The organism is Bacillus carboniphilus, assembly GCF_020524035.2.
In the GTDB taxonomy this organism is placed as follows: Bacteria; Bacillota; Bacilli; order Bacillales; family JAIVKR01; genus Bacillus_CC.
On record NZ_CP129013.1, the window covers coordinates 2,076,167 to 2,133,837 of the forward strand.

General features: G+C 36.6%; 57 protein-coding genes, 1 other RNA gene and 3 pseudogenes (2 of these 61 running past the window's edge). 21 read left to right on the forward strand and 40 right to left on the reverse strand.

Annotation, left to right across the window (positions count from 1 at the left end):
- The 6 genes from LC087_RS10660 to LC087_RS10685 form a co-directional block, all read right to left on the reverse strand.
- A protein-coding gene (locus LC087_RS10660) for an amino acid ABC transporter permease (RefSeq protein WP_226541144.1) crosses the window boundary here: on the reverse strand, window positions 1-493 show its 5' end (the start). It extends 680 nt beyond the left edge of the window; 493 of the gene's 1,173 nt are visible here — the first part of the coding sequence; its start codon is at window positions 491-493; its stop codon lies beyond the left edge, outside the window.
- A gap of 435 nt (window positions 494-928) precedes the next feature.
- Window positions 929-1,963 (reverse strand): amino acid ABC transporter substrate-binding protein, encoded by a 1,035-nt coding sequence (locus tag LC087_RS10665; RefSeq protein WP_306019553.1) that lies wholly within the window; start codon window positions 1,961-1,963, stop codon window positions 929-931.
- Between the two features lie 375 nt (window positions 1,964-2,338).
- Window positions 2,339-2,953: a PH domain-containing protein gene (locus LC087_RS10670; RefSeq protein ID WP_226541147.1), complete on the reverse strand. Its 615-nt coding sequence runs from the start codon at window positions 2,951-2,953 to the stop codon at window positions 2,339-2,341.
- A 119-nt stretch (window positions 2,954-3,072) separates the two neighbouring features.
- A complete protein-coding gene (locus LC087_RS10675) occupies window positions 3,073-7,890 on the reverse strand; it encodes a 5'-nucleotidase C-terminal domain-containing protein (RefSeq protein ID WP_226541149.1) in 4,818 nt (1,605 codons plus the stop codon).
- Window positions 7,891-8,341: 451 nt separating this feature from the next.
- The gene (locus tag LC087_RS10680) at window positions 8,342-14,833 is read right to left on the reverse strand and encodes a 5'-nucleotidase C-terminal domain-containing protein (RefSeq protein ID WP_306019554.1); all 6,492 of its coding nucleotides are present in this window, start codon (window positions 14,831-14,833) and stop codon (window positions 8,342-8,344) included.
- Between the two features lie 418 nt (window positions 14,834-15,251).
- Window positions 15,252-15,443, reverse strand: a complete 192-nt coding sequence (locus LC087_RS10685; protein ID WP_226541151.1) for a hypothetical protein — start codon at window positions 15,441-15,443, stop codon at window positions 15,252-15,254.
- Between the two features lie 424 nt (window positions 15,444-15,867).
- On the opposite strand from LC087_RS10685, the gene thiE reads away from it, so the two are divergent.
- Entirely contained in the window at window positions 15,868-16,515 is a 648-nt protein-coding gene (thiE, locus tag LC087_RS10690; RefSeq protein ID WP_306019555.1) for a thiamine phosphate synthase, read from the forward strand.
- A 35-nt stretch (window positions 16,516-16,550) separates the two neighbouring features.
- Here thiE and LC087_RS10695 read toward each other — a convergent pair whose 3' ends face one another.
- The 9 genes from LC087_RS10695 to LC087_RS10735 form a co-directional block, all read right to left on the reverse strand.
- Window positions 16,551-17,327 carry an ABC transporter permease subunit gene (locus tag LC087_RS10695; protein ID WP_306019556.1) on the reverse strand — a complete coding sequence of 259 codons (777 nt, stop codon included), beginning with the start codon at window positions 17,325-17,327 and terminating at the stop codon, window positions 16,551-16,553.
- 18 nt (window positions 17,328-17,345) lie between these two features.
- Window positions 17,346-18,140 carry an ABC transporter permease subunit gene (locus LC087_RS10700; protein WP_226541154.1) on the reverse strand — a complete coding sequence of 265 codons (795 nt, stop codon included), beginning with the start codon at window positions 18,138-18,140 and terminating at the stop codon, window positions 17,346-17,348.
- A gap of 2 nt (window positions 18,141-18,142) precedes the next feature.
- Window positions 18,143-19,027, reverse strand: coding sequence for an ABC transporter ATP-binding protein (locus tag LC087_RS10705; protein ID WP_226541155.1), 885 nt, complete (start codon window positions 19,025-19,027; stop codon window positions 18,143-18,145).
- 13 nt (window positions 19,028-19,040) lie between these two features.
- A complete protein-coding gene (locus tag LC087_RS10710) occupies window positions 19,041-19,667 on the reverse strand; it encodes a TetR/AcrR family transcriptional regulator (RefSeq protein ID WP_226541157.1) in 627 nt (208 codons plus the stop codon).
- Window positions 19,668-19,943: 276 nt separating this feature from the next.
- On the reverse strand, window positions 19,944-20,411 hold the full coding sequence (locus tag LC087_RS10715) for a GNAT family N-acetyltransferase (RefSeq protein ID WP_371932586.1): 468 nt from the start codon (window positions 20,409-20,411) through the stop codon (window positions 19,944-19,946).
- A gap of 18 nt (window positions 20,412-20,429) precedes the next feature.
- Window positions 20,430-21,299, reverse strand: a complete 870-nt coding sequence (gene sigJ, locus LC087_RS10720) for an RNA polymerase sigma factor SigJ (protein ID WP_226541161.1) — start codon at window positions 21,297-21,299, stop codon at window positions 20,430-20,432.
- An 18-nt stretch (window positions 21,300-21,317) separates the two neighbouring features.
- Entirely contained in the window at window positions 21,318-22,472 is a 1,155-nt protein-coding gene (locus LC087_RS10725) for an NAD(P)/FAD-dependent oxidoreductase (protein WP_226541163.1), read from the reverse strand.
- 100 nt (window positions 22,473-22,572) lie between these two features.
- Window positions 22,573-23,145: a DJ-1/PfpI family protein gene (locus tag LC087_RS10730; RefSeq protein WP_226541165.1), complete on the reverse strand. Its 573-nt coding sequence runs from the start codon at window positions 23,143-23,145 to the stop codon at window positions 22,573-22,575.
- A 176-nt stretch (window positions 23,146-23,321) separates the two neighbouring features.
- Window positions 23,322-23,741 (reverse strand): GNAT family N-acetyltransferase, encoded by a 420-nt coding sequence (locus tag LC087_RS10735; RefSeq protein WP_226541167.1) that lies wholly within the window; start codon window positions 23,739-23,741, stop codon window positions 23,322-23,324.
- Between the two features lie 114 nt (window positions 23,742-23,855).
- Here LC087_RS10735 and LC087_RS10740 point away from each other — a divergent pair, with 114 nt between their 5' ends.
- The 3 genes from LC087_RS10740 to LC087_RS10750 all read left to right on the forward strand — a co-directional run bounded on the left by LC087_RS10740 (window position 23,856) and on the right by LC087_RS10750 (window position 25,882).
- The gene (locus LC087_RS10740) at window positions 23,856-24,530 is read left to right on the forward strand and encodes a TetR/AcrR family transcriptional regulator (protein WP_226541169.1); all 675 of its coding nucleotides are present in this window, start codon (window positions 23,856-23,858) and stop codon (window positions 24,528-24,530) included.
- 67 nt (window positions 24,531-24,597) lie between these two features.
- Window positions 24,598-25,341, forward strand: a complete 744-nt coding sequence (locus LC087_RS10745) for an MFS transporter (RefSeq protein ID WP_306019557.1) — start codon at window positions 24,598-24,600, stop codon at window positions 25,339-25,341.
- Window positions 25,298-25,882, forward strand: coding sequence for an MFS transporter (locus LC087_RS10750; RefSeq protein ID WP_306019558.1), 585 nt, complete (start codon window positions 25,298-25,300; stop codon window positions 25,880-25,882). The genes LC087_RS10745 and LC087_RS10750 overlap by 44 nt, the downstream gene beginning before the upstream one ends.
- 35 nt (window positions 25,883-25,917) lie before the next feature.
- Here the strand turns inward: LC087_RS10750 and LC087_RS10755 are convergent.
- Window positions 25,918-26,079, reverse strand: a pseudogene (locus LC087_RS10755) (ring-cleaving dioxygenase); the annotation flags it as partial.
- Window positions 26,080-26,244: 165 nt separating this feature from the next.
- Here LC087_RS10755 and LC087_RS10760 point away from each other — a divergent pair.
- A complete protein-coding gene (locus LC087_RS10760; RefSeq protein ID WP_226541173.1) occupies window positions 26,245-27,003 on the forward strand; it encodes a nuclease-related domain-containing protein in 759 nt (252 codons plus the stop codon).
- A 48-nt stretch (window positions 27,004-27,051) separates the two neighbouring features.
- Here the strand turns inward: LC087_RS10760 and LC087_RS10765 are convergent, their stop codons facing one another.
- A complete protein-coding gene (locus tag LC087_RS10765) occupies window positions 27,052-27,480 on the reverse strand; it encodes an RNA polymerase subunit sigma (protein ID WP_226541175.1) in 429 nt (142 codons plus the stop codon).
- Between the two features lie 566 nt (window positions 27,481-28,046).
- On the opposite strand from LC087_RS10765, the gene LC087_RS10770 reads away from it, so the two are divergent.
- Genes LC087_RS10770 through LC087_RS10780 form a run of 3 tightly spaced genes read left to right on the forward strand, consistent with a single transcriptional unit; the run spans window position 28,047 to window position 29,862 of the window.
- Entirely contained in the window at window positions 28,047-28,412 is a 366-nt protein-coding gene (locus LC087_RS10770) for a YwqH-like family protein (protein WP_226541178.1), read from the forward strand.
- The gene (locus LC087_RS10775) at window positions 28,409-28,687 is read left to right on the forward strand and encodes a DUF5344 family protein (protein ID WP_226541180.1); all 279 of its coding nucleotides are present in this window, start codon (window positions 28,409-28,411) and stop codon (window positions 28,685-28,687) included. Before LC087_RS10770 ends, LC087_RS10775 begins: the two co-directional genes overlap by 4 nt.
- Window positions 28,688-28,701: 14 nt before the next feature.
- The gene (locus LC087_RS10780) at window positions 28,702-29,862 is read left to right on the forward strand and encodes an LXG domain-containing protein (protein ID WP_226541182.1); all 1,161 of its coding nucleotides are present in this window, start codon (window positions 28,702-28,704) and stop codon (window positions 29,860-29,862) included.
- Between the two features lie 502 nt (window positions 29,863-30,364).
- On the opposite strand, the pseudogene LC087_RS10785 reads toward LC087_RS10780, so the two are convergent.
- From LC087_RS10785 to LC087_RS10810, 6 genes and pseudogenes are all read right to left on the reverse strand, one after another.
- Window positions 30,365-30,875, reverse strand: a pseudogene (locus LC087_RS10785) (SMI1/KNR4 family protein).
- Between the two features lie 67 nt (window positions 30,876-30,942).
- Complete coding sequence (locus LC087_RS10790) at window positions 30,943-31,353, reverse strand: hypothetical protein (RefSeq protein WP_226541184.1); 411 nt, start codon at window positions 31,351-31,353, stop codon at window positions 30,943-30,945.
- A 72-nt stretch (window positions 31,354-31,425) separates the two neighbouring features.
- Window positions 31,426-31,578, reverse strand: a complete 153-nt coding sequence (locus tag LC087_RS10795; RefSeq protein WP_306019559.1) for an NUDIX hydrolase — start codon at window positions 31,576-31,578, stop codon at window positions 31,426-31,428.
- A gap of 12 nt (window positions 31,579-31,590) precedes the next feature.
- Complete coding sequence (locus LC087_RS10800; RefSeq protein ID WP_306019560.1) at window positions 31,591-32,025, reverse strand: hypothetical protein; 435 nt, start codon at window positions 32,023-32,025, stop codon at window positions 31,591-31,593.
- A 203-nt stretch (window positions 32,026-32,228) separates the two neighbouring features.
- Complete coding sequence (locus tag LC087_RS10805; protein WP_306020881.1) at window positions 32,229-32,453, reverse strand: hypothetical protein; 225 nt, start codon at window positions 32,451-32,453, stop codon at window positions 32,229-32,231.
- Window positions 32,428-33,075: a transposase gene (locus tag LC087_RS10810; RefSeq protein WP_306019561.1), complete on the reverse strand. Its 648-nt coding sequence runs from the start codon at window positions 33,073-33,075 to the stop codon at window positions 32,428-32,430. The genes LC087_RS10805 and LC087_RS10810 overlap by 26 nt, the downstream gene beginning before the upstream one ends.
- A gap of 344 nt (window positions 33,076-33,419) precedes the next feature.
- Between LC087_RS10810 and LC087_RS10815 the strand changes: the two genes are divergently transcribed.
- From LC087_RS10815 to LC087_RS10845, 7 genes are all read left to right on the forward strand, one after another.
- Window positions 33,420-33,887, forward strand: a complete 468-nt coding sequence (locus LC087_RS10815; protein WP_226543393.1) for a hypothetical protein — start codon at window positions 33,420-33,422, stop codon at window positions 33,885-33,887.
- A gap of 50 nt (window positions 33,888-33,937) precedes the next feature.
- Window positions 33,938-34,183: a hypothetical protein gene (locus LC087_RS10820; RefSeq protein WP_226543391.1), complete on the forward strand. Its 246-nt coding sequence runs from the start codon at window positions 33,938-33,940 to the stop codon at window positions 34,181-34,183.
- A gap of 40 nt (window positions 34,184-34,223) precedes the next feature.
- Window positions 34,224-34,757, forward strand: a complete 534-nt coding sequence (locus LC087_RS10825; protein WP_226543389.1) for a hypothetical protein — start codon at window positions 34,224-34,226, stop codon at window positions 34,755-34,757.
- Window positions 34,741-35,046 (forward strand): DUF4176 domain-containing protein, encoded by a 306-nt coding sequence (locus LC087_RS10830; protein WP_226543386.1) that lies wholly within the window; start codon window positions 34,741-34,743, stop codon window positions 35,044-35,046. The genes LC087_RS10825 and LC087_RS10830 overlap by 17 nt, the downstream gene beginning before the upstream one ends.
- Window positions 35,039-35,521 carry a DUF4176 domain-containing protein gene (locus LC087_RS10835; RefSeq protein WP_226543384.1) on the forward strand — a complete coding sequence of 161 codons (483 nt, stop codon included), beginning with the start codon at window positions 35,039-35,041 and terminating at the stop codon, window positions 35,519-35,521. The genes LC087_RS10830 and LC087_RS10835 overlap by 8 nt, the downstream gene beginning before the upstream one ends.
- A 108-nt stretch (window positions 35,522-35,629) precedes the next feature.
- Window positions 35,630-35,980 (forward strand): hypothetical protein, encoded by a 351-nt coding sequence (locus LC087_RS10840; RefSeq protein WP_226543382.1) that lies wholly within the window; start codon window positions 35,630-35,632, stop codon window positions 35,978-35,980.
- A 63-nt stretch (window positions 35,981-36,043) separates the two neighbouring features.
- Window positions 36,044-36,361 (forward strand): hypothetical protein, encoded by a 318-nt coding sequence (locus tag LC087_RS10845; RefSeq protein ID WP_226543380.1) that lies wholly within the window; start codon window positions 36,044-36,046, stop codon window positions 36,359-36,361.
- Window positions 36,362-36,443: 82 nt separating this feature from the next.
- Here LC087_RS10845 and LC087_RS19710 read toward each other — a convergent pair whose 3' ends face one another.
- The 5 genes from LC087_RS19710 to LC087_RS10860 are packed head-to-tail and all read right to left on the reverse strand — an operon-like array spanning window position 36,444 to window position 39,998.
- On the reverse strand, window positions 36,444-36,911 hold the full coding sequence (locus tag LC087_RS19710; RefSeq protein WP_371932587.1) for a fructose-specific PTS transporter subunit EIIC: 468 nt from the start codon (window positions 36,909-36,911) through the stop codon (window positions 36,444-36,446).
- Window positions 36,898-37,194 (reverse strand): hypothetical protein, encoded by a 297-nt coding sequence (locus LC087_RS19715; RefSeq protein WP_371932588.1) that lies wholly within the window; start codon window positions 37,192-37,194, stop codon window positions 36,898-36,900. Before LC087_RS19715 ends, LC087_RS19710 begins: the two co-directional genes overlap by 14 nt.
- Window positions 37,178-38,323 carry a fructose PTS transporter subunit IIA gene (locus LC087_RS19720; protein ID WP_371932589.1) on the reverse strand — a complete coding sequence of 382 codons (1,146 nt, stop codon included), beginning with the start codon at window positions 38,321-38,323 and terminating at the stop codon, window positions 37,178-37,180. Before LC087_RS19720 ends, LC087_RS19715 begins: the two co-directional genes overlap by 17 nt.
- 2 nt (window positions 38,324-38,325) lie before the next feature.
- Window positions 38,326-39,252: a 1-phosphofructokinase gene (gene pfkB / locus LC087_RS10855; protein ID WP_226543376.1), complete on the reverse strand. Its 927-nt coding sequence runs from the start codon at window positions 39,250-39,252 to the stop codon at window positions 38,326-38,328.
- Window positions 39,249-39,998 carry a DeoR/GlpR family DNA-binding transcription regulator gene (locus LC087_RS10860; protein WP_226543373.1) on the reverse strand — a complete coding sequence of 250 codons (750 nt, stop codon included), beginning with the start codon at window positions 39,996-39,998 and terminating at the stop codon, window positions 39,249-39,251. Before LC087_RS10860 ends, pfkB begins: the two co-directional genes overlap by 4 nt.
- Before the next feature lie 453 nt (window positions 39,999-40,451).
- Here LC087_RS10860 and LC087_RS10865 point away from each other — a divergent pair, with 453 nt between their 5' ends.
- The 6 genes and pseudogenes from LC087_RS10865 to LC087_RS10890 all read left to right on the forward strand — a co-directional run bounded on the left by LC087_RS10865 (window position 40,452) and on the right by LC087_RS10890 (window position 44,893).
- Window positions 40,452-41,195, forward strand: a complete 744-nt coding sequence (locus tag LC087_RS10865; protein ID WP_306019562.1) for a transposase — start codon at window positions 40,452-40,454, stop codon at window positions 41,193-41,195.
- Window positions 41,196-41,252: 57 nt separating this feature from the next.
- The gene (locus LC087_RS10870; protein WP_306019563.1) at window positions 41,253-41,633 is read left to right on the forward strand and encodes a transposase; all 381 of its coding nucleotides are present in this window, start codon (window positions 41,253-41,255) and stop codon (window positions 41,631-41,633) included.
- A 282-nt stretch (window positions 41,634-41,915) separates the two neighbouring features.
- On the forward strand, window positions 41,916-42,647 hold the full coding sequence (locus tag LC087_RS10875) for a class I SAM-dependent methyltransferase (protein ID WP_226542091.1): 732 nt from the start codon (window positions 41,916-41,918) through the stop codon (window positions 42,645-42,647).
- 375 nt (window positions 42,648-43,022) lie between these two features.
- Window positions 43,023-43,592: pseudogene (locus LC087_RS10880) on the forward strand (recombinase family protein).
- Between the two features lie 486 nt (window positions 43,593-44,078).
- Window positions 44,079-44,474 (forward strand): hypothetical protein, encoded by a 396-nt coding sequence (locus LC087_RS10885; protein WP_226542090.1) that lies wholly within the window; start codon window positions 44,079-44,081, stop codon window positions 44,472-44,474.
- Between the two features lie 41 nt (window positions 44,475-44,515).
- Window positions 44,516-44,893, forward strand: coding sequence for a hypothetical protein (locus LC087_RS10890; RefSeq protein ID WP_226542089.1), 378 nt, complete (start codon window positions 44,516-44,518; stop codon window positions 44,891-44,893).
- Window positions 44,894-45,006: 113 nt separating this feature from the next.
- On the opposite strand, the gene LC087_RS10895 is transcribed toward LC087_RS10890, so the two are convergent.
- The 12 genes from LC087_RS10895 to LC087_RS10950 all read right to left on the reverse strand — a co-directional run.
- Window positions 45,007-45,231, reverse strand: coding sequence for a helix-turn-helix domain-containing protein (locus tag LC087_RS10895; protein WP_226542088.1), 225 nt, complete (start codon window positions 45,229-45,231; stop codon window positions 45,007-45,009).
- 1,087 nt (window positions 45,232-46,318) lie between these two features.
- Window positions 46,319-47,392 (reverse strand): DUF418 domain-containing protein, encoded by a 1,074-nt coding sequence (locus LC087_RS10900; RefSeq protein ID WP_226542087.1) that lies wholly within the window; start codon window positions 47,390-47,392, stop codon window positions 46,319-46,321.
- Between the two features lie 11 nt (window positions 47,393-47,403).
- Complete coding sequence (locus LC087_RS10905) at window positions 47,404-47,970, reverse strand: TetR/AcrR family transcriptional regulator (protein ID WP_226542085.1); 567 nt, start codon at window positions 47,968-47,970, stop codon at window positions 47,404-47,406.
- Between the two features lie 404 nt (window positions 47,971-48,374).
- Window positions 48,375-48,738: a transfer-messenger RNA gene (ssrA, locus tag LC087_RS10910) on the reverse strand.
- Window positions 48,739-48,860: 122 nt separating this feature from the next.
- The gene (smpB, locus tag LC087_RS10915) at window positions 48,861-49,331 is read right to left on the reverse strand and encodes an SsrA-binding protein SmpB (RefSeq protein ID WP_226542083.1); all 471 of its coding nucleotides are present in this window, start codon (window positions 49,329-49,331) and stop codon (window positions 48,861-48,863) included.
- 91 nt (window positions 49,332-49,422) lie between these two features.
- Window positions 49,423-51,729, reverse strand: coding sequence for a ribonuclease R (gene rnr, locus LC087_RS10920; protein WP_371932694.1), 2,307 nt, complete (start codon window positions 51,727-51,729; stop codon window positions 49,423-49,425).
- A 60-nt stretch (window positions 51,730-51,789) separates the two neighbouring features.
- Window positions 51,790-52,536: an alpha/beta hydrolase gene (locus LC087_RS10925; protein ID WP_226542078.1), complete on the reverse strand. Its 747-nt coding sequence runs from the start codon at window positions 52,534-52,536 to the stop codon at window positions 51,790-51,792.
- 486 nt (window positions 52,537-53,022) lie between these two features.
- A complete protein-coding gene (gene secG / locus LC087_RS10930) occupies window positions 53,023-53,256 on the reverse strand; it encodes a preprotein translocase subunit SecG (RefSeq protein ID WP_226542075.1) in 234 nt (77 codons plus the stop codon).
- 101 nt (window positions 53,257-53,357) lie between these two features.
- Complete coding sequence (gene eno / locus LC087_RS10935; protein WP_226542073.1) at window positions 53,358-54,644, reverse strand: phosphopyruvate hydratase; 1,287 nt, start codon at window positions 54,642-54,644, stop codon at window positions 53,358-53,360.
- A 31-nt stretch (window positions 54,645-54,675) separates the two neighbouring features.
- The gene (gene gpmI, locus LC087_RS10940; protein WP_226542071.1) at window positions 54,676-56,211 is read right to left on the reverse strand and encodes a 2,3-bisphosphoglycerate-independent phosphoglycerate mutase; all 1,536 of its coding nucleotides are present in this window, start codon (window positions 56,209-56,211) and stop codon (window positions 54,676-54,678) included.
- On the reverse strand, window positions 56,211-56,966 hold the full coding sequence (gene tpiA, locus LC087_RS10945) for a triose-phosphate isomerase (RefSeq protein WP_226542069.1): 756 nt from the start codon (window positions 56,964-56,966) through the stop codon (window positions 56,211-56,213). The genes gpmI and tpiA overlap by 1 nt, the downstream gene beginning before the upstream one ends.
- A gap of 30 nt (window positions 56,967-56,996) precedes the next feature.
- Window positions 56,997-57,671, reverse strand: the 3' portion of a protein-coding gene (locus LC087_RS10950; RefSeq protein WP_226542067.1) for a phosphoglycerate kinase. Its footprint extends 510 nt past the window's final position; only the last 675 of its 1,185 coding nucleotides appear in the window; the start codon falls outside the window, past its right edge; its stop codon occupies window positions 56,997-56,999.

Below are 57,671 nucleotides of genomic sequence, written 5' to 3' on the forward strand. Positions count from 1 at the left end.
TACTAAATATAAATGGACCGGATTTCACTCCGTTTTCAATCACAGGTAAAGGAAGAAAAACAGCATAATACCAAATCACCATTTGTACAAGTAATGGTGTATTTCGAAAGATTTCAGTATATACACTTGCAATTTTTGAAACTAACCAGTTTGAGGATAAACGAAAAATCCCAACGAAAACGCCAATAATCGTCGCAAAAATAATACCAAAAAATGAAACCTTCAATGTATTTAATATCCCAACTAACAAGGCACGACTATAACTGTCTGTTGGATGAAAAGAGATTAAAGCCTCTTTTATTGTAAAGCTCGCCGTATTCTCTAAAAATGAAAATCCAAATTTAATTCCGAGCCTCTCTAATCCATTCAAAGCATTGTTTATTAGAAAACCAACAACAATAATAACTACAAAAGCAAATAAAAGCTGAAGTAAGATTGGTATGACCCTTTTGTCACGCCAAAAGGGTGTGCTGACTGAATTATCTTTTGCCACAACATCACCTTCCATATCATTGAATACTAGGTGAAACAGACGTGCCTTTATATAAGCATGTCTGTTTCAAAACTATTCATGTTTTAAACTATTAGTGCGTGTTCAAAAAGTAGGGGAAAAAGGACGCTGAATAGAAAAGCTGAAACCCTTTGCTCACACCCGACAAGCATAAGGCGCGGAGAAAAGAAAGATGTTCTTTATCTTTTGTTCTCAGTGACTTAGGACCTCGAGGGTGTAAGGGTTGAAGCTAGACAAGAACAAGGCGGTGTAGCTTTGAGCACTCACAGTGTACGTTCAGTATGGTTCACGGGCTAAGAACGTCCCCATCCTAGGGACAACACCCGTGCTAGCCAATCCTGGCGTCGGAGTGTCGGAAAAGCAAACCAACAAAGTTATTCAACCGACATTTTTTTAGTACTTTTTGAACAACCTCTATTAACGGAATGGAGGAGAGTACATTAAACCACCATCGGTATATAACGCGTTCATTCCCCTATCAAGACCAAAAATCGTATCTTCCCCTAAGTTACGTTCAAAAATCTCACCATAGTTCCCTACTTGCTTAATTACTTGATAAGCAAAATCTTCAGGTAAACCTAGTTGCTCTCCTAGGTTCCCTTCTTTTCCAAGTAAACGTTGAATTTCTGGGTTATCATCTTCTAAATACTCGTCTACATTTTCAGATGTAATTCCATACTCCTCTGCTTGAATGGTAGCAAACACAACCCATTTAACGATATCAAACCATTGATCATCACCATGGGCAACTGCTGGTGCTAATGGCTCTTTTGATAACGTTTCTTCCAATACTTTATGTGCATCAGGATCTTCCATAATCGATTTTCTAGAAACAAGTCCAGATTTATCAGTCGTCCATGCATCAACACTACCCGTTTCGTATGCTGCAACGGCTGCATCTACACCATCATAAACAACGGACTCGAACTCAATTCCGTATGTTCTCATTACATCTACTAAGTTTTGCTCTGTCGTTGTTCCTTGTTCAACTGCAATTCTCTTACCCTCTAAATCTTCAATTTTATTAATACCACTATCATTTCGTACCATGATCCCTTGACCGTCATAAAAATTGACTGGTGCAAAGTTCATGCCAATTTCAGCATCACGATTCGTTGTCCAAGTCGAGTTTCTTACAAGAACATCCACTTCTCCTGATGAAACGGCTGTGAATCTCTCTTGTGCCGATAATGGACGGAACTCAATCTTTTCAGCATCCCCTAAAACAGCAGCGGCAATTGCTTTCGCAAAATCAACATCAAATCCCTTATAAGTATCTCCTTCTAAATAGCCAAATCCAGGAAGATCTCCATTGATACCCGCCATTAATTTCCCTTCATCTTTTACCTTTTTGAGTATGTTCTTTGTCTCTTGATCTCCATCTGACGACGCTTCATCAGAATTACATCCTGCTAAAACAACCGTAAAAGATAGTAAAAGTGTAAAAATCATTAAAAAAAGATCTTTTCATGACCATCCCCCTTTATTATTGCAGAATTACTAAATTATCCTGCAAATCTAGTAATTAGTATAGACTAAAATATCCGAAAATTCAATCTAAATTCGAGCTATTCATTGTGATACCAACGTTTTTAATCAATTCTACTTTCAATAAAAAATATATTAATATTATGAAATTTGAAATATATTTCTATTTCCAATAACAAAAATCTAAAAATACTACTTACATATGTCATCATTTCTTGTCCTGTAATAAATAGTCATTCCTACGAAATTTATTATTATAAAAAACGAAGATCAAGTAGAATTTTGTCGAAAAAAAATAAGCAGGATTGAGATATTATCAACCTGCTTTTAACCTTAAATTTAATTGTAAATATACTTTTCAAACACGTCTCCAAAATCTTTTTTCAAATATTTTTCATGGATGGAACGATTCCAATCAAATCCATAGTTCGTTAGATTTTCACATGTTTCAGCCAGTTCATCTTGATCGGTTCGAGAGTTATGAAGAATGGAAACGGCATTTTCATAGCTTTTCTTACCGAATTGAGTTAACTTTTGATTTTCTTCCATAATCTCTTCTATTTTAAGAAGGGATTTATATAAATCTTTTAATTGATCAATTTGGTCTTTGCGCACGTCTATATCAAATGCATGATTGCCAAGTATAAATTTTATTTCTACATCCAAATCTACCCTGCCTGCAGTTTCAAGGATAACACCAGATATTTTGTGTTGATAGTAAGGATACCTTTTCAACGTTCTTTTAGATGATACGGCACTTTCACCATCAACATGAATGAGTGCAAGATTAGTAAAGCAATACTCATCTGCTTTCGTTTTAATAAGAAAATAGATTTTCTCTTGATCTTCATTAAAAATATAATCATCTGCATCCGTTTTATCATAGTCTGCTGGGTCAATGATTTTGCCAATATCAGAAAGACCTAGAGCATCTGCCGCCATTTTTTTAAACATATGTAACGTCCTCCTTAATGATAAAATCTCTTTCTCGTTCAGTATAAACGTATTAATTTAGGAAATAAACCCATTTTCTAAAAAAGCAGAAGAGACACCGATCTCTTCTGCTTCAATCTTTATTTGTTAAAAATGCGATCAAAAAATCCCCAAAATTTTTCTTTCAAATACTCGTATACCGATATCGCAATATCAATGATTCTGTCGATGATTTCATGTCCATCATCCGTATCATCAACTGCTTTTTCAATAATACGTCCTTCAACTGCTGGGCTTACTGGAGAATGTTTCGCAATATAATCAATTAATACTTCATCAAGTGCGCCAAATTCTCCTGAAATTTCAGCACCTATAAACATCGTATAATCGTCTCCACCAGCTGCTAGAAAGTCATTTGTTGCTAGAGTATATGTTGCTTCTATATCAAGCGGAGTACCATCTATTTTAACAGAATGAACACGCTCACCTGCTGGTTGTTCTGTGTCAATCGCAAAGGTCATCCCTGCTACGTGTGGGAACGCACCACTCACTTCTGGATAACTACTCGTTCCATGCTCTAATGCATCTAAAAGAGTTTGTCCAGTAACTTCAATAGTCGTGATATAGTTTCCGAACGGTAAAACGGTAATAACTTCACCTTTTGTAATTTCACCTTGATCAACAGAGGAGCGAATTCCTCCACCGTTCATTAACGCAACATCAGCTCCTGTTTCAGAAAGCATTGCATCTGTGATTAAGTTCCCAAGATTCGTTTCTCCTGCACGTACTTGCTCGCGCTCTCCATCAAGGACAACATCCGTTGAGCCAATAACTTCACTTAAAATTTCATCATGCTCTGCATCAATTTCATCAATTAATGCTTTCACTTCTGGGTCTTCTTCAATCCCCATTTCTTCTGCTTCTTCTTTCGTAATCATTTCAGATTCTTTACTTACAAGCTCGCCATTTTCGAATGTTAAGTTAACCACACCTAAATTTTCTGTGTATTCACCTGCACTGACAATCAAAGTACCATTGCCATGCTCATCGATGTTATCAACTGTATGACTATGGCCGTCAACAATTAAATCAATGCCAGGTGCTTCATTTGCTACTTTAATACTCGTGTCCGTGCTTGAGGCATCCGTTCCTAAATGCGTTAAGGCAACGATTGTGTCCACATTTTGCTTTTCAAGCTCTGCGACCATTTCATTTGCAACATCGGCTGGATCTAAAAATTCAATCCCTTCCACGTTTGCTGGGTGTGTTTTATACGTCGTTTCTGGTGTTGTTAAACCAAAAATTCCTATCTTGATACCGTCCACTTCTTCAATTGTGTAAGGCTTTAATAAGTGCTCTCCCGTTTCTTCATAAACAACGTTCGCACTTAATACTGGGAATTCAGTTAATCCAGCCAATTCTAGTAATCTTTCATAACCATAATTAAAATCATGGTTTCCTGCCGCCATCGCGTCATAACCGATTTCATTCATCACTTCAACAATACTTGTTCCTTCTACTAAGGTAGAGAACGTTGTGCCGTGGAACGTATCACCGGCATCTAAAACTAGAGTATTTGGATTTGCCTCTTCATACTGCTCTACTAATGTAGCAATCTTCGCAAATCCCATTCCAGCATATTTATCTTCCCATACTTTTGAATGTGTATCGTTTGTATGAAGAAGGGTAATTTCTTTCTCTTTGTCCAAATCTGTTTGAATTAACAATGGATCATGGTCGCTTGCTGCCCCTAGGCTTTCTGTGAAATCAGAGTTAATATTAACAATATCGATTTCCGTTTCTTCCACCATATGATTACTTACTAAAATATGATCTAATACTTGATTGTTTCCTTGGTAGTTATACGTATAACGTTCTTCTTTAGGAAGAAGATCTACCATATTGGTTAACTCTTCATCTTTTAATGCGTCTATTGGTGCTGAAAACTCAAAGTCGTTCATATCTCCTAAAACAACAACATTCGCATCCGGATTTACTTCCATCACATCATCTATAAACCCGTTAATGACTTCTGCTTTCGCAATTCGGCTTGGTTCACTACCTAATACAACTGGCTGCTCACTACCGTATAATGCACCATCCCCACGTTTTGAATTTAAATGGTTGTTAATTAAAATGACTCTCTCGCCATTAAATTCAAATTCTGCGGCTAATGATTTACGAGAATTACTAAAAGCTTCATTTGTTGGGTCAATACGACCTGGATTAACCGTTAAGCCGTTTTCCTCATATCCTACAGCTGTCGTTGCATCGCCAGCTTCTTTTTCTACTAAACTCACTCGCTCGGGATTATAAATATACCCTACACGAATATTCCCTCCTGGTTGTCCTCCATCTTCTTTATCTGCTGGAGCAATATCCGTAAATTTATACGTTGGTCCTCCTGCCGCTTCAATGGCTGCGATTAATTTTTCATAAGACTGACTTGCATCCGTTGTTCCATCATCGGTAGGACCATTATTGTCTTGCACTTCAACTAACCCAATAATGTCCGGGTTTTTAAGGTTATTGATCATTGATTTTGCTAGTTTTTCCGTTTTTTCATCTGATGTAGTAGTAGAGTAATTTTCAATATTATAAGATGCAATCGTTAATTTATCTTCATTTTTTTCAATAGATGTAATTGGTTGTTTAAGATCACTCGGGATAATTTCTGGAATTTCTTCTGTCGGTAACACTTTAAAATTACTATAATCGTATGTTACGACACCCGTGATCTTCCCATCGAATTGATCTCCTGTTTTAATATCGCTATCTTCAGGAACCATCACCATGATGCGCTCTGGATTAAAGTCTTCTTCTGTTATTAATACGCCGCCAGCTTCTGTACGATAAGCATCAACCGTATCTTCTATTACAACTGGAAGATCACCATATTTAGGGTGGCCTACAGATACTGCATCCTCTAATACAATACGCATTCCTTCTAAGCTTTCATAAAAATCAATGGCATCTTCTTCCGGATCAAATTGAGCGAAAGCATCATTATCAATGATTTTCGCTGGTGGTGTAAGGTCCTCGCCAATCACGACTGGTTCTGGTAATTCATTACCTGAAGATTGAACAGTTACGTTAGAACCTTTTATTTGTGTCGTTAATAAATCAGCGGCATCATCATACCCATCTTCTCGATATTCGGTTACTTCTCCGTCGACCTTAACAAGGTCTCCAACTTTTACATTGGAATCTTTCATATACACATAGATTCCTTCAGATGTTCTTTCATCGTCGTCTGCTTCGGCAGATTCCATATAGAAACCGGATATTCCTTTCACATGAGTAACAATTCCTTCTACATTTTCTACTGCTTTCCCATCATATAAAGAAAGATGTCTTGCTCCTTGAATGTCGTGAATGGCTACTCCATTTAATGACTCAATCACTTCGTAAGTATAAGTCGCTACCTCACTTGTTTGTCCATCTACAACAACCATTGCTTTAATCATTAAATCTTCAGTAACTTTAATTGCTCCATTGTATTCAATTCCATATTCAGCAGTTGGTTCCGTACCGTCAATAGTATAATAGATGGTTCCATTTTCTGACGGAGTCTCTAGCGAAACTTCAGTTCCTCTGACAATCGTTCCAGATTCAGCACTTGCATAAACGGCTAGTGGATATAGTTCAATATCTTCACTTGAACGAGGAATTAATTTATATTCACCAAAGTTATAATCAATAACACCCGTAATCGAATCGTATTTTTTTCCAACTTTTAAAAGGTTTTCATCTTGTGGATCAAGCTTAAATGTTCCTTGACTATCTGTTGCTGTAAACTCTCCATATTTGTCCAATTCATTGATTGTGAAGTTTTCTATTTTGACCAATTCAGCCTCCACATCTTCAGCAAAATCAGCAGAAGTGATTACTTGTGGTGTAGGCGTTCCTTCACCTTCAGTAACGGCCGTGATCTCATTTACATAAAGCTGAGCCATACCATAAAATTCAGAGACTGTTCCTTGAGCGGAAATACGATCACCGATCGAAGCAGCTATGTTTCCGCGAACGACGATAGCAGCCGTATCATCTTGCACGAATAAATTTGTTTGTCCCCCAGATTCAAAGGAAGCTGTCACATTACCTTCAATTTTTGCTTCACTATCTTGATCAAGCTGACGAACATCAGCAATCTCACTCACTTTTAGAGGTTCTTTGATAGTAAAGACAAAACTAGCAATCTCACTATTGTCTAAGCCTTCCTTTATCGCAACTGCTTTAATGGTCATCGGTTTGGAAATGACAACAGGATTTTCATATAAAGAACTACTTTCAGTTGGCTCTGTTCCATCTGTCGTATAATAAATAGAAGCATCCTCTGTATAAGTTGAAAGCTCTACTTCAGTTCCTTCTTCTACTTCGCCAGTAATAGATGCCTTTACGGGAGAAACTTGTGTTTCTTCTCCATCATTGCTCGTCCATGTGATATTATCTAAAACGATTTGTTTACTAGTTGTATTGACTAATTTAATCGTCACATCACCATGAACATTTAAATGATCTACTGAAAAAGTATGAACGTCTGTATCGTCAAATGCTTCAGAAGTAGCCTTCAACTCATCATTAATATATAGTGCTACTTGACGATCTCCTCCACCTGTAAACCCTTTTTTCAAATCTACAGAAAAGGAGTTTACTCCTCCTGAAATGGTATTCGATTCAATACTACTATTGTCAGAAGAACGGCGAAGCATTATTCCGTCTCCATCAATCGAGTAGTCTAACTCATCCCTTGATTGAACGTAAGTCCAAGTTAAACCATTTTCACCTTCAAATGAACCATCTTCATAAGAATTCTTACTAATGGAAGTTAAATTATCAAACGTTTCGACAAATTTATCTGAAGCGAAAACTTGACTAAATGCCCCTAAATTCAACAAGTTTAAAACAAGTAACCCTACTAGAAGGATACTCACTCGTTTTCGAATATTTTTAATCAACTTGGCTTCCTCCTTTATTAAAGTTGTTCAGTAACGTTAGTTTTTTAATAGATTTAGTAGTTACCAGATTCATTATAAATAACATATCTGGATACAACGTATCAATTACATGATCTTCATGAAACTTTAAAGCTGCGTTTACAAACATATTGAATAGAAGCATTGCCTGTCTATATTAAACCTTTTCTTTTCGCATTCCTCCTCGAGCTCAATGTATACGCTCACAATAATAGACATATGTAAATCTATTAAAGCGCTTCCACATAAAAATTGTATCATAAATAAAATGGTCTAAATTTACTAAAAGTCCATATCATACTTAGGATAATTAACCCATTTTAATAATAAATAACATCAATTTGATTGTTGTGGGATACAATGCTTCACTGTTTTAAAAATGAAAAAATCCAATGAAATGGTCACATGAACCACTTCATTGGATTATATAAAACTAACGTACTTGCTTTTTTCGTTGATAGAGAAGACCTGCACTACCTGCAACTACGATAATTAAGCCAATCAGTAACCACTGATAGTAATTTGTAGCCGTTAACGGTAACTCCTCTTTTTTGTCTGTTGATTTGTCACTTGAACTACTATCTGACTTGTTGTCAGAACTGTTATCTGTTCCGTTGTCAGAACTGTTATCTGTTCCGTTGTCAGTACCGTCATCTGTTCCGTTGTCAGTACCGTCATCTGTTCCGTTGTCAGTACCGTCATCTGTTCCGTTGTCAGTACCGTCATCTGTTCCGTTGTCAGTACCGTCATCTGTTCCGTTGTCAGTACCGTCTGTAAATGCTGCTTCTATTATACGCCCTTCTACCGCTGGACTAACTGGTGTATGAGCAGCAATATATTCGATTAATGCTTCATCAAGTGCCGCAAATTCTCCTGTAACAGTAGAACCTGCAAACATTGAATAATCATCTCCACCAGCTGCTAAGAAGTCATTTGTTGCTAGCGTATAAGTTGCTTCTAAATCAAGTGCTTTTCCACCAATCATGACAGAATGAACTCGCTCACCTGCTGGTTGCTCTGTATCAATCGCAAACGACATACCCGCTACGTGAGGGAATGCACCCTTTACTTCTGGATAACTACTTGTTCCATGCTCTAGTGCATCTAACAATGTTTGTCCTGTTACTTCAATCGTTTGAATATAGTTACCGAATGGTAATACTGTAATTACTTCACCTTTCGTAATCTCACCTTGATCAATGGATGCTCGGATTCCTCCACCATTCATTAAGGCTACATCAGCTCCAGTTTCAGCTAACATCGCATCTGTAATTAAGTTACCAAGGTTTGTTTCGCCTGCACGTACTTGCTCGCGCTCACCATCAAGGACAACATCTGTTGAACCAATGACTTCACTTAATTTCTCTTCATGCTCTGCATCAATTTTATCAATTAACGCTTTTACTTCTGGGTCTTCTTCAATACCATCTGTTTCTGCTTGCTGTTTTGTAATTGTTTCTGCTTCTTTACTTACAAGCTTGCCATCTTCATACGTTAAGTTTACGACACCTAAGTTTTCAGTGTACTCTCCAGCACTGACAATTAATGTGCCATTACCATGCTCGTCTGTGTTATCAACCGTATGGCTATGACCATCAACGATTAAATCAATACCAGGTGCTTCTTTCGCTACTTTAATGCTTGTATCTGTACTTGAAGCGTCGGTACCTAAGTGTGTTAAGGCAATAATAGTATCAACATTTTGCTTTTCAAGCTCAGCGACCATTTCGTTCGCCACTACTACTGGATCTAAGAATTCAATTCCTTTTACGTTTGCTGGATGTGTTTTATAAGCCGTCTCTGGTGTTGTTAAACCAAAGATACCTAGTTTCACACCGTCTACCTCTTGAATTGTATACGGTTGTAATAAACGTTCTTGATTTTCTTCATAAACCACGTTCGCGCTTAAGACTGGGAATTCTGTTAAACCAGCAAGCTCTAGTAATCGATCATACCCATAGTTAAAGTCATGGTTTCCTGCCGCCATTGCGTCATAACCAATTTCATTCATGATTTCGACAATGCTTGTTCCTTCTACTAAAGTGGAGAAGCTTGTTCCGTGGAACGTATCCCCTGCATCTAACATTAACGTGTTAGGATTTGCTTGTTCATATTGTTCTACTAACGTCGCAATCTTCGCAAAGCCCATTCCTGCATATTTATCATCCCATACTTTTGAATGCGTATCATTCGTATGAAGAATGGTAATCTCTGTTTTGTCTACAAATTTTTCTTCTATTATACGCCCTTCTACCGCTGGACTAACTGGTGTATGAGCAGCAATATATTCGATTAATGCTTCATCAAGTGCGGCAAATTCTCCTGTAACAGTAGAACCTGCAAACATTGAATAATCATCTCCACCAGCTGCTAAGAAGTCATTTGTTGCTAGCGTATAAGTTGCTTCTAACTCAAGTGCTTTTCCATCAATCATAACAGAATGAACGCGCTCACCTGCTGGTTGCTCTGTATCAATCGCAAACGTTATACCCGCTACGTGAGGGAATGCACCTTTTACTTCTGGATAACTGCTTGTTCCATGCTCTAGTGCATCTAACAACGTTTGTCCTGTCACTTCGATTGTTTGAATATAATTACCAAACGGTAAAACCGTTACAACTTCACCTTTTGTAATCTCACCTTGATCAATGGATGCTCGAATTCCTCCACCATTCATTAAGGCTACATCTGCTCCAGTTTCAGCTAACATCGCATCTGTAATTAAGTTACCAAGGTTTGTTTCGCCTGCACGTACTTGCTCGCGCTCACCATCAAGGACAACATCTGTTGAACCGATGACTTCACTTAATATTTCTTCATGTTCTGCATCAATGCCATCAATTAACGCTTTTACTTCTGGGTCTTCTTCAATACCATCTGTTTCTGCTTGCTGTTTTGTAATTGTTTCTGCTTCTTTACTTACAAGCTTGCCATCTTCATACGTTAAGTTTACGACACCTAAGTTTTCAGTGTACTCACCCGCACTGACAATTAATGTGCCATTACCATGCTCGTCTGTGTTATCAACCGTATGGCTATGACCATCAACGATTAAATCAATACCAGGTGCTTCATTCGCTACTTTAATGCTTGTATCTGTACTTGAAGCATCGGTACCTAAGTGTGTTAAAGCAATAATAGTATCAACATTTTGCTTTTCAAGCTCAGCGACCATTTCGTTCGCCACTTCTACTGGATCTAAGAATTCAATTCCTTCTACATTCGCTGGATGTGTTTTATAAGCCGTCTCTGGCGTTGTTAAACCAAAGATTCCCAGTTTCACACCATCTACTTCTTCAATCGTGTAAGGTTGTAATAAACGCTCGCCTGTTTCTTCATAAACCACGTTCGCGCTTAAGACTGGGAATTCTGTTAATCCAGCAAGCTCTAGTAATCGATCATACCCATAGTTAAAGTCATGGTTTCCTGCCGCCATTGCGTCATAACCAATTTCGTTCATGATTTCGACAATGCTTGTTCCTTCTACTAAAGTGGAGAAGCTTGTTCCGTGGAACGTATCCCCTGCATCTAACATTAACGTGTTAGGGTTTTCTTGTTCATATTGTTCTACTAACGTCGCAATCTTCGCAAAGCCCATTCCTGCATATTTATCATCCCATACTTTTGAATGCGTATCATTCGTATGAAGAAGAGTGATATTTTTCGTGTGAAGATCCGTTTGGATTAATACCGGATCATGGTCACTTGCTGCACCAAGATTCTCAGTAAAGTCAGAGTTGATATTCACAATATCGATCTCTGTATCTTTTGCCATTTGATTACTAACTAAAATATGATCTAAAACTTGATTGTTCCCTTGATAGTTATACGTGTATCGTTCTTCTTTAGGAAGTTCTTCAATCATATTTGTTAATTCATTATCTTTTAATGCTTCCAAAGGAGCTGAGAATTCAAAGTCATTCATATCTCCTAATACAACAACATTGGCAGATGGATTGACTTCCATTACATCATCGATAAATCCGTTAATAATTTCTGCCTTTGCTACACGGCTTGGCTCACTACCTAAAACAACAGGTTGTTCACTTCCGTATAGAGCACCGTCTCCACGTTTTGAATTTAAGTGGTTTGCAATAACAATAACTTCTTCACCATTAAATTCAAATTCTGCTGCTAACGATTTACGAGAGTTTTTAAATGCTGCATTTGTTGGATCAATACGACCGGGATTTACTGTTAATCCATTTTCGTCATAACCTACAGATGTTGTTGCATCTCCAGCCTCTTTTTCAACCAAACTTACACGATCTGGGTTATAAATATATCCAACGCGAATGTTTCCACCTGGTTGACCACCATCGTCTTTATCTGCTGGAGCAATATCAGTAAACTTGTACGTTGGTCCACCAGCTTTTTCAATGGCAGCTATTAATTTTTTATAAGACTCGCTTGCATCCGTAGTTCCATCATCAGTAGGACCATTATTGTCCTGAACTTCAATTAAACCAATAATGTCTGGCTGTTTAAGATTATTAATCATTGATTTTGCTAGTTTTTCAGCCTTCTCATCAGATGTATCAGCAGAGAAGTTTTCAATGTTATAAGATGCGATCGTTAATTTATCTTCATCTTTTTCAATTGAAGTTGTTGGTTGTTCAAGGTCGCTTGAAATCACTTCTGGCATTTCTTCCGTTGGTATAACTTTAAAGTTACTATAATCGTATGTTACGACACCTGTAATCTTACCATCAAACTGATCACCAGTTTTAATGTCTACATCTTCGTCAGGTAGCATGACCATAATACGCTCTGGGTTATAATCATCTTCTGTAATTAAAACGCCGCCTGCTTCTGTACGATAAGCATCAACCGTATCTTCAATGACAACTGGAAGATCACCATATTTAGGGTGTCCTACAGAAACTGCATCTTCAAGAACAATGCGCATTCCTTCAAGACTCTCATAAAAATCAATCGCATCTTCTTCAGGGTCAAAGTTTGCGAAAGCATCGTTATCAATGATTTTTCCTGGTGGTGTACGATCTTTTCCAATCACAACTGGGTCAGGTAACGTTTGACCTGAAGCTTCGACAGTTACTTTAGAACCTTTAATTTGTGTCGTTAATAAATCAGGGGCACCTTCGTAACCATCTTCTCTATATTCTGTAACTTCTCCGCTAACAGAGACTAGATCGCCTACTTTTACATTGGAATCCTTCATATACACATAGATTCCTTCAGACGTTTTTTCATTATCATCCGCTTCTGCAGATTCCATATAGAAACCTGAAGTTCCTTTTACATGTGTAACGATCCCTTTTACACCTGTTACAGCTTGTCCATCATATAATGATATGTGACGAGCTCCTTGAATATCGTGAATCGCAACTCCATCTAAAGACTCAATCACTTCATATGTGTATGTCGCGACTTCACTTGTCTCGCCGTCTATTTCTACAATTGCTTTAACAGTTGTATCTTCAGAAATTTTAATTGGGCTCGAGTATTTTGTCCCTTGTTCTGAAGTTGGTTCAGATCCGTCAAGTGTATAATAGATCACACCATTTTCAGCAGGAGTTTCAAGTGTAATTTCAGACCCTTTTACGATACTGCCAGACTCAGAGCTTGCATAAACAGCAAGTGGATATAACTCGATATCATCTGCAGTTCTTGGAGTTAATTTATACTCACTATAGTTATAATCAATGACACCTGTAATTGAATCGTATTTCTTACCGACACTTAAAGAAACATCGTTTTGAGTGACAAGTTTAAATGTACCCTGAGCGTCAGTAGCTGTATAGTTTCCGTGTTTGTCTACAGAATTAATTGTGAAGTTTTCTACTTTTACCAGTTCAGCTTCAACATTTTCATTAAAATCGGAAGAAGTGATCACTTGAGCTTTTTGGTTTACTTCACCATCAGTCTCTTCTATTGTAATTTGATCTACATAGAGTTGAGCCATTCCATAAAAATCCGACACTTTTCCTTCAGCAGAAATACGGTCACCAATATTGGCAGAGATATTTCCACGAACAACAATAGCTGCCGTATCATCTTGTACATACAAATTTGTTTGACCACTAATTTCAAACGATGCTGTTACAACACCTTCAATTTTCGCCTCGCTATCTTTAGCAAGTTGACGAACATCAGCAATATCTGTCACTTCTAAAGGAGCTTTAATCGTATAGTCAAAACTAGCAATCTCGCTATGATCTAATCCATCTTTAATCGCGATTGCTTTAATTGTCATCGCTTTAGTTATAGCAATTGGTTTTTCATATAAAGTACTTTCAGCTGTAGGTTGAGTACCATCTGTCGTATAGTAAATAGTTGCATCATCAGTTGAAGTAGATAGGGTAACTTCTGTACCTTCTTTCACTTCACCTGTAGCAGATGCTTTTACAGTAGACGCTTGTGTTACTTCACCTTCATAGCTTGTCCAAGTAATATTATCAAGGACTACTTGTTTACCACTAGAACTTGCGTTCACAAGTTTGATTTCTACTTCACCAGGAGTGTTAATATTTTCTACAGTGAAATTGTATACTTCGTCATCTGTAAACTCAACAGAGGATGCTTTTAATTCACCATTAATATATAAATCTATTTTTCTCGTGCTATTTGATGTAAAACCCTTCTTCAGATCCACTGAAAAAGATCCTATACCCTCAGATAAAGTCGTTGATAAACTACTATTCGTTTTACCAAACATAACCCCATCGCCATCTATAGGATCATCTGATTCATCTCTTGATTGAACGTAGGTCCAAGTTATACCATTTTCACCTTCAAATGACCCATCTTCATACGTATTATTAGCGATTGAAGTTAGGTTATCAAAAGTCTCAACAAATTTATTTGCCGCAAACACTTGACTGAATGCGCCTAAATTAAGCATGTTCAAAACTAGTAATCCGACTAGTAGAATACTAATTCGTTTACGATTTATTTTCTTCAACATTGTTTCCTCCCTTACTATATTTACATATAGAAACAAAATGGAATTTAGTATAATAAAACACTAAATTAATTATTACAATATTACTAGATTCATTATAAATAAAAACTAATGAGTAAAGTACTAAAAATAAAAGATTTTTACATAAAATTTAAACTAATAACAAAGACCTTACTTCTTCAGAGGATTCTTTTCATAAAATCAATCCTATCTATCCTTTAATCACATTCCTCCTAAAAGATTTTTGCATACGCTTACAAATAGAGACATCAGCACGTCTGATGACTAACGTTAAACGTTTTTACATTCTGATTGTAACATAAATGAAATAGGATTTTGTCATATATGATTAAAAAAAAAGATTTAATTTTAGGTCTATATTCCTATTTAATCCATTTGAAGTTTATTTTGAAAGATTTTATGTATATAACGATCCAAAAAAAACAATAAATCCTAATGTTATGAAAAATATTGGATTAGGAAACTCAAAGAGTATGCCTGTAATATAATCAAAACTATTCTCTATAAGTTTTCGATTTCTCATATCAAAGAACAAAACCACATGCCCAATAATAATCATTCCAAGCCCTATAAAAACCCCAATATGCATGTTCCTTCTCCTTTTACTCGAAAATAAATAACAATAAGGGTTTAAAGAAAATTATAGAAGTAAGACATATGCAAGGTTTAGCCAAAAACTGCCGATAGATTAATTTGCTCTCTTCTCTAGCAATGTTAAACTGAACTTGAGATATACCCACAAGAATACTTAATAGAAAAAGAGTATAAAAAAAATAGTGCATGAACTCTAAGAAAAATAAGACAATCCACATCAAAGTAAGAACATAAATAAAGAAAGTTAAACAAAAAATAGTTCTCCATTTATATCCTAATATCAATTTCATCTGGTCGATACTCATACTACACACACCTCCTCATTTCTATAATACCTTATTTATATGTGGAGTTTACTTGTCTCTATCGCAAAAATACGTTCCTGTTATAATAAAGAAAACACGCTATGAGGTGATCATGTGGAAAATTTACCTAAAGACCTTTCATTATATTTAGTAACAGATGAGAGAATGGACTTTACCCTTCAATTAAAAAAAATAGAAGAAGCGATTAAAGGTGGAGTCACGATGGTTCAGCTTCGGGAAAAGAAAATCGATGGAGGAGAGTTTTTAAAACGTGCCAAACAACTAAAAAAACTAACATCTTCCTACAACGTGCCCTTTGTCATAAATGATCGAATTGATATTGCCTTAGCAGTTGAGGCAGATGGCATTCATATTGGTCAAACGGATATTCCATTATCAGACGCAAAAAAAATGGTCCCAAAAACCATGTTCATTGGGGTCTCTGTTAAAACGATGGACCAAGCGAAAGAGGCGGAGCAAGAAGGAGCAGACTATGTAGGGATTGGTTCCGTTTTCCCAACAGAAACTAAAGAGGATGCAGAAAGAATTACATTAGATTTATTAGGGAATATTACCTCTTCTATTTCCATTCCAAGCGTCGCCATTGGTGGAATTAATCAAAATAATATTGAACAATTAACTAAATCTAAAATTGATGGAGTTGCTGTAGTTTCTAGTATTCTTTCAGCAAAAGACAGTAAAAAAGCGCTGAACAACTTTCAATATTTAAATAAGAATTTAAACGAGCTGTCACAACATTGACAGCTCGCTTTTTTCAAACTTGTAAATCTCTTCTTTTATAGAAAGTAAACGTAGCCGCTACTAAAATCATAATGATAACTGCAGATATTGTGAGGTAAATCCCTTCTAACCCCCCCACCGTACATTACTTGTTTCGCTTCAAAATATTTAAATGGAGTGACATATTTTAACCATGCGATGGAATCGTTTAACTCCTTTACAATCGATAACAAGAACATCACTAATAAAATGACAGCTGAGACCATCGCTGCTTTAGCCGGCTTTCGTATAATAGCGGCAACCGATGAGCCAATCAGTAGAAAGATTACTTGAACGATGAACAGTCCCAGCATAAAAAGAGAAATATCATTCCCTACAGGATCACTTTCACTAAAATAACGGACAACGAAGAAACTCGTTAAAAAAGTAATTAAGTTGATGACTACTACATTTATCAAAGCTGCCACTATTTTAAATACTATTACCTTATTTCTTGAAATAGGTTTGACAAATAGAAACTCAGCTGTTTGATCTCGCTCTTCTTTTGCAACGATATTTGCCCCGAACATCGTCGCATGGGTGGTTGCCATAATCAGCAAGTAAAGCGTTAATACCCCGTAAAACCCTAAAGCTGTTGATAAATCAAACGTCCCTGTACCCATAATGGCTTGGAGTGTCTCTGGCATGGTTTGAAAAAATTCATTCACGGATTGATCAGATGAAGAAAAAGCCGAGAATTTACTCATTCCTGCTACAATCATGAACACAAAACCAACACTCCATATAATAAGGGATTTAAGATCCGCTCTTAATTCCTTTAAAATAATATTCATTTCCCTTTCCTCCTTTCTTTATATTCGGATGTCTTTTTTCTTAAACAAGATAAAGCTAGAAATAAACGAAAGGATAACCACAATCAAACCTGTTATGATAAATGGCCATTCATAAGAAGTGTGTTCAATGATATGTGTAGAATCAAAATAACTAAATGGAGATAAAAACCGCTTCCAAATTTCTTCACCAGTTGCACTAATCATACTGATAATAAAAAAGGCAAAAACAGTTCCTAATGAGACCGCAATCACTGATTTTATTTTTGTAAGGATTGTAGATAAAAAGAAGCCAATCGATAAAAAGATGACTTGCATAAAAAGTAACGACAAAGATATCATTAAAAACGTTTTGACAGGCAAGTCATTTTCGGAAACAACAGTAGCAACAAACAGTGCAGACGTATAAAAAATAAGATTTGTTATCACGATGGATGTTAGTCCCGCTAGTACTTTCGCCAAGAGTACTTGTTTTCTTTTGACAGGTTTCGCAAACAAAAATTCAGCCGTTTTTTGTCTTGATTCATTTGAACCCATCGATACCCCTAAAATCATGGCTTGAATAGCGCCACATAAAAGAATATAAACAAACGTATAAGAATAGTAGCCAAGTATAGTACCAATTGATTCGATTTGAATGCCTAAGGCTAAACGAACCTCCTCAGGAAACCCTTCAAGTAACTTTGTGAACTCCTCTACCTCTTTTGCAATCGCAGGAAAAAACGATAAAAAAAGACTAATTAACAAAACGAAAGCAATTGACCAGCTAATCGTAAATTTCCGAATCATACGCCACTCATGAAGAAAGATATTCATCGTTATGCCTCCTTTTCATAGTAGTACATAAAGATTTCTTCTAAATCAGGCTCTTCTATCCAAATGTTAGTGACGTTTATTTCGGCAAATTTTCTTATGATCCGATTCATATCCCCTTTAAATAGGAAGCTAGTGATCTCCCCCTGAGTTTTGTAGTCGTTCACACCTTCCATTTGAAAGACTGTATCACTAATAGGATCTTTTGTTTCGAGTTTTACTTTTTTATAATTTTTCTCTTGTAGAGCATGCATTTCTTCAATCTTTACAATCTCACCTTCCTTAATAATCCCTACGCGATCACATAAACGCTGAACTTCACTTAAAACATGGGAGGAGAAAAAGATCGTTGCCCCTTTTTTATTTTCCTCTCTTAACAAGTCAAAAAAACGATGCTGAACTAAAGGGTCTAATCCACTGGTTGGTTCATCAAGAATGATTAACTTTGGTTCATGAAGAAGCGCTTGGACAATCCCGACCTTTTTACGATTCCCAAAAGATAAATCGTTTATTTTCTTAGATAAATCTAAATCCATAAGGTTCGCCAGTTCATCAATTCTTTTACTACAGTCTTTTTTATAAAAACTAGCTGCATATTTTAGCAAGTTTCCCACTTTCATATTGTCGTAATAAAATACCTCTGATGGTAAATAGCCAATGTCTTTTGCAATTTCAGGCGCAAACTTTTTGCAATCTTTGCCGAAGATTTTGGCTCCGCCACTCGTTGGATAAATGAGTGATAAAATGGTGCGAATGAATGTCGATTTTCCCGCCCCATTAGGACCAATAAAACCAAAAATTTCTCCTTGTTTGACTTGAAGACTTACATTTAAAATCCCTCTTGATTTGCCATACATCTTTGTTAGTTGATTCACTTCTACTACGTTCATGTCCCTCTCCCCCTTATGATTTATAAAAGGTCTTCCTTAAAATCGCAATGTATTCATCCATCTCCTGCAATACTTTTTCTGAATCAATCTGTTCAACCGATTGTGAACGAATCTTTTCTTGAAAGTTAAATGAATATCCTTCAAACATCCATTGAATCAGCTCCACTGTTTTCATTGGATCAATCTCTTCCTTAAATAATGAAAAATCAATGTTGGAAAAAAGCTCTTGATATCTTTTTTGTAATGCCTCTTTTTCCTTTTCTTTAATCTCTTTTTTGACCTCTGGAGATGTCTCTAAACCCACTTGTTTTAGGAAATTCACCATATCAGGGTAAACTTTAAAAAGATCAAATTTAAGGACGGCTATTTGTTGATAAATATTAAATATATCTGTTTCCTTCCAATCCAGCTTTTCATACAGTTTCTCCACTAATATTTCCATTAAATGATCATACAGAAATAAATAGAGCTCCTTCTTGCTCTTAAAATAATGAAAAAGCAATCCTTTTGAAATCCCAGCCTCCTTGACAATTTTGTTCGTAGATGCATCATCATAGCCTTTTTGGGCAAACTCTTGAATGGCTGCATTCATGATTCGATCTTGTTTTTCTTGATCTAAGCTTAAAAATTTACTAATCATTTTCTACTCCTCCATTGACTTACCTGGTCAATATTATTTTACTCCTTCTTGACCATTGTGGTCAACTAAATTCAAAACAAAAAAGGACCTATTTTCAGATCCTTTTCGACATTCTTACATTCCGCATATACTAGTTGTATTTAATCTAATTGCAAGGGACTCCCCTCGTTTTGCACTTATGAGCTGGCAATCCTCATGGTTCGTCCCTCACATTGCGGGGTCTTTTCTATCCCTTTTTACGCAGGAGTCACGGGTTCCCTTGCGAAGAAAACAAAGTTAAATAGATAATTGCATAATATATTGCTCACCTATAGGTCCCATCTTTTTTCTTCCTTCATCAACAAAACCTACCGATAAATAAAGCTGTTGAGCGGCAAGATTTTTATGATTGACCGCCAAAATAATTTCATTACAGATAGTAAATTTTTTCTTAACAAAAGACTTCAATTGAAGCATGGCTTCTTTTGCATACCCTTTTCCTTGTTCAGACTGATTTATTGATAAAGCTGTTAATAGCATTGCTTTTTGATTATTAGTATATTCTTGTACACGTTGATGACTGTTTAAAAGGAAAAATCCCACAACGTCATCATCCTTCAAAATCACGATTGGATATTGTCCTTCTTTTAACTCGTTTAATCGATCGATAGGCAAAGAGGTAAACTTAAGTTGTTCTGGTGGTAAATGAAAGGTGAGTAATTGCTCTAAATACTTTTCGTTATATTGTTTTAGTTGAATAACCATATACATACCTCAGATTATCTATTTTGATGCCCATAGGGTGGACATTCTTACTTTATCAGGATTGACCATATAAAAGATTTTGTCAACTTGATTTCCTTTAATATTAAACGTCATAACAGATAATTCGTTAGATTCTTCCTTTATCATGAGTCCCTTCCTTTGATTAACGGATCCTACAGAAAGGTGAACTGAGTCTTTCTTCTTAATTAAAAAGTCTAATAGAGAAAATACGTTTACCTTCCCAATAATTGGTCGTAACGCAGCCACTTTTTTCCCTCCTCCATCCGCATAGTAAACAACATCGTCATGCAATAGACGGATCAATCGATTCAAATCTGCTTGTTGAAAAGCTTCGATGAAAGATAACACAACGGTATCATGATTAGCACGATCCGTAGTCTCTTCTACATTTTCTAATTTCATTTTGGCTCTACTTAATATTTTTCTACACGTTACTTCTTTTTTTTGAACAACACCTGCTATATAAGGATAATCGAAGACATACACTTCTCTTAAAATAAAAATTGCTCTCTCTATTGGGTTTAAATTTTCAAGCAAGTGAAGCAGGGCATAAGATAGGTCACTCTTAATGAGCACTTGATTTGATGGGTCTTCTTCAGTTATAACAGGTTCAGGTAACCACGGACCAACATAAATTTCTCTTTTCTTACTCGCTGATTTTAAGATGTCTAAGCATCTGTTTGCGACAAGCTTACAAAGAAAATTCTTCATGTTACTTTCATACTGTAAATCATGGGTTGTCAACCTTGTAAACACATCTTGAACGACATCTTCAGCATCACTAACAGAGCCCATCATTTGATAAGCTAAAGAATATAGGAGTGACTGATATTCCTCCCATAGTGAGGTAATTTTACTATTCTCCATAGATTTCACTCACTTATATTATTTTTTTACTAAGCTAGCTTCATTCCATGTATACTTTCTAAAACTCAAACCTAATTTTCCTGTTAGACACAAAGTCAGCCCCCACTTCTTGATCCAGATAAACCCTTCATCAGGTCCCAAACTTATACACCGTAGTTGTACAGGATACTGTTTATGATTAGGAGCATGGGGTTTATTAGAAAACGACTGTTTTAAAATTTTTGCCAATCTTTGTGCTTGTGGAATGGCCTCTTTACACGTCATTTCATCTTGATGGTTTGATTTTGGATCAACTACTTTTGCACAGTCACCAATAGCATAAATATTTTTCTCTACTAAATAATTTTCGTTTACAATTAACTGTCCTCTATTTGAAACTGGTAAACTTAGTTTTTGAATTAACGGATTTGGGCTGACACCTGTTGTGACCACACACATGCCCACATTATATGCCTTACCATTTTCAGAAAGGACTTGGTTATCATGGTAAGAATGAACTCTTGTTTTCGGAATGAACTTAATGTTACGTTCGTGCAATTTCTTTTCAAGTTTATCATTTACTTTTGCTGAAGCTTCTTCAAGTAGCTTTTCTTTGTTGCCAAATAAGAGCACTTCAAAAGAATGGCTTTTTAAATTTTCTTCCATGAAGTAAGCCATCTCTGCGGCTGTTTCAATACCAGAAATTCCTGATCCTACTACTGCCATACGCAACGGTGTTTTTTTCTTGTTTACTTGCGAAGAGGTTTGCTCAATTAAAGTCATTAGACGTTGTTTGATTTTGAGACCACTGTTTTGTATGCCTAAAGGAATCCCTAACTGATCTTCCGTTTTCATCACACTTCCAAGGGCAATAATTAAACGATCGTAAAAAATATGATCCTTAGAATCTTGATTTAACTTCTGAACCAAAACTTTTTTAGCCTTCTTATCAATCTCTATTACTTCTCCTTGAACATGCTCCATTCCTTTGGTTAAATAATGTTCAAACGGAATTGTGATTGATTCGTCACTTGTAATCGATTTGAATAACAACACTTTTCTAAGGTGATTATGGTTTTTATCAATTAAAGTAACCTTAACGCTCTCACCTAATTGACCTTTATATTCCTTTCCTAATGAATTCATAAGGTTAATTCCAGCATATCCTCCACCTAAAATAACGATATTTTTCATGTTCATCTCCTCCTCACCTTAAGAACGAACAATCATGTTGTTTTGTGACATGAAAACTTCATTTTTTTGGTGAGGAAGTTAAACTAACACTTTTTTCGTTTTATTTAATGCTAGGATAATAAGGGTAATCAATATAGTTTTGTACCTTTCTTACTACTTCTTCTCCTTTTATTAGTTGTAAGAAGTATAGCCCTAAATCAATCGATGTGGATACACCTCCACCAGTGATTACATCACCATCTCGTACAATTCGCTCCTCTACTACTTCCTCACATAATGGTACAAGCCAATTTAAATAATGAGGGTGAGTCGTTGCTTTTTTCCCTTGTAATAAACCTGCTGCTCCTAATAAGATCGAACCGGTACAAACGGAAATTTTATATGGAACTTCCTCTGCCGTCCTTAACCAACTTATAAATCCCTTATCTTTTGCATATTTCCTTGTTCCAGACCCTCCTGGAATAAAGATCGCATCAAATTGACTTAAATCTGGTTTCACCTTATCGACCGTTATTTTCAATCCAAATTCATCTTTAATCGATTCATTAAATGCACACACTTTCCAATTTACATCTTCACAAATTTGATCTTCTTTTAGCGCGGTAATGACATTATAAAAACCGAAAAAGTCCAACGCTGTTATCTCATCGTACAATATAAATCCAATGTTCATTTTTTTGCCTCCCGTGTTTCGTTTTTGCTCATAAAATTTTGCAAATGGCTTTTTACCTCTTCCCATTCATGATCGAGAATGTTATAAAAGACGGTATCTCGTATAAAACCATCATGAAGGATGCGCTGTTTACGAAGTACTCCTTCTTTCTTCGCCCCAATCCGTTCGATCGCCTGCTAGGATCTTCTATTTCTTCCGTCCGTTTTTAATTGAACACGGACCGCTCCCCACTCTTCAAAGGCATAGCGTAGTAAGAGAAACTTACACTGTGTATTCACTTTCGTTCGCCAAACAGAAGGATGGTGCCAAGTCCAGCCAATTTCTAAATGTTTATGTTCCTTAGATATATTTAAATATCGTGTACTACCTACTACCCTATTCTCCCTTTGATCATAAATGACAAACGGGAACTCCAATCCTGCTCTTCTCTCCTCTAATGCTTCCTTAACTAGTTTTCTCATATCCTCTTTTTCTTTTATATCCATTGGCATGTAAGCCCATATATCTTCATGGCTAGCTTCCCATAAGGAATCTACATGCTCCTCTGTCATGGGCACTAATAAAACTTGATTTAATTCTAGTCTTTTTATATCCATAAATTAGATCTCCTTTCTAATTACTGATAGGTTACTAAATTCATTGATATACTAGAAGGACCAATTCTAAGTATTTTCAGATTCTTGAAACAAAGAAGGTAAAATGGGTGTACATTGACGGCCAAATGTTTTATGCTTTTATTAACGATTGATCGTTCAATCATTTTATTTAAGGAGATTATTAGCATGCCTATATCCGAAAACCAGCGCTTAAAAATGATACAGAAGCGAAAAAGAATTCTCGATGAATCGATTGATCTTTTCGCTGAGCATGGATATGACGGAACCACAATCAAAATGATTGCCGAAAAAGCAGAGGTTAGTTTTGGAAGTGTCTTTACCTATTTCGAAACAAAAGAACAACTCTTTCATGCAACTGTTATAGATTCGTTGGACGCGTATTCCGAAATCATACTCGATTTTAATCCAAACCCAGAAAATGTCCTACAGGAGATCGAAAATATGATCAATAACCAAATAAAGATCTTTTCTGAGTTCAGTACATATTTATTGCTTGTTGTTTATGTGGTTGGTCATCACCATCGTTTTCCCGAAACATTTAATGAATTAGATCAATTTCACGATAAACTAAGGGGAAAATTATCCGAACTTATAAAAAACGGACAAAAGATGGGGCAATTATTTAAGCTCGATCCCATGTATGTTGCCAGCTGTTATACTAGCCTTTTGATGGGTTTACGCCTAAATTTTATTGATGAACCAGAAAGTGAAATGTGGAAGGAAATTGTACCTTATGCCATGCAACTATTTGGACCGAAGAAAGTGTAACATTCGGTCTTTACTTAAATTTTAAAAACGATTGATTAATCAATCGTTTTAAGAGGTGTAACAAGCTATGACGTTTACTAATTTTCATTCATCCATCCGAATTAGACTCATTATGATGTTTTTTACGACCATGGCAACGATGTCGGTTCTTCCCTATTTAATGATCTTTTTTTCCACTAAACTAGGAACTAACGTAACAGGAATCATGTTTTTATGTGTTATTTTTTCTATCGTTATTGGATCGATAGCAGGAGGTTTCTTCTCTGATAAGTATGGAAGGAAGAAGATAGTCCTTCTAGGCGAGAGCTTTGTTTTCATTGGTTTTGTTGCTGTCGCCATCTCTAACTCTCCATGGTTTGACCTCCCGTATGTATCTTTTATCTTATTAGTATTTATTCATCTTTTTACAGGGTTTGTTACTCCTGCCTATCAAGCGTTAATCATTGACGCAAGTAATATAGAAAACCGAAAAGCGATTTACACGACTTCTTATTGGTTAAACAGTCTAGCTACCGCAATTGGGGGTATGATTGGTGGTTTCTTATTTAAAGACTTTTATTTTTATCTATTTTTATTCGTTGCTTTTGTGACTCTCTGTTCTGTCATCATCACGTTTTTCTTTATAGAGGAAACCTTTCATATGAAGACAGTAACATCAATTAAACAGCCAATAACTCGAAACCAAAATGTTCAACCCATCTTTCAAATTATATCTAAAGATAAAGTATTCACTGCCTTTGCCATCGCTTCCCCTTTTGATTGCTTCAGTGGAAGAACAGTTAACCAATGTCATTGGAATACGATTAAATGATGTTTTTTCTCAACCGAAACCACTTGCTTCTTTTATTCCTATCAACATTGATGGAATGAATATGTTAGGCTTATTAAAAACAGAAAATACACTTATTGTCTTTTGTTTCACTTTCATTGTTTCTTTTATCTTGAGAAAATATAAGGAAAAACATGTTCTTATCATAGGATTGTTCCTTTATTTCATTGGATATACCATTATTAGCTTTAGCATTAACCCAATCATTTTAATGAGTGCCATGCTTTTCGCATCTTTTGGAGAGCTTATTTTAATTCCAATAAAACAAACCATTCTTGCTAACATTGTCCCCGATCATGCTCGAGGAACCTACATGGGCATCTATACCTTATTTACTTTTATAGGAGTAAGTACGGCTGGTATTTTTCTCATCCTTAGTCCTTGGATGCCACTGATCGCGCTCCCAATCGTATTTAGTTTCATGGCTATCTTGACCGTCATTCTCTTTAACTATGTATTGAGCCAATCGGGGAAAAACCAAAATCAAAGAACAAAGGAGGAAAGGAAAAAACTTTCGATTTGATGGATCAATTCTCACCATTAATCTAACTCCCTCACTTAAATCGGCAACAATACTTGCTCAATCTTTTCTCGGTGAGGTTCATATTGTGTGGGTAACTTCAAATCAATCTCCATGATTTCTTCCTCATAAGAAAACTTGGAAGGGTCTGAAGCAATCTCAAATAAGATTTCACTAAACTCCCTAAAATAAATAACACTATTTAATGTAATTACCTACCAGTTTTTATTTATTATTTTGATTTCAAGGTAATAATAATTTATAAAATTTCCCTCTTCAACAAAGAATGTAAAAATCTTAGAACTCACTAAACTATACGCTCATACTACCGATACATAAACTGATGCAAAAGGGGGATTACCATGATGTTGAACCTATTTAGTAATAAAAAAGAGCTTAAGCAGAAAAGCAAATCAAACGATAAAAAAGAAGAATCTTATAGCATTAATATCCAGCTCGCCCAGCTTCCTAGAAACCACCGTTATATAAGTGATTTACTTTTCGTAAACCATCATACAAAAGAATATTCTCTCATTCACCACTTCATTATCTCGCCATATGGCATCTTTTGCTTACAGACAAAGAACATCAACGGAACCATTAAAGGAAGAAAAGATGAAAAAATGTGGTCCCTTAACGAAAATGCTCAAATAGCAAATCCTTTTCAACACAATTTAAATGATATAGAAGGTTTAAAAGCGATTATCCAAGAAAAATATCATGATCATTTTATTTCGATGGTCTCATTTCCAAAACGAAGTTCTTTTCAGGTAGACATCCATTATAGAAAAATTTCATCAAACGAAATTATTGTCTATGATAAAGACGTATTGACCATAATAAATAAAAAAATACTTTCGCTTAAAGCTTTTTATAAAGAACCCATTATTCATTCGAACCAAATTGCAAACCTTTATAACACTTTTGTAAAAGAAAACATTACCGACATTGCGATTAGGAATGCTTATGGATGTTCAAGACACCTTCCATCCAATCAATCTTCGCAAACGACGTGCGAAATTTGTCGCAAGGAAGTTTCTGACCAAACGATTGCCACTTGTCTTGATAACCCAAAATTTAAAGGGAAGATCTATTGTAAAGAACATCAAAAATTAATACGTTGAGGTGCATAGTAATATAGATTTTCACTATGCACTCAAGCCTTTTTTTCATCACTGAATCGGTATAAATCGGACGTTCCATATTCCATCCTCATCTTTCACCATTCCAAAAGACATTGGATATACATGTTGCTTATTCTTCGCAAAATAAGAGATAACTCCATCATCCTCACTCGTTAACGTAAAAATTCCACTCTCAATTCCTTCAAATTGGTGCTGGGGAAATTCTTCATTGGGAAATTGAAGGTGCTCCTTTTTCGTCCATGCAACTTTATCCGGTTGATCTGTATATAAAGCATATTCTACCTCTCGATTGTTTTCTTTTAACGCATATACATATAGCTTAGCAATACTTATTGGAGGCAACTCTTTTAAGTAATCTTCTTCCAAATCATTTGAAAACTGATCATACACACGCTTTTCTTCTTCAGTTAGACCAAATTCCATTTCCTCATCTGATAGTTTTAAGAAATTATTCATTTTCCACCCTTCCTCATATATAAGTTCAAATAAAACTGTCTCTTCTTCTCCATCTATAGTTGGAACAACGTAAGTATAGTCATATATTATAATTTAATCTAATTGCTTCTTGACTCTCGCCCCCTTTTCTAATTAGTCGCCGAATCACTAAAAATGGTTTCAATTTTTTGAAGAACCTTCTCAACTTAAAATAAAGGTCTATTGCCCTAAATCATCTGACTAAACTTAGGACTCTTCTATTATTTTTTTATTTAATGATTGTGCATTTCTTTCAATTCATGCTTCATACATTTCAATAGCATCAATTGTAATAGGAAGATCTTTAAGGATATAGACCCATTTACTTATCGTATTTCCACTTGGTACCATAGATAGTTAATAGAAGTGTGTGTTCAAAAAGTAGGGGAAAAAGGACGCTGAAGAACGAGGCGGTGTAGCTTTGAGCACTCACAGTGTACGTTCTTGGTACATGAGGAGCGGAAAAGCAAACCAACAAAGTTATTCAACCGACATTTTTTTCAGGGCTTTTTGAACAACCTCTAGAATGTTATTTTGAGGTGAAGAATTTGTCCTATCTATCTTATCTACAATCAGAGCTTTCTGAAAAACAACAACACTTAATACGTTTAAAGAAAACTGTGACTCAGCTAGAACAAATACAAAATGAATTTCGTTATAACCAAAAGTTAATCGATGCCCCAGATCTCTCTTCTCAAACATGGAAAGGCAATCTTGCGAATCAATTTTTAAATATTCGAGATGAGTTAGTCGATTCCTATAATCAACTTTCTCAAACAGACCTTAATCATGCCATCGATGATATTGAAAATAAAATAGCAGATATTAAACGAAATATCCATTCTCTAGAGATAAAGATTGATCGCGAAAGAGAAAGAATTGAAATGGAGAGAAGAAAGGAACGATCAAATTGAGTAAGGAAATGAAGGTTCGTTACGGAGAAGTTGAACAAGCAATTTCATCCATTGACAAAACGCTACAATCAGTAGACTCAGCTTTAATAAAAGACATGGCAAGTGGAACCCAACTAGACCTAGTCAAAAAGTTAAATGAAATAAACCATCTACTAGAAGAAACTAGTTCAAACTTCAAAGATATCTTAACAGAACATAATCAACTCGTAAATAAAAGCTTGCAAGATTTAAAAGAGGCTGATGATCAAATTTCTTCTTCATTGAAGATGCGATAGGAGGGAGTTTTTTTATGAAAGTTTTGGATTCTCATTCCTTACATAATAGCATCGACCAAGTGCTATCGAAACTAGAAAATCAAATGACACAACTAAAAAAACTAGAATCCGTCATTACAGACTTTTCAAGCCTTGATGATAGTTTCAGCGGAAAAGCAGGTCAGTCCATTCGGTCTTTTTATCGTGATTGGCACGTTTCTTTTGTATCCTACTACTCTTATTGTCTTCAAGACTATAAAGACTTAATAACAAGATTATCCCAAGCAACTACATCGCTTGACGCTGATCCCAATGCCTTTATCCATCAAGGATTTCTAGACAATGACCTATCGAACGGTCTTAAACGTGCACAAGATATCACGTTTGATCTTGTTGATGAAGCAAACAATCATTTAAGCGGTATAAACGACATTGTTTATGTACGAAAGCTAAGCGATAATCAATTCCACAGTCACAAAAAAGCCGCAGATAAAAAAATTGACGAAACACTTGAGGACTTAACGAAATTCGATTCAAACCAGACAAAACAGTTTGATTCATTTATCCATGATATTCAACTCATGAACCAATCACTAACTGAACTAAGTGGTATGATGAAAAGTGGTAAGATAAATATTACTACCTATAAAAACACAGATCTAAAACATTCATTATCGTTTTTCCAATTACAAAAATCATTAAGTGAAAAACAATATTTTAATAGAGTTCTCTCACAGCTAACCATTCCAAGTGAATATGAAGGAATGGACCAACTATTGGCTTTAGGTTATCTATTCAATAATCAACTATACTCTAATGGAACAAACAAATCTCAGCAATCTTCTGGAGAGGGCATAAATGGGTTAGAATTTGGCGCGGAAATAGAAGATGGTTTTGGTTCTGATGGATTTGGGAATGTGAGTTTTAATTATATGAACGATAGAGTCTTAAATAAGGTATCTTTCCATAGTTCGGGTTCAATTACTTGTCAGTCAAAAGTTTTCACCTTTAAGAAGCCTTCAGATCCTCGTCAAAAAAAGGGTCTGATTGCTTCTTTTTCATTATTCGACTTATGCTTAAACGGCTCGTTTTACTTAAAAGCGAAAAAGTCGTTTTCCTTAAATAACAAGCAACCGTTGCTTCTGAAACAATGGGATTCGATTTCGTTCTTAAAAATCGAACAGGACTCTCGTTGATCTTGTTTGAAAAGGAAATAGACAACATTTGAAGCATCCCCATCGCGATACAACTACACATGACAAATCCCTCGATTGCTTTCAAAGCGGACAAGATGAGTTCTTTCTCTTTTTCATCCTCCATTTCTTCTAATGGATGAATCATTCCTTTTTTTGCATAGCGTCTCAGTTTAGGCATGGCTTTTGACCAAAATTGGTACCCAAATCCATTTATCACTTGTTTCAGCTCTCGAAACGTACATTCAATTTTGAACCTAAAACTGTATAATTCAATGATGTTAACGGGATCTAAATCGAGCTTCGTTGTAACAAGAATGGCTGTGTTTTCTCTATATATCACAAGGACTGTATATGGTAACTTAAAAATGGCCAACTTCATTTTTTTCTATTTGACATTTGATGTCGAAATTTGGTCTACATCTACAAAAAAGGGAATGCCAATGTGAGCAATCCCTATCAAACTTGTATTTGATTTATTCTTAAAACATAGTGTATCTGAACTCTAGAAATCCTCCTCATCATCTTCATACAGCAAATTCAAAAAGTCTGTAAATGTATCAGCTACATAAAAGACATTTTCTCTTGCCCTTTCTTCTGCTTGTTCTTCTGTTAAACCCTCTTCTTCCATCAGCATATCTTTTTCCCAAGCACCTTCATGTTCCCATGAATACTACTATTGGATTTTCTTCATGGTCTTTATAGTCAAAACAGATTAAGTTACCTGCTGGGTCATTAGCAAAAGGCACCATTTTCTTCGGAAGTAACTTGTTTATATCATGATAATTATTCACTATATCTGACGGACTATCAGGTTGATTTATCTTTAATAGCGTACCAAATACTCTCTCTATACCACTAACATCAAAACAATCCGCGACAGGGTTACCCCCTTGATTAACTTTTACACATTCTTTATAGTCCATTGGAAAAACAAAACCTATTTTTTCTTCAACACTATTAATTAATGTGATGTCAACTTCTCCATCTGTAAATTCCCATTTAACTTTACTCACCTAATATCATCTCCCCATAATTTATTTCCACCTCTTTTTTTCTATAAAGCCTTCTTAACTTGATATTCTATTTTGAAGAACTGTCAAACTTCACCTCTGTTTTTTCATCATACTGATTATAGCCTGCAGAAATCCACAAAGCTCCTTCAAACTCATCTTTTTTCCAGGTTGAAATAAAGCCTGACCAATCATTACTAGGATCCGTATCATCTAAAGCCGATTCTTCATGAACAACTTCCCATCCCATTTTAGGAAGCTCATTTAAATAGTAGTTATATATATCTTCCCATTTCTCTCCGTCTATGACGTACTCGTTTCTAGTCGGTTCCAACCCCTTATATAAAGGGATATCGCTATGATGTTCTGGAATAATAGACATTCCTTGATAGGGTTCATCTGTATTTCTTTGATAAATAAACAAACTTATTACAATTAAGACTAAAAGGCTAAAAAATGAAAAGACCCTTTTTTTATTCATTTTACCCTCCAATAAAACGATCATTAATATACTATTCTTCATTAAACTAACATTCTTTTTTGTTCACTTTTTCTATTTCTCTTTATCATATTTCTCTAAAAACTCATCCAAAATCACTTGATGACTCTTAACTATTTTTTCGGGTAACTCGTTAGGATATAAAAATTCACATTTATTAATTTCTGATTGATCAATTTTTATTTCTCCTTTATACTTGTCAGTCAAAAGTTTTCACCTTTAAGAAGCCTTCAGATCCTCGTCAAAAAAAGGGTCTGATTGCTTCTTTTTCATTATTCGACTTATGCATAAACGGCTCGTTTTACTAAAAAGCGAAAAAGTCGTCTTCCTTAAATAATAGGCAACGGTCGCTTCTGAGACAATAGGGTTGGACTTCGTTCGTAAAAATCGAACAGGACTCTCATTAATCTTAGTTGAAAAAGTAAGAGACAACATTTGAAGCATCCCCATGGCGATACAACTACACATGACAAATCCCTCGATTGCTTTCAAAGCGGACAAGATGAGTTCTTTCTCTTTTTCATCCTCCATTTCTTCTAATGGATGAATCATTCCTTTTTTTGCATAGCGTCTCAGTTTAGGCATGGCTTTTGACCAAAATTGATACCCAAATCCATTCATCACTTGTTTCAATTTCTCGAAACGTACATTCAATTTTGAACCTAAAACTGTACAATTCAATGATGTTAACGGGATTTAAATCGAGCTTCGTTGTAACAAGAATGGCTGTTTTTTCTCCATACATGACAAGGACGAATCGCAGTTCTTGATAAAGCTTTTGCCCCCATAATAAATTAAGGCAAAGGTAACGAACGGTCTCTTCTTTTCCATATAAACGGACGGTTGCTTCTACGAATTCACTCTTCCTTGATGTAAAGAGGTCTTGAAGTTTGATGGTCTCTCCTTTTTACGAGGACGACCTTTCCTTTATATTCACCGGGCTTTGTATAAGCCCTACAAGACTTCTTGGCTTTAGTCAAAAGGTGAAGCATCGTTTCTGATTTCTCTAACAGTTCTGCCCGTTTCATAAGAGCAAAAATGGATAAATAGTAGCCATCAAGCAGTACGAGCGATTCTCCCATACATTTTAGTCGCTTGAAACGCATCGTTTATGATTTGAACAATGTGAGAACCTTCACATTCATAATTGTTCTGTTTTTTTCTCCAATTTCGAATCATGTTGACACCGTCATGGAGCCTGATCGAAAGAGGAAGACAAAATAGTTTCTTAGAAGGATCGCCAATGAGAACACCTATCCCACCAAACATGTGCCCAAAGATAAACTCGGCTTTTGAGGAATTTTCTGATTCTTGATGTAACCTCTTCACACCAGGCATTTTTCGTGCTTCTTTCGATTGCTTCACGCCATCTCCTACCAAGATGGTGATGCCGTCTTTCTTATAGATGGGTGCCTTACGATAAACAAGCTTCGTCCATGTTTGAATAAGATCCTCTAACTTCCAAGCTTGGGACCTAAAAAAATGCATCATAGCAGGATAGGACTTGGGTGAGATCGAAAGCTCACGAATGATGGAGGTTAATCCTACTTGATCGGAACGTAACATCAATCCAATAATCATGACGACAAACCATTCATAGGTAGCTTGTCGTGTAAAACAGGTCCTAAATTCTGAAAGTTCTTTATCTATTCTTTTCCACATAATCACTATGGTCATTCGCTGTTGAGTTTGATACAATATCAAAGATAACTCTTCTCGGATGACATGTCTCCTTATTTTGTTTAGTCGCTTAATAGGTTAACATGAAATCAAGCAGAAGGGTTATTTTTTATGCAGAAAATTCTCTTTCTAAGGGATTGAGTCATCTTTATAAAATGGACTTTGTAAGGGACCCCAAGACTCCTGCGGAAAAACGGGCTAGTCAAGACCCCGCAATGTGAGGCACGAACGAGGAGGCTTGACAGGTCGTCCGCGGAAAGCGAGGGGAATCCCTTACCATTACATAAAAAACATCGAGTATGGGGAAAAAGCTTTGAAAAATTCCGGAGAACTTTTGACTCTCCAGTTCAATTATTGATACAGATAAAATGAATAATATTCCTGATTATTTAAGGCAACAAGTAATGTTTTTTGAAGGAAAAATAGATATACCTTATTCTTACAAATCTACTTTTAAATCGATAATATCTGGAGATAATATCGGGGCTAAAGGAGAAGCTGTTGTTTCAAAATCATCTTTTTCTGACGATCATTCTCCTTTATCACTTGATTATATTAGAGGACAAACTGAAGGAAAAGTAAACTATGAAAATTATACTTTAAGCGCTGGTGCTGCAGTAATAGCAACGAAAATTGAATTTAAAATCGAACCTCTAAATTTCTTTGGATTTGAACCATTGGAAGAATGGTTTGATATTGACTATGATCCTTTTGTAGGACTTGATTTATCTTTAGGGAGTATTGGTCTCGGAGCATCAGTTGGTGCTGAAAATAGTATTTATGCTGCATATGGAATTGGAATTGGAGTAAAATTCGGCGCGGAGAAAGATGAATAACCTTTGAAATATAGATAGAACTATTATTAATAAGAAAACAGGTGGTAAATATGGATGAATATAAAGAAAAATTCAAAAAATCGCTGCTTACTACGTTACTAATATATGCAATTTTAATGATTGTATTATTTACAATACTATTGTTAGTATTAATTATATGGCTCATTCCTCCAGAACAATTATTATCTGAGTTGGACGGTTTATTAATAATGGGAGGATTCGTGTATTCTACCTGCCTTATCGCCTTACTCATTCGGCATTATTTAAAACGAAAATGGGCACGTGAAGAACAATAAATAGTAATTAGACAAAGTATTTATAAAAAGGAGCATTTTTGTGATCGTAAGTAAAGAAACAATTCGTAAACTAATTAGTTTTGCGTTGTTATTTGAAGTCTTTCTTTTTTTTGTTCCTTGGACGATTGTTTTTATTGTTAGACTCGTAAGCGTTCCTAATAGTGAATTTTTAAGAGAGTTAAAGTCTATCAGTTTATTAGCCCTTATTATTTATGGATTTTGTGCCATATTATTAATCATTCGATTCTTTCTAGTTAAAAAATGGAGAAATGAAACGACTGAAGATCGTACATCACCACCACTAAAGAATATAGATGATGACAAAAGTAAAGATCTTAATCATAAAAAACTGATTAGCTTCGGGCTGTTATTTGCTTCTTCGTTTTTTGCCATAGGTGGCACGATATCTATTTTAACGACGGTATTATTTATGATACCTGATGAAGATGTTTCAACTCAAGGACCTGGCTTTGCGCTCGTTTTACTACTTGTATATATTTTTTGCGGTGCCGGTTTCTATCTAAGGTCAAAGCTAAATAAAAAATGGGGGATTACAAATGGAAAGCAGTACTGAAAAACTCTTGCCTATCGGAACGGTAGTCAAGGTTAAAAGTTTAAAGAAACCAGTGATGATTTATGGTCGATTCCAAATTCAGAAAAGAACAGAAAATGTATACGACTACTTGGCAGTTCCTTATCCAGAGGGAAATATTTCAGAAGAATTTAACGTTTTCTTTAATAGGAACTTGATTGAAGAAGTTCTCTATCTAGGCTTCCAATCTCCTCAAGAAGACGGAATGAATGAAAAAGTTGAAAAAGATCTGAAAGAGTATCGAGAGAAAGAAGAGAATACAATTGATTAAAAAGAATAGCTTACTTACTTTAATGCTCATATTAGTCCTTATTTTGGCAGGCTGTAGTCAAACAAATAAATCTGATTCAGACGTATCATCCAAAGATATAAAAACAGAGGAGAATTCACCGTCTGAAGAAGGTCATTCGGAAGTGGAAGTTTCTACAGAAAACGAACATATAGAAATAGAAGAAAGCGATTTAACTGAATATGATACGAATAAACTCCTACCCATTGGCACTGTCATTAAGGTCAAACAATTTACAAAACCAGTAATGATTTATGGACATAACCAAATCCAAACAAGCACAGGGAAAAGCTTCGATTACATCGCTGTTCCATATCCTGAAGGGAATATTTCTCCTGATTATAATATGTTTTTAAACCGGAATATGATTGAAGAAGTTCTCTATATTGGTTATATCACAGAGGAAGATAAAAAACTACGGGAAGAGGTCGAACTACAAATTAAAAACGGAAAATAGGGCTAACTATAGAAGAGCTAATTAAGATGATTCCTCTATTATACTATTGAATGGTAGAGAACACGCTCTGCTTAAAACTCTTTCTCTACAAGGGTGGAGGTGTTTCCTTTGGACATAATAACGAGTTTCCAAGACTATGTGAAAACCCTTATTTTAATCCTACTTGGCCTTAATTGGTTATCCATTCTATTATTCCTACTAGCTGAATGGCCAATGAAGAATTATTATGAAGGTGGAATTATTGAAAAACCACAGTCTATTCTAGATAGCATTACAAATTTTGTTTTCAATATATTATTAGGGAGTGGTTATATATTATACAAAAAGTTTCAAAAATATCATCTAATCAATAGGAAACTTTTTTTACTACTTTCTGCCTTTCTTTCAGGTGTTCTATATTTAGGCTTTTTTATAATTGCTACATATCCTTTTGATTTTATATCCGGTATTTTAGTGTAATTTAAAAGAGAAATTCTTTTATCGCAATCGATCATAAATCTAAACCTTTTAGGTGAATTAAAAATGAATGATGTAATTTACTTTATAAAAGTACTCGTTTCAATGTTTCTAATTATCCAATGGTTTTCTATCTTACTTTTTTTATTTTGTGAATGGTTTATGGTGGACTATTATTTGAACCGACGCGAGTTCTTTTTGTGGGGACTTGGCTTTTGTTTGTTTTTAAAATATTATAATCATAACTGGTTGCAAAGAAAATATTATCTCTGTGTCGCTACAGTCATTTATGGATTATTATTTTTAATCTTTTTCCAAATTGCTATGCTTCCTCTAGATCTACTTTACTACATACTCATGGGTGAACCTCATGTGTTTGAATAACCAAGATTAGTGATAGAAAAATGAAAGTCCTAGATCCATAAAGATCATAGGACTTTCATTTGATTGAATAACTCTCTTGCTTTCACGACTCCACTGGTTTTTTCAATAAACCTAGGAGAATAGCTGATAGGATTGCACCAGAGACAATGGCTAATAAATACAGGATCCAGCTGCCTTCTACTAATGGGGCAACGAATAGTCCACCATGCGGAGCACGAAGACCAATTCCAAACATCATCGACAACGCTCCTGCTAAAGCAGATCCTGCCATCAAGGATGGAATGACACGAATAGGGTCTGCAGCCGCGAATGGAATGGCTCCTTCTGTGATGAAAGAGGCTCCCATAATATAATTCACTTTTCCTGCATCACGATCTTGTTTTGAAAATTTATTTTTGAAAACGGTAGTGGCTAAAGCGATTCCTAAAGGAGGAACCATACCTGCTGCCATGATAGCGGCCATTGGCTCATACACTCCATTTGCTAGTAATCCTGTTCCAAAAACGTAGGCCGCTTTATTGACTGGTCCACCTAAATCAAACGCCATCATTAACCCGACAACAATTCCTAAAAGGACAGCATTTCCTGTCCCTAGATTTTTGAAGCCAATCAGAAATAGCTGTATTTAACGCTCCGACAGGCTGATTCACGACGTATAACATAATAAATCCAGTAATCGCAATTCCTAATAGCGGATAAATTAAAATCGTTTTGATTCCTTCCAGTGAGGCTGGAAGTCCGGAAAATAGCTTTTTCAAACCAACGACGATATATCCTGCTAAGAAACCTGCAATAAGTCCTCCTAAAAACCCTGCATCACCGTTGGCAGCCATCATTCCCCCTACCATACCAGGAGCAAAGCCTGGGCGATCCGCAATACTCATCGCAATGAATCCCGCTAATACAGGGACGATTAATCCAAAGGCATTTCCTCCCCCCAATCGTCATTAACGCTTCCGCAAGTGGATGATAAGAAGGATCGTTTGGATCAAAAGCATTGTATCCAAATAAGAAGGAAATGGCGATTAAGATTCCTCCACCAACGATAAATGGGAGCATGTTCGAAACACCGTTCATCAAATGCTTATAAATCGTTGAGCCAATTCCTCGCTTGCCTGCATTGCTTGTCCCTTCTTGTCTAGAGTCGTTCTCCCCTTGATAAATTGGGACGTCTTGATTGAGGGCCTTATCAATTAATTCCCCTGATTTATGAATCCCGTCTGCTACTGGTACTTCAATCACGTGTTTGCCGTTGAAACGGCCCATCTCAACCTTTGTATCTGCTGCAACGATTACAGCAACAGCGCTTTCAATTTCCTGCTGTGTAAGCACGTTTTTCGCTCCACCTGAACCATTTGTTTCAACTTTTATATCAACCCCCATTTCAGTTGCCTTTGCTTTCAGTGAATCGGCTGACATATAAGTGTGAGCAATCCCTGTTGGACAGGCTGTAACGGCGACAATAAACTTTTTGTCTCCACTCATCGATTGTTCTTCTTGTTCGTCCTCTTGATCATAACGGTCAATGATGTTTAATACGTCGCTTTCAGTATTAGCTTCTAATAATAGCTTACGAACTTCTTCATTCATTAATATAGTAGATAGACGAGCAAGTGCTTCTAAATGAGTGCTATTTCCTCCTTCTGGTGCAGCAATCATAAAAAACAAGTGGGAGGGCTGACCGTCAAGTGATTCATAGTCTACACCTTCAACAGACCTTCCAAACGCAATTGCAGGTTGTTTCACTGCTCTTGTTTTAGCATGAGGGATTGCAATCCCATCACCTATTCCCGTCGTCCCTTGATCTTCTCTATTTAAGATTTCTTTTTTAAACTCAGTTGGGTTCGAAAGCTTACCTGATCTGTTTAACACCTCAACTAATTCGTCAATTACTGGCCTTTTTTCTTGACCCTTTATTGAGAGATGAATGGTTTCTTTTGTTAACAACTCCGTGATTCTCATTTTTAATCTCTCCCTTCTAATAAAGAATGAACATGAACTTGTTTCAGCAACTGATCAACTTGATTCTTTGTACAAAGGTCAATAGAAAATGCCGTTGCACTTCCAGCTGCTACGCTGTAACAAAAGGCTTTTTCAATATCATTCGTTTCTTCATATATAGCTAAAAAGGCGGCAACCATGGAATCTCCAGCACCTACAGAACTTATGACCTTTCCTTTTGGAATGGATGCTACGATCACGTTATTTTTATTAACAAGAACAGCCCCCTTGTCCGCAAGAGAAACAATGACATTTTCCGCTCCTCTTTCTACTAAACGTTTACCGTAAAAAACAATCTCATCAATATCATTAACTCTAGTTTCGAAAAGAGCTCCTAATTCATGATGATTTGGTTTAATTAAAAAGGGTTGATGAGGTAGCACATTCTTTAACAAATCACCTTCTGCATCGACAACAAAACGCGTACCATTTTCATTGCAGATTTTCACAAGCAATTCATAAGTGGTAGCGGGCATGGTTAAAGGGATACTCCCTGCTAAAACCAATACATCTTCATCTGTAAGCTGACGTATTTTTGTCTTTAGCTCTTCAAATTGATCGTTTGTTATATCGGGTCCTCTTCCATTAATTTCTGTTTCACTATCACTTTTTAGTTTTACATTAATGCGAGAGTCTTGTTCAACTCGAACAAAGTTTGTAACGATGTTTTCTTTTTTTAAACAATCGTTGATATACTCTCCTGTAAAACCACCGACAAATCCTAACGCCGTACTTTTCACATTCAATCGATTGAGCACGCGGGACACATTAATTCCTTTTCCTCCAGGAAATTTCGACTCTGATTTTGTGCGGTTTAGTTCACCAAGTAAAACGCAATCTAGTTCCACCTTATAATCAACTGATGGATTGAGCGTTAAAGTATAGATCATGTCCTCACCACCTTTATCATCGTTTTACTCGAATACTGTTCGTTCAGTTCATCTTCTAATTCGTTTGTAACAATCGAAGACTCCGATAGGTCAGCTATCTTCGCAAATGAAATCTCTGAAAATTTTGTATCATCTGCAAGTACATAAGATTCACGTGATAACGAAATTGCCAATTGCTTAATCATCGCCTCCTCTTGATCAGGCGTTGTATATCCAAATTGATGATGAATTCCGTTTACTCCCATAAAGCATTTATCAAACCGGTATTGTTTAAGGCTAGCAAGTGCTCCTCTCCCAATAATGGCCTTTGTTTTTTGTTTCACATATCCACCAACTAAGTACGTTTCAATACCTTTCTCCAATAAAGAGTTCATATGCATTAAGCCATTGGTGACAACTACAATCTCAAGTGGCAAAGACGGAATCATTTCCATAACCGTAGATCCTGCATCGAGATAAACACAATCACCTTCTTCCACCAACTCTGCAGCATACCGAGCAATCTCCTGCTTCTTATGAAGGTTTTTGGTTGATTTTTCATTCATGCTCGGTTCTTGTAATTTCCCTTGAAGTCTTGCCGCACCACCATGAATACGCTTTAAAAATTTATCTTGTTCTAATAAGGTTAAATCTCGTCTAATGGTAGACTCTGATGTATCCGTTAAATCCACCAGTTCTTGAATTTTTACGACACTTTTTTCTTTTAACATTTCTAAAATTAGTTTATGTCTTTCAGGTGTTAACACCTTTTCACCTCCTAGATCATTTCTTTCTTTTTTTGTTGATTCCAGTTTACATCATATTTCCCACTAAATCAATCAACTTCTTTCAAAAACATTCATATTCAATCAAAGTTGTTAAGTTCCTTGATTCAAAATGATTATTTAAGAAATAATGCCATATAACTTATATACGCAACGAAAGAAGATGTAAGTGAGGTTGAAAAGTTCATATAGAGAGAAGGAACACATGCTAAATTCCGTCATGTCCTGTGGGAACGCCTGCTCTAGTACTTCCTGTGTATAGGAAAAGCAGACTAACAAACATTTCTACCTACAATTTTTAAAGTAATTACTTTAAATGAGCAAATTCAGATCAAAAAAATTCCATTAAATTAAATAGAAAAAGACATGACCACTAACTTGGGTTAAAATTAAAGCTCCAACACCATAACCCTAACCAAGGAGTGTTCATGTCCAATGACTAGATTATCACATCAAGAAAAAATCCACAATATTTTAGAGGAATGGCGTTTACCACTTTATTTTTCCAAGCCGTCTATGAACCATCTTGTTTCTATGATTGATGGGATGCTGAGTTTCGGTTTCACAGGAAAGATATCGCAAATTCATGCGCTAAGCTTTTGTAAAAAACATCGTACAACATTAAGCTATTTTTTAAATAAAGGTGCTTGGGACGAAACCTATTTAAATCAAATTACAAAACAAAAAACCGCCCAAACCATTCACAAAAACGCAAGAAAACAAAAGGAACCTGTATTCCTTCTCTTTGATGACACCATCGGACAAAAGACCAAACCTTCGTCACAGGCTCAGTCTCCTATTGAATCTTGTCAGTACCATTTTTGTCACAAAGAAGGAAAACCTGTTTACGGACATCAAGTCGTTGGAATGATGATGCAAAGCGGGGATTTAGCGTATCCCTATGATTTCGCCCTATATAACCAATCGAAAGAAAAGAGTAAAATTCAAATGGCCGTTGATATGATTGACTCTTATGTAAAGCGAACTGTATCAACCTATATCCTTTGTGATAGTTGGTATACCTCTAAACGTATCATTGAAGCTGGACTAGGGAAAGGAATTCATACGATAGGAGCTCTTAGAAGCAATCGCATCTTTTTCCAAAGGCGAGCGAAAACAAATCAAACAGTTTGTTCCCGATATTTCAATGGAAGAAACCGACCTTGTGACCGTTGGTGATGAAACCTATCGAGTCTATCGTTACGAAGGAAAACTGAATGATTTAGAGTTTTGGTGTTGTATTGCTTTGCTTCAAAGAAGGCGAACCAATGGAGCCTAAAAACGTATGACTTCCTATGTACAGATATACAGCTATCCACAAAGAAAATCTTAGACTACTACTCCAAACGATGGTCAATTGAAACGTATTTTAAACAAATAAAAGGATCGTTAGGTTTTGATGGATATCAGATTCGCAGTGAAAAAGCGATCTTGAGATATTGGACAATTTTAAACTTCACCTATATTTTCGCAAGCCTTTTAAAAGGCACAAAATTTTGCGAAGCTCTCCATGAAATCAGGAATCAAAAGTTTGGTAGCATCATTAGGTTTGTATATGATCAAGCAACTCAAGGAGAAGAACTTGAAAAGATTAAAAAAGAGCTTTTAGTTGCCTAGGGTACTTGTCATTTCATTTTTACTGGTAATTTTTGTATTGATTTTTGCTCAATTAGAGTAATTAAACAACAACATACAACGGAATTGCACTAAGAGAAAATTACTAAAGGATGAGAAGAAATAGTTCCCTTTTTATCTATGGCAATAAACTCTATACAATCATATATTGTACCGAATTTTTTAAAAACATTTTCATGATTTTATGGTAAGATATCCTAAGGTAAAAATCACTTCAAGAACATGTTATTAGTTTTACATAGGTCAGCGAAAGGGGATATTGAAATGGAATTCAGGGGAGCAAGCGTTTATGAACAAGAGCAATTCTTAGAAAATTATAAAAAAAGAAGAGCTAGAAAAGATAGTCCCAACAATGCGATTGAGGGTCCTATCATGTATGAACTCCTAGGTGATTTTCAAAACAAACGTGTTTTAGACTTAGGTTGCGGGGATGCATCATTTGGAAAAGAACTACTAAATCAAGGTGCAGCGCACTACACTGGAATCGAGGGTTCTAAACAAGTGGCAGCATCTGCAAACCATACCTTGGCTAATCACAACGGGATAATCATCCATGACACTATGGAATCTTACGGTTTCCCAGTTAACAAATTTGACATGGTGACGTCTCGTTTTGCCATTCACTACGTCTCAAATATTGACTTATTATTTCAAAATGTCTATAAAACATTAAAGGATCAGGGCAAATTTGTGTTTAGCGTTCAGCATCCTCTAACAACCTCATCTTTTATAAGCAAGCAGACTGGCGATAAACGAGGAAATTGGATTGTTGATGACTATTTTCTCGAAGGAGAAAGAAAAGAGCCGTGGATTGAACAAGTCGTTATAAAATACCACCGAACGATTGAGCACTACTTTAGGATCCTCACTAAGTCTGGATTCTCGATCGTTGATTTACGCGAAGGATCCCCAAAGCGAGAGCATTTTTCCGATGAGGAAGAGTTTACAAGAAGAAAAAGAATCCCGGTTGTCCTTGCGTTTTCTTGTGTGAAGTAACAAAAAGAAACATCATCTAAAGAAATACACTCTTTAGACCGTATTTTAACTAACCAAAGTTCCTTTACTAATAAGCTCCAAACGTTGAATAGTCCATTTCTTTTTAGAAGTAAGGTTCCTTTTGACTGAATAATAAACGTGGTTATTCTACCACAGTTCCATTATTAAGCTGACAAACTAGGTTTGGTTTAATGAATGACATACTAAAACCCTCTAGGTTTTTCCCTAGAGGATTAATAGACACTTATAAACAATACCTTTTGCCCGTTCATAAACCCATACATAATCATATAAACCCATCTGCAAATTATAGTTGATAATCATCAACCATTTTATGTACCATTAGAGTATAAACATGGAAGTGCGGTATATACGATGAATATAGGGTACGCTAGAGTTTCGACAAAAGGGCAACGTCTAGACTTGCAGGTGGATGCACTCGAGAAGGCAGGAGCTGAACGAATATTCTCGGATCAAGATAGCGGTGGTAAATGGGATCGGGAGCAATTACATAGGTGTCTCAATATATTGCGAGATGGCGATACGTTAATCGTTTATAAACTGGATAGACTCGCCAGGAGCGCCAAGCAACTATACGAAATAGCCGACTTGTTAACGGAAAGAAAAGTCGCACTCGTTAGCTTAAATGAAAGTATTGACACGTCAACCGCAATGGGCCGGGCAATGTTTTGAATGATTAGCATCATGGCCGAGCTGGAACGAGACATGATTCGAGAGAGAACACACGCAGGACTCGAAGCAGCAAGAGCACGAAGAAGGCGTGGCGGACGTAAACCGATGGACCAATCGAAGGTAAAGAAAGCATTAGAACTATACGATGAAGGCGAGTTATCGATAAGCGAGGTAACGAAAGAAGCCGGCATAAGCAAGGCGTTACTCTACAAAGAACTAAATAAACGCAAAGAAACAGCTCGGGAGGAATAGACCCTCGAGTTTTTTCGTGCCTCGTCCGCCCGCGACGCCTCACTGTTGAATCCCGTCGTATAGACTTAGTACCTGATACTAATTTCTTCCTACTAAATGCATTAATGCATAGACATCTTTTACTCACCTACTTTTTGAATGTACTTACAGGTTATGTAAAGGAATACGAACCGGTATGGACGAGTGCGGATTTTTTGGAAAATTAGGTACACAACTTCGGAATAGAAATATACTAATAATGTGGTTACTCGATGTTCTGTAAAATTTCTGAAATTAATAAACCTTCTAGCGTGGAGAACTAGGGGGTTTTTTGTGTGTTTCCGTACACTTAACGGACAATCATACGATAGTTAAAAATTAATTGCGTCAGAATGACCGTGAACAACACGCTATAACCAAATGTGTGTATTCACCATGATAATAGTCCAAGCATTTATTACTCTTGTTACATATGATGAACTGACTACAAACATGGAGGTGAAAATTATGGGAAACGGATTTCCTCAATATCAAATCCAATATGGAATTGACGCTATTATCCCTACTAACACGCGAGTATCCGTACCTTTACAACCTGTATTGAATGAGGAAGCGGTAGACTTGGGACAAGATTTACAAGCACAATTTATTTTTTCAGACCCTGAAACTGCTAATTTCGTTACTATTACAGCTATCATTGAAGGAGAACCAGTGCCAGTTGAATTGGAAGATGGTTTTTTTAGAACTGATTTAGGGGTCGTTAAAGCTAATGAATCGATAACAACGTTAGTAACTCTTGGTCCGGAACTAGCAGGAGGGGATGTAGGTTTAACCGTTGAATTACTGGAAGCGGATGGAACTAATGTTCTTGCGACTGAATTTTTAGTAGTTCTCGCACGTTAGCTTAATAAAAATGAAGAGTTTACTAGGAAGGAGGTTTAACGATGGCCACACCTCTACATCAAATACAATGGCCTTTAGAGGTTTTTTTATTCCCAAATACAACCACCTCGGCAAATCTTCAAGTGGTTGCAAATGGAGAAGCTGAAGAACTCGGTGCAAACTATTCAGCAAGGTTTATTTTATCTGACCCTAGTATTTCAGAAAACTTTGTCGTCATGTTTAATGTTGATGAAAACCCTCGAAGACTTGAGTTTAACAGAGCAGGAGTTGCAGTACTTCCCGATGTTGAAACAAACGAAACAATAGCTGGGACATTTATGACTACTGCACCTGTAGCAGGTTTCATCACGTATCAATTATTTGAACAAACTAGGGGAACTGTTCTCGCAGAACGAATAGCTTTATTTGAAACCATTTAATAAAAATGGAAGGAAAATCCCCGTCTCTTGCATTAAAATATGCGACAGCGGGGGTTATTGTTATCCACCTTAGTATAGTTAACCCGTTGATATGACGGTGTTTTTCGGTTAACCTACATATCCCAAAAGTCACTCATCTTCGCGTTAGGATCGATTTTCCGAACGGCTTTAAGTAGCTTTTTCATGACGTCTTGACGTGGAACGTAATCTTTATCGTTACAAGCCTTCGTAATTGTATTCGGGCTTACTTTAGACGCCTTCGCTAGATCCCGTTGTTCTAATCCTTTTTTATCTAACCATTTCCCGAGTTTACTTCGTGGTTTCGAAATTCCCCACATTGTTTTTCACTCCTTCATTCGTTGTTGGTACGCAGTCTTGCCTCATAATCGCAAAAATATTCAATTCGATCGCAAAAAGTTGTGAATATCGGACAAGCCGGCGTTCATACAATTCACTAAAACGTCAAACAAGGCGTCAACCGACAAAGGGGGCTTTTAACATGAGCGAAGAATTAGCGTTGCTATTGGCCGAGAGGGAGGACGTCTACTTGACTGAGGAGGGACGTCAGCACCTAGCGGAGACACTAAGTGGGCAGGCGGAAGCGTCATGAGTAATTACCGGCCAATCGTTCGTTACAATGAAAGATATAAACGATATATTGACGATCTTTTTTAATCAACGACTTTAGACCGTAACCAATTGATCCGATTAGCTTTGTTCACCGCAGCTCATTCGAAGGAGTTTTTATCGATTATCGGAGAGCATCGAAAAGGGGACGTCTCCCTCCCTTCGCCTAGCTGAAGGCTAACGGACCACGACCTATGGCGGATTAGAGAAGCCAAGTTTACGGAGGAGAGGAAGGACGTCAATGTTATCGATCGAGGAACAAAACAATTAGCGGAGATCCTTGAGGGTCAAACGAGCGCATCACCGAAGAGAAAGAGACGGAATTACACAGACGATCGGACACGCGACGAGATGGGGAGATTCACGAGCGGAGATTCGTCAACCAGGCCTAGCGACAGGATAGCTTCTCTAGACCTTTATCAAAGGTTTTCAATTTCCACTCTCATTTTAATGTACAATTTTTTTAATAAGTTAACGTAAACACTTTTAATCTTCTCATAACTAAACGACTCCGCACTAAAGTACGGAGGTTTCTCGTAGGCGGACTGAACCGCCTACGAGTTTTATCGGCTAAAGCCGACTAAAACTAAAACTAGGTGGCTTTATACCACCCCCCTGCTACGCAGGTGCTTCCGCAAGTTAAAGCTAGGTATAGAAAATAAATTTCACTTCTTTTTCATCATATAAATGAGTGATCAAAGACCTACAAGGTTATCACTTCTCTATGAACCATGATACTTCCTTCCATACTAGCCCAACTTACTATTATATGGATCATATACTATGTACACTAATCCCTTATTCACTCACCTTTCTCATCAAAAATTCAATAGGTCCTCTCTTAAACCGCTTTCTCCACCACACCGACGAGATAATTGATAAAAGAAAGAATACGAAGGAAAATACTATAGCGAATTTCAAGGTATAATTGGTTAAACCACTAAAAACAAATAAGAAAACTAAAGCTAGAAAATGTCCGACATAGAGAGTAAGAGCAAGTTGTCCTGTGTAGACAAGGGATTGAACGATTACTGTTTTTTTAAATTTTTCTGATAGTTGTATACATAAAATGATTACTATGATAGAGGTGCATGAGCTGGATATAATATAGAGCATTGTGGGGGGCATTGGTTTAGTGTCAAACAGATAGTAGGCAATCTCCATTCCTACACTTGGTGTAGATAGTTTAATGAAAATGAATGAAGCCGCTTCAACAACTATAAAAATGATGAATGAAACAATCAATCCTTTCTTTTGGAGCTGATGATTTTGAAAGTCTAATCTCCCTAGCCACATACCAATTAAGAGGAATGCTACCCATGGAAAAATGGGGTGATATCCATTAAAGAAAAGGTTTGAAAAAAATCCTTTGAATGTCCAAAACATTTCATATTGACTAAACGTTGCATTCCATCCATATTCATAATCTAGTAGGAGCTGAAGTAACTGAGCAGTAAAAACAATGGAGAGAGCTGTTATGATTATTTTTTTGGAGGAAGCTTTTATAAAAAATGAAGCAATCACCATATAGAAGGCATAATAATGTAGAATATCTGCACTCCATTGCATAAGATATAGGCTCATACCCAAAACGAATAAAAATAATGATCGTTTCCAAATAGTAAGACGATATTTTTGGGAGTTGTTTTCACTAAGTCGAACTCTTTGTGTCATTAACGAAATTCCTACACCGGCAAGAATAACAAAGATAGCTGATGCTCTACCTTCAAGTAAACTGGTCCAATAGATCAACCATTCTGGACCATTTCCTTCTGCATTCATCGATATTTTATAATTAACAATCACCATTCCAAGTATTGCAAGAGACCTAGCTATATCATAACCTATAATTCTTTCTGTTGGTTTTTTCATACAATCCCACCTCAATAAAATATACTTTTAACTGAAAAAGCCCAAATGGCAACAGGATCGAGATCATATTCTTCATTCGAGTATTTATCTAATCCATCCACAATAATGGTTAAAAATTCTGCTTTTGTTTGAATATCTTTTTCTGAAAGTAATCCATACTTTTGAGCCAGTTTTAATAAATTTAAGAACCCTTCTAAAAATTCATGAAGGACTGTATTTAAAGCTTTTGCGTAATGAGCATCTCGACTGCTCAAAACATAATATTCATTCATGATCTTGTTGTAATAAGGGTCCTGAAGTTGCTTATCCATCATCTTTATACCATCTTCTGTGAGTTTTGAAATAAAGTTATCTTTTGTATACTCTAGAGGATTAAAGAAATTGTTGAACTTAATTTCATCAATAATATGACCAAATAATGTTTGAATGAGCTTCTCTTTTGAGTTGAAATAATAGTAAATGGCTGGTTTAGTAATTCCCGTTTGCTTTGCAATAAGAGACATACTTGTTTGATCAAATCCATTTTCTGCGAATAATTGATATGAATGTTCTAAAATTTCTTTGTATTTTTCTGACATAAAGAACGTCCTTCTTTCATTAAAATTACTTACCGGTAGGTAAATAATAAACCCAATATATAAAATTGTCAATTTATTATTGTTTTTCCACATATACGATCTCTATAATTATCTCAAATTTCTTCAACCTCACAGTACTATTATTTTTACAGTGCGTGTTCAAAAAGTAGGGAAAAAAGGACGCTGAAGAACGCGGCGGTGTAGCTTTGAGCACTCACAATGTACGTTCTTGGTACATGAGGAGCGGAAAAGCAAACCAACAAAGTTATTCAACCGACATTTTTTTAGGGCTTTTTGAACAACCTCTTACACACTAAAAAAACCATCATCGATGATGATAGCTTTACATTAGTTTATATTCATAATTAGAAAATGATTTAAGTTACCCACCAAACGGTATGTATTGGTGGAGACGGTGGGAGTCGAACCCACGTCCAGACATATCGTCACTCAAGCGTCTACGAGCGTAGTTGACATATTCGCAAATTCACCAGTTCTTCTGCCTGCCAACGGGCGTCCGAGTGGCTAGTCTGATTCATCTCTTCCTTCATCCTCAGACGGTGGAATCAGGCGTAGCCCACTAAGAGTGAGTCCCTTACCCTACCACATGGGCGATGGAGGGAGGAACCGCTAAGCTGTTATTAAGCAGCTAAAGCGAAGTTATTTTCTGATTTGCCAGTTATTATTGGCGTTGACGTTTTGACGAGGACGATCCCCTCGGCTCGCAACTCAAGCTCGAACTATCCCTGTCGAATCCGTAACGTCCCCATATAAAAAGGGATACGGGAATAATCTCACTTAAGCATTATTCAATTGTCATATCCGCTGTGCCCTTCGGACAATTACTATTATAACAAATTAAAAGAGGAATGCAATTGTCAATTTTTTCATCAAACACCTTTTTGACGATCCGCTAACGCGCGTTGAATCGAGCGATCTGCGTCTTTACGCTTCAAATCTTGGCGTTTATCATATTTCTTTTTCCCTTTACCAAGACCAAGTAGTATCTTTGCAAATCCATTTTTTAAATAAATTTTAATTGGAACTAAAGAATATCCGCTCTCTTTTGTTTCGCCAATAAGCTTATTAATTTCCTTCTTATGAAGAAGTAACTTTCTTGTTCTGACAGGGTCATGATTATAACGGTTTCCTTGCTCATACGGGCTAATATGCATATTGTGTAAAAATACTTCTCCATTTTGAACCCTTGCAAATGAATCCTTTAAATTCGCTCTACCTGCGCGTAGAGATTTTATTTCAGTTCCTTGCAAGACGATCCCTGCTTCAAACGTTTCTTCTATAAAATAATCATGATTTGCTTTTTTGTTTTGTGCAATGACCTTTCCAGAACCTTTTGGCATGAATAAAACCCCCTCACGGCCATTTTCAGTCTAAACGATACCTATCATTATACCATTTTCGCATAATAAAAGGAAGCATCATACAGCTTCCTTATCGTTTCTTTCTTTTGGCTTTTTTTCGTTTTTGCTTTGGAACATTATCGTAAAACTTCTTCTTTTTCTTCTTCGGAGGTCTTGTCGACCACTCTTCATCAATTGAAAGTGTCGGCTCTTCTTGTTTTCCTTTTGTTCGATCTGTTTTTTTCTCTCCTCGAATGACATGAGGTTTTTCCTTTTTCGTCGGTCTTCTTCTCGTTCCTTTCATACCGACAATTTCAAAATCAACCGAACGCTCTTCTTTATCTACTTTCACGACACGGACAGTAATTTCATCACCTATTCGATAAATATTTCCTGTTCTTTCACCGATCATCGCGTAATGACGATCATCATAACGGTAATAATCATCAGTCATATAACTTACATGGACTAATCCTTCAACCGTATTTGGGAGTTCAACAAACATGCCGAAATTCGTCACCGAACTAATAATGCCATCATATTCTTGACCGATCTTATCTAACATATATTCTGCTTTTTTTAAATCGTCTGTCTCTCGCTCTGCATCAACCGCACGTCTTTCCATGTTGGACGACTGTTCAGCAATAATAGGCATTTTTTCTTCCCAAATCGCTTTTGTCTTGTCATTTAGTTGTTTTTCAATTAAATAAGTTCGTATTAAACGGTGAACAATTAAGTCAGGATATCTTCTAATTGGTGAAGTAAAGTGTGTGTAAAATTGAGTTGATAATCCAAAATGACCTAAGCTTTCTGGGTCGTATTTTGCTTGTTTCATCGACCGCAACATCACCGTTGAGATCACCATTTCTTCTGGCTGACCTTGTACTTGTTCAACAATTTCTTGTAAGGAGCGCGGGTGAATGGTATTCCCTTTTCCTTTGACCACATAACCGAAGTTTGTGATAAACTCTAAAAATCTACGGAGTTTATCTTCATTAGGTTCTTCATGAATTCGGTAAATAAACGGCACATCCATCCAATGGAAATGTTCAGCTACCGTTTCATTTGCTAGTAACATAAACTCTTCGATTAATCTTTCTGCAACAGAACGTTCTCTCAAAACAACATCCGTTGGGGTTCCTTGTTTATCTACAATCACTTTCGCCTCTTTAAAATCAAAATCGATCGCTCCACGATCCATTCGTTTCGTACGAAGAATCGAGGCAAGATCCTCCATTTCTTCAAACATCGGTACTAAGTCGCGATAACGTTCTCTGAGCTCATCGTCTTTATCTACTAATATTTTATTCACATCTGAATAAGTCATCCGCTCCGTGGTTTTAATTACACTTTGAAAAATTTCATGATGAACAACTTGGCCATTTTGATCTACTTCCATTTCACATGACAACGTGAGTCGATTCACCTTCGGATTTAAAGAGCAAATCCCATTTGACAGACGATGAGGGATCATTGGAATCACTCGGTCTACTAAGTAGACACTTGTTGCCCGATCAAAGGCTTCTTGATCGATAGGAGAGTCTTCCGTTACATAATAGCTAACATCTGCAATATGTACCCCTAGCTTATAATGACCGTTTTCAAGTTTTTGAACCATTACGGCATCATCTAAATCTTTGGCATCGGCCCCATCTATGGTGACAATGACTTCATCTCTAAGGTCACGTCGATTGGTTAACTCTTGTTCTGATATTTCATCTGGAACATCATTTGCTTGTTGCAATACCTCTACCGGAAACTGTTGAGGCAATCCGTGTTTGTGAATAATTGAAATGATATCTACACCAGGATCATTTTTATGACCTAAAACCGTTACAACTTCTCCTTCTGCACTCATTCGCCCTTCAGGATAACTTGTTACTTTAACGACAACTTTATGGCCTTCAATTGCTCCATTACGCGCTTTTTTCGGAATGAAAATATCATTAGTAATTTTTTTATTATCAGGGATGACAAAGCCAAAGTTTCGACTTTCTGAGTAAGTACCGACAACTTCCGTTACTCCCCTCTCTAAAATACGGATGATTGTTCCCTCTTTACTCGTACCTTTGGAAGTAGAGTCCAGTCGAACCATAACGATGTCACCATTCATAGCATTGTTGAGTTGCGTAGGAGGAATGAATATATCTTCTTTCATCCCTTCTGCCCCTTCAGGTGTAACAAACGCAAAACCTCGTTCGTGAGCAGATACTTTCCCTTTTATTAAATTCATTTTTTCTGGAAGACCGTACCGATTACTTCTTGTCCTTATAACTAAACCTTGTTCTTCCATTTCGTTCAACGTAACGACGAGTTCTTTAAATTCTTCTGCTTCTTCAATATGTAAAGCTTCTTCTAATTCCGTCACTGTAGAAGGCTTGTACACTTCCTTTTTCATAAATTCAAGCAGCTGTTCCAATCGTTCTTGATTAAAATCTGCCAATCAGCATTTCTCCTTTCACGACCAGTCTAAAGATTGTAGAAAATCATATACATCTTCATGAACTTGGTCTCTTTCTTTATCTAACGTGATGGCATGTTTCGAATCTTCATACCATTTCATTTGCTTATGTTCCGCCTCAACTTCTTGATAAATAATGTTCGCACTTTCAGGATTAATCATTTCATCTTGAGTTGCTTGTATAACAAATGTAGGCGTATAAATCATATCCACATGGTCACGCACGTCTCCTATGAGCTCTTGAAGCGCCTTCAATGTGTTCATAGGTTTTTGTTTAAAATCCTTCATTTCCTCTTCAATTTGCTCTGTGCTTTTCCCTTCAAACTTTTTATAATTTTGGGCGAATTCTAAAACACCTTCATACATCGTTTGTTCACTTTTTAAATACATCGGAGTACACATGGTCACAATTCCTTTTATACGTTCAGTGTAACCTAATTTTAAAGAAAATACCCCTCCAAGTGAGAGGCCGGCAACCGCAATTTCTTCATAACCCTCTCCTTTTAAAAATTCGAATCCATTCTTCACATCTTGCCACCAATCCTCTGGACCCGTGTGAACAAGCTCCTCTGGAGGAACACCGTGTCCTTTATATTGTGGAGCATGACATGTATAGCCTTTATCATTTAAAAAACGTGCAAGCATTCTTACGTCTGCAGTATTTCCTGTAAACCCGTGAAGTAATAGGACAGCACGATTATTAGTTCCTTTGAATGTGAATGGTTTTGGTGTAACGACTTTCATGATGTTCAATACTCTCCTTTCATCATATCTCTACAAATTTCATTTCACGATAAGAGGTTGTTCAAAAAGTCATGAAAAATTGCTGTCGAATAACTTTGTTGTCTCGCTATTCCAAGCTCCGACGCCAGGATTGGCTAGCACGAGCATTGTCCCTATGATGGCGATGCACACGATGTGCTAGTGTCAACGTTGGTCACAGGACGTGGCCGATGTTAGTTGACGTTCCTCCTTTAGCTCGTGATCCTTTTCCTTGACGTACACTGTGGTGCTTCAATGCCCAGGACGGGCTAGCGAAGGCGTTGCCACTGGACGTGGCTGAACTTAGCCTGTGATCCTTTAACTAGGCGCCTCGTTCTTCTCGGCCCTTTTTCCCCTACTTTTTGAACACGCACTATAACAATAACCTACTTGATTTAAAAAATGAAATGATGTCACTTTTTTGAGTATATAAAAAAGGATCTGAATCAACATCAGACCCTTTCAATCTTAAATATTGACATACGCTAACAACATCGTTAAAACAAAGAATAAAACGGATGCAACAATCGTTGCTCGATGTAAAACTAAATCCATCCCTCTTGCTTTTTGTTTTCCGAAAAGCGTTTCAGCGCCACCTGAGATAGCCCCAGATAACCCAGCGCTTTTACCCGATTGAAGTAAAACGAATGTAATTAATGCTAAACAGTCGATTATTAATAAGATTGTGATTACTAAACTCACTGCTGACACCTCCTACAACGTACAATACACTACTATTAATGTAGCATATCATAAACAAAAAAGCGAGCAAGAAAATATTCCAAGCCCGCTTATCATCCTTTTTATTTAGATAGGTTATAGAATGTTTTTATTCCATCATACTTAGATGTTTCACCTAAGTTGTCTTCAATACGAAGTAATTGGTTATATTTAGCAACACGGTCTGTACGAGAAGGTGCACCCGTTTTGATTTGTCCAGCGTTTGTTGCAACTGCGATATCAGCAATTGTTGCATCTTCTGTTTCACCACTACGGTGAGAAATAACAGCCGTATAACCTGCACGCTTCGCCATTTCGATTGCTTCAAAAGTTTCAGTTAATGTACCAATTTGGTTCACTTTAATAAGGATAGAGTTTCCTACTCCTTGTTCAATACCTTGAGCAAGCTTTTTCGTGTTCGTAACGAATAAGTCATCACCTACTAATTGAACTTTATCACCTAAACGTTCAGTTAATAACTTATGACCCTCCCAATCATTCTCATCTAATCCATCTTCAATAGAAATGATCGGATATTTGCTTACAAGATCCTCATAGTAATCAACCATCTCTGCAGATGTTTTCACTAAGCCTTCACCTTTTAGATGGTACTTTCCGTCTTCATAAAGCTCTGAAGATGCAACGTCCATTGCAAGCATAATCTGCTCACCTGGCTTGTATCCTGCTTTCTCGATCGCTTCAATGATTGTTTGAAGAGCTTCTTCGTTTGAACCTAAGTTAGGAGCGAATCCACCTTCGTCACCAACTGCTGTGTTATAACCTTTAGATTTAAGAACAGATTTTAAGTTATGGAAAATTTCAGCTCCCATACGTAGTGCTTCACGGAAGTTTTCAGCACCGACAGGCATAACCATAAATTCCTGAATATCAACATTGTTATCTGCATGCTCCCCACCATTTACAATGTTCATCATTGGAACTGGAAGAGTCTTCGAATTGAATCCACCTAAGTATTGGTATAAAGGAATTCCTAAATAATCAGCAGCGGCATGTGCAACAGCCATAGATACACCTAAAATAGCGTTGGCTCCTAATTTCCCTTTGTTTTCAGTACCGTCTAATTCAATTAATGCCGTATCAATAGCAACTTGCTCAATAACGTCAAAACCAAGTAATTCTGGAGCAATAACTTCGTTGATGTTTTTAACAGCTGTTAAAACGCCTTTTCCTAAATAACGTTCTTTATCTCCGTCACGTAATTCAACAGCTTCATATTCGCCTGTTGAAGCTCCAGAAGGAACTAGCGCGCGTCCGAATGCACCTGATTCTGTGTATACTTCTACTTCAACTGTTGGGTTACCGCGAGAATCTAATACTTCACGACCATATATATCTACAATGTAAGGCATGTTTTTCGACTCCTTCTTATTATGTTTTATATTATTTTTTAATTAATGAAGTTCCTGTCATTTCTTCAGGTTTTTCAATATTTAGTAAATCAAGCAAGGTTGGTGATAAGTCACCAAGAATTCCACCGTCGCGAAGCTCTACTCCCTCTTTTGTGACAATTACAGGAACAGGATTCGTCGTATGAGCGGTATGAGGAGTTCCTTCTTTAGTGATTAACACCTCAGCGTTTCCATGGTCAGCCGTAATAATCGCTGTACCACCTTTTGCAACAATTCCATCCACGACTTTTCCAAGACATTCATCTACTGTTTCCACCGCTTTAATCGTTGGCTCAACCATGCCTGAATGACCAACCATATCAGGGTTAGCAAAATTCAAGATGATGGCATCATGTTTGTCGGCGTTAATCTCTCCAAGTAGTGCATCAGTCACTTCGTAAGCACTCATTTCTGGCTGCAAATCATACGTCGCCACTTTGGGGGAATTAATTAAAATACGCTCTTCTCCAGCAAATTCCGCTTCACGGCCCCCACTCATAAAGAAGGTCACGTGCGGATATTTTTCCGTTTCTGCAATACGAAGCTGCTTAAGATCATTTTGTGCTAATACTTCACCGATCGTATTATCTAGGTTGACCGGTTTGAAGGCAACATAGCCATCAACTGTTTCACTAAAGTGAGTCAAGCACACAAAGTGAAGGTTTTCCGGTGCCTTTTCTCCTCGGTCAAAATCACGAAAATCTTTATTTGTAAAGGTATTCGAAATTTGAATCGCGCGATCAGGTCTAAAGTTGTAGAAAATTACAGAGTCATTATCTTTAATAGTAGCTACAGGTGAACCTTCTTCTTTCTCGATTACAGATGGGATAACGAACTCATCATAGATGCCATTTTCATACGAATCTTCAATGCACTCTACCGCATTTGGATAGCTTGGACCTTCGCCATATACCATCGCACGATATGATTTTTCTACACGTTCCCATCTTTTGTCACGGTCCATCGAATAATATCGGCCATGAATGGTCGCAATTTCACCGATTCCGATCTCATTCATTTTATCGTTTAATTGTTCAATGTACTGCTTTGCCGTTTGAGGACCAACATCACGTCCATCTAAAAAGCCATGAATATAGACGTTCTCAACGTCTTGCTTTTTCGCCATTTTTAGTAGAGCGTATAAGTGATGAATATGACTATGCACACCACCATCAGATAACAGGCCAAATAAATGGAGGTTCGTTCCTTTTTCTTTTGCGTTGTTCATTGCATCGATAAAGGTTTGATTTTCAAAGAATTCACCTTCACGAATAGCAACGTTCACTCTCGTTAAACTTTGATAAACAATTCGTCCAGCACCGATATTTAAATGGCCCACCTCTGAATTACCCATTTGTCCTTCTGGTAATCCAACGGCTTCTCCACAAGCAGTTAATGTTGAATGGGGATATTGGTTCCAATAACGATCAAAGTTCGGTTTCTTTGCTTGCTCAACGGCATTTCCAACGACTTCATCATTCAAAGCGAAACCGTCCAAAATAATTAACGCAACTGGTTGTTTACTCATTATTTACCTTCCTCCAATAATTGTAGGAAAGATTGAGGTTCTAAACTAGCACCACCTACTAAAGCTCCATCAATGTGTGACTCGGACATATATTCTTTAATATTGGCCGGTTTCACACTACCACCATATTGAATACGAATCTCCTCAGCTATAGAAGGACTGAACATGTCAGACAAGATTTGACGAATATGTCCGCACACTTCATTTGCATCGCTAGAAGAGGATGATTTGCCTGTACCAATAGCCCAAATCGGTTCATAAGCAACGACGACAGCTTTCGCTTGTTCCTCAGATAAACCTTCAAGTGCCAATTTTACTTGATTACCAACAATTTGATTTGTTTTTGAAGACTCTCGCTCTTCCAATGTTTCACCTACGCAAACGATCGGTGTTAATCCATGGTCAAAAGCAGCTTTTGTCTTTTTGTTAACTGTCCCATCTGTTTCAGCAAACATTTCGCGACGCTCAGAATGTCCAATAATGACATACTCAACACCTAAATCGTTTAGTGCAACAGGACTAATTTCTCCTGTAAAAGCACCGCTATTCTCAAAGTGCATGTTTTGCGCTCCAATTTTTACTTCTGTTCCTTCAGAAGCTGCTACTAAACGTTCTAAAAATAGAGCTGGAGAGCAAACAACTGTATCAATTTCTTCAGAAGAAGGAATTGAAGCTTTGATTTCTTCGATAAAAGAGGTTGCTTCACCCAACGTTTTATTCATTTTCCAGTTTCCTGCAATAATTGGTTTTCTCAATGTTTTTCACCTCTTCTGACAAAAATTCGATTATTTATCATTTAACTTTACAACACCGGGAAGCTCTTTTCCTTCCATAAACTCTAAAGAAGCTCCACCACCAGTTGATACGTGGTCCATTTTATCCGCTACGCCAAACTTTTCTACGGCCGCTGCTGAATCTCCGCCACCAATGACTGAATATGTATCTTTTGCTTCTGCTAAAGCATCTGCAACGGCTTTCGTTCCTTCAGCAAACGTGTCCATTTCAAAAACGCCCATCGGTCCATTCCAAATGACAAGCTTTGATTTCTTAATAACATCTTTATAAATTCCTCTTGTTTTTGGACCGTTATCTAAACCTTCCCAACCTTCAGGGATAGAATCGATCGTCACCACTTTTGTATTAGCATCATTGGAGAAGTCGTCTGCAACAACAACATCTACAGGTACATAGAAGTTAACGTTATTTTCTTTCGCTGTATCCATAAATCTTTTTGCTAAATCAACTTTATCTTCTTCTAATAAAGAGTTTCCTACGTCATGACCCATGGCTTTAATAAAGGTATAGGCAAGTCCACCACCAATGATGATGTTATCTACTTTTTCTAACAAGTTCTCAATTACACCAATTTTATCCTTAACCTTTGCTCCGCCGATAATAGCTGTAAAAGGTCTTTCTGGATTAGATAAAGCTTTTCCTAGGACATCTAGTTCTTTTTGCAT

What these genes read in the sequence shown, in the direction of transcription:
- eno (WP_226542073.1), bottom strand. Translation starts at nt 54,644, where the DNA reads ATGCCTTACATTGTAGATATATATGGTCGTGAAGTATTAGATTCTCGC.
- sigJ (WP_226541161.1), bottom strand. Translation starts at nt 21,299, where the DNA reads ATGGAGAATAGTAAAATTACCTCACTATGGGAGGAATATCAGTCACTC.
- LC087_RS10885 (WP_226542090.1), top strand. Translation starts at nt 44,079, where the DNA reads ATGGGAAACGGATTTCCTCAATATCAAATCCAATATGGAATTGACGCT.
- LC087_RS19715 (WP_371932588.1), bottom strand. Translation starts at nt 37,194, where the DNA reads ATGGCTGCCAACGGTGATGCAGGGTTTTTAGGAGGACTTATTGCAGGT.
- LC087_RS10905 (WP_226542085.1), bottom strand. Translation starts at nt 47,970, where the DNA reads ATGTCAGAAAAATACAAAGAAATTTTAGAACATTCATATCAATTATTC.
- LC087_RS10780 (WP_226541182.1), top strand. Translation starts at nt 28,702, where the DNA reads ATGAAAGTTTTGGATTCTCATTCCTTACATAATAGCATCGACCAAGTG.
- LC087_RS19710 (WP_371932587.1), bottom strand. Translation starts at nt 36,911, where the DNA reads ATGATGGCGTTTGATTTAGGTGGACCAGTCAATAAAGCGGCCTACGTT.
- LC087_RS10710 (WP_226541157.1), bottom strand. Translation starts at nt 19,667, where the DNA reads ATGATTAGTAAATTTTTAAGCTTAGATCAAGAAAAACAAGATCGAATC.
- LC087_RS10665 (WP_306019553.1), bottom strand. Translation starts at nt 1,963, where the DNA reads ATGATTTTTACACTTTTACTATCTTTTACGGTTGTTTTAGCAGGATGT.
- LC087_RS10745 (WP_306019557.1), top strand. Translation starts at nt 24,598, where the DNA reads ATGACGTTTACTAATTTTCATTCATCCATCCGAATTAGACTCATTATG.
- LC087_RS10760 (WP_226541173.1), top strand. Translation starts at nt 26,245, where the DNA reads ATGTTGAACCTATTTAGTAATAAAAAAGAGCTTAAGCAGAAAAGCAAA.
- LC087_RS10700 (WP_226541154.1), bottom strand. Translation starts at nt 18,140, where the DNA reads ATGAATATCTTTCTTCATGAGTGGCGTATGATTCGGAAATTTACGATT.
- LC087_RS10895 (WP_226542088.1), bottom strand. Translation starts at nt 45,231, where the DNA reads ATGTGGGGAATTTCGAAACCACGAAGTAAACTCGGGAAATGGTTAGAT.
- LC087_RS10875 (WP_226542091.1), top strand. Translation starts at nt 41,916, where the DNA reads ATGGAATTCAGGGGAGCAAGCGTTTATGAACAAGAGCAATTCTTAGAA.
- LC087_RS10790 (WP_226541184.1), bottom strand. Translation starts at nt 31,353, where the DNA reads ATGAATAAAAAAAGGGTCTTTTCATTTTTTAGCCTTTTAGTCTTAATT.
- LC087_RS10900 (WP_226542087.1), bottom strand. Translation starts at nt 47,392, where the DNA reads ATGAAAAAACCAACAGAAAGAATTATAGGTTATGATATAGCTAGGTCT.
- LC087_RS10865 (WP_306019562.1), top strand. Translation starts at nt 40,452, where the DNA reads ATGACTAGATTATCACATCAAGAAAAAATCCACAATATTTTAGAGGAA.
- LC087_RS10820 (WP_226543391.1), top strand. Translation starts at nt 33,938, where the DNA reads ATGGATGAATATAAAGAAAAATTCAAAAAATCGCTGCTTACTACGTTA.
- rnr (WP_371932694.1), bottom strand. Translation starts at nt 51,729, where the DNA reads ATGAAAAAGGAAGTGTACAAGCCTTCTACAGTGACGGAATTAGAAGAA.
- pfkB (WP_226543376.1), bottom strand. Translation starts at nt 39,252, where the DNA reads ATGATCTATACTTTAACGCTCAATCCATCAGTTGATTATAAGGTGGAA.
- LC087_RS10890 (WP_226542089.1), top strand. Translation starts at nt 44,516, where the DNA reads ATGGCCACACCTCTACATCAAATACAATGGCCTTTAGAGGTTTTTTTA.
- LC087_RS10925 (WP_226542078.1), bottom strand. Translation starts at nt 52,536, where the DNA reads ATGAAAGTCGTTACACCAAAACCATTCACATTCAAAGGAACTAATAAT.
- LC087_RS10815 (WP_226543393.1), top strand. Translation starts at nt 33,420, where the DNA reads ATGAATAATATTCCTGATTATTTAAGGCAACAAGTAATGTTTTTTGAA.
- LC087_RS10695 (WP_306019556.1), bottom strand. Translation starts at nt 17,327, where the DNA reads ATGAATATTATTTTAAAGGAATTAAGAGCGGATCTTAAATCCCTTATT.
- LC087_RS19720 (WP_371932589.1), bottom strand. Translation starts at nt 38,323, where the DNA reads ATGAGAATCACGGAGTTGTTAACAAAAGAAACCATTCATCTCTCAATA.
- LC087_RS10830 (WP_226543386.1), top strand. Translation starts at nt 34,741, where the DNA reads ATGGAAAGCAGTACTGAAAAACTCTTGCCTATCGGAACGGTAGTCAAG.
- LC087_RS10725 (WP_226541163.1), bottom strand. Translation starts at nt 22,472, where the DNA reads ATGAAAAATATCGTTATTTTAGGTGGAGGATATGCTGGAATTAACCTT.
- LC087_RS10705 (WP_226541155.1), bottom strand. Translation starts at nt 19,027, where the DNA reads ATGAACGTAGTAGAAGTGAATCAACTAACAAAGATGTATGGCAAATCA.
- LC087_RS10715 (WP_371932586.1), bottom strand. Translation starts at nt 20,411, where the DNA reads ATGGTTATTCAACTAAAACAATATAACGAAAAGTATTTAGAGCAATTA.
- LC087_RS10730 (WP_226541165.1), bottom strand. Translation starts at nt 23,145, where the DNA reads ATGAACATTGGATTTATATTGTACGATGAGATAACAGCGTTGGACTTT.
- LC087_RS10735 (WP_226541167.1), bottom strand. Translation starts at nt 23,741, where the DNA reads ATGGATATAAAAAGACTAGAATTAAATCAAGTTTTATTAGTGCCCATG.
- LC087_RS10845 (WP_226543380.1), top strand. Translation starts at nt 36,044, where the DNA reads ATGAATGATGTAATTTACTTTATAAAAGTACTCGTTTCAATGTTTCTA.
- LC087_RS10765 (WP_226541175.1), bottom strand. Translation starts at nt 27,480, where the DNA reads ATGAATAATTTCTTAAAACTATCAGATGAGGAAATGGAATTTGGTCTA.
- LC087_RS10805 (WP_306020881.1), bottom strand. Translation starts at nt 32,453, where the DNA reads ATGGGAGAATCGCTCGTACTGCTTGATGGCTACTATTTATCCATTTTT.
- LC087_RS10670 (WP_226541147.1), bottom strand. Translation starts at nt 2,953, where the DNA reads ATGTTTAAAAAAATGGCGGCAGATGCTCTAGGTCTTTCTGATATTGGC.
- smpB (WP_226542083.1), bottom strand. Translation starts at nt 49,331, where the DNA reads ATGCCAAAAGGTTCTGGAAAGGTCATTGCACAAAACAAAAAAGCAAAT.
- LC087_RS10685 (WP_226541151.1), bottom strand. Translation starts at nt 15,443, where the DNA reads ATGCATATTGGGGTTTTTATAGGGCTTGGAATGATTATTATTGGGCAT.
- gpmI (WP_226542071.1), bottom strand. Translation starts at nt 56,211, where the DNA reads ATGAGTAAACAACCAGTTGCGTTAATTATTTTGGACGGTTTCGCTTTG.